Below are 57,671 nucleotides of genomic sequence, written 5' to 3' on the forward strand. Positions count from 1 at the left end.
ACAGCTTTACACTGAACTTTGAACCTTTTTGTGTAGGATAGGTGGGAGGCTATGAAATTCGGACGCTAGTTCGGATGGAGCCAACCTTGAAATACCACCCTGAAATGTTTGGAGTTCTAACCTAGGTCCGTCATCCGGATCGGGGACCGTGTATGGTGGGTAGTTTGACTGGGGCGGTCTCCTCCCAAAGAGTAACGGAGGAGTGCAAAGGTACGCTCAGCGCGGTCGGTCATCGCGCTCTAGAGTGCAAAGGCATAAGCGTGCTTAACTGCGAGACGGACAGGTCGAGCAGGTACGAAAGTAGGTCTTAGTGATCCGGTGGTTCTGTATGGAAGGGCCATCGCTCAACGGATAAAAGGTACTCCGGGGATAACAGGCTTATTCCTCCCAAGAGTCCACATCGACGGAGGAGTTTGGCACCTCGATGTCGGCTCATCACATCCTGGGGCTGTAGCAGGTCCCAAGGGTATGGCTGTTCGCCATTTAAAGTGGTACGCGAGCTGGGTTCAGAACGTCGTGAGACAGTTCGGTCCCTATCTGCCGTGGGCGTTGGAAACTTGAGGGTGAGCTGTCCTTAGTACGAGAGGACCGGGATGGACGTATCTCTGGTGTTCCGGTTGTCACGCCAGTGGCACTGCCGGGTAGCTATATACGGACGGGATAACCGCTGAAAGCATCTAAGCGGGAAGCCCCCCCCAAGATTAGGTTTCCCTGGGAACTCGATTCCCCTGAAGGGCTGTCGAAGACTACGACGTTGATAGGCTGGGTGTGTAAGTGCAGTAATGTATTGAGCTAACCAGTACTAATTGCCCGTGAGGCTTGACCATATAACACCCAATGCGCTTGTCCACTGGTAAAGTGGAAAGGCAAGGTGATGTTGAAGATTACTCAATGCGACAAGTGCGTCGAAACAACTCCGAATTCGCAGTGTGTAAAGGGGACAGATCTAATTTCGCCTGGGGTTCAGTGCGGAATCGAAGTGCAGAGAAATTCAGAGAAATTAGATCTGTCCCCTTTATACTGACGTGAGCCAGTTTGCCTGGCGGCAATAGCAAGCGGGAACCACCCGATCCCATATCGAACTCGGAAGTGAAAACGCTGTGCGCCGATGGTAGTGTGCCCTTCGGGCATGCAAGAGTAGGTCACTGCCAGGCTTTTAATCATGCAAAGCCCCACCGGAACCCCGGTGGGGCTTTTTGCGTTTTGGGATATCGATCCGGATTGCGGTTCGAGACGGCATCTGCCAGGCCTGGTAGTTTTAAATTTATGAAATGTTGCTAATCAGCAACGCTTAAATTTAAAATTATCAAGCGGTTTTCCCTTGTTTTTTCCTTAAGGCAACACATATTATCATCCGTGCTACGATGGCGTGGTTTGTGCGCAACATCGTTCCATATCGTCACATCTATTGGAGGATACTGAATGAGCTGGAAGATTCGTGCTGCAGCCACGCTTGCCCTGGGAAGCATCACTGCCACCGCCGGCGCAGAACAGCGCGTGGGCGATTGGTACCTGGTTCCTCAGGCGGGTTACACTTGGTTGGACAACGACCGAATCGCCAGGGACGACATGTTCCTGGGCTTGGCCGTCGGTAAGCATCTGAACGACGCCTGGAGTCTGGAGCTGGGCATCACCAGCGGTGAGTTCGATTTGCCTGGCAACACCAGCAGCGAACTGGACATTACCACCTATTCGCTCGACGTCCTGCGGGTTTTCGCCCGTAACTCGGTGGTGTCGCCCTACATCAGCCTGGGGGCCGGAGCCTTGCATAGCAAGTACACCGGCCAGAGCAGCGATACGAACTTGTTGGCGCAGGCCGGGGTGGGCTTGATGATCCAACTGGCGGAGAAGCGCGACGGCACCCTGCGTTTTTCGCTGCGTCCGGAGGTGAAGGCTCGTTGGGATCTGCCCCGTCACAATGATCCCCAGGACAAGTTCCTGGACTATTCTGCGGGTCTGGGTTTCCAGTTCGCATTTGGCCCGGCGCCTGTGGTAGCGGCACCCGAGCCGGAACCGGCTCCGCCGCCCGCACCGCCCGCGCCGCCGCCGGCGCCACGGGACAGTGACGGCGACGGGGTGCTCGATCCGCAGGATCGCTGCCCCGACACACCCCGCGGCGTCGCTGTCGATGAGCATGGCTGTCCGCGGCAGGGTTCGGTGACTCTGCATGGCATCACCTTCGAGTTCGATTCGGCCACCCTCACCAGTGAGTCGCGTCCGGTGCTGGCGGCAGTCGCCGCCGACGTGAAGCGCTATCCCAAGCTGAAGCTGGAACTGCAGGGGCATACGGACAGCGTCGGCAACGATGCTTACAATCTGCGGCTGTCGGAGCAGCGTGCCCAGTCGGTGCGCGAGTTCCTGATCGCCGAAGGAGTGAGCCCGCAGCAGTTGACCGCCAAGGGTTATGGCGAGAGCCAGCCGACGGCGAATAACGCGACAGCGGAGGGCCGTGCGGAAAATCGCCGGGTCGATATGCTCGTGCTGGACAATCCCGGCGACGTGAAGATCGAAACGCCGTAGCCTGCCACAGGCTCGAGATAAATCTGGTACGGTAATGATCGGGCTCCGGCACGTGGCCGGAGCCCGATCTTGCATCTTTCGCTCCCAAGGGGTCTCACCCAGCCGGCCGATGAGCATCGAAGAACGTCAGTGCGCCGCCGACGTCCTGATGATCAGGCCGGTCCGCTATGCCGCCAATCCGCAGACCGCGGCTTCCAACCGATTCCAGGTTCCGCTGTCCCATGACCAGGGGGATCCGCGCCGGGACGGTCCGATTCATTCCGGCGAGGCTGCCACGACCCGGCTCCTCGAGGTGGAATCGCAGCAGAAGCGGGTGCAGGCCGCAGCGTGCTTCGAATTCGATGCTTTAGCTGCCGCCTTACGCTTGGCAGGCGTGCGTGTGCATGTATTCGACGACACGGCTCAGCCGCATACGCCGGATTCGATCTTTCCGAACAATTGGGTGAGTTTTCATGCCGACGGCACGGTGGTGTTGTATCCGATGCTGGCCGAGAACCGTCGCCTCGAGCGGCGCCAGGATGTACTGGAATCCCTGAGCGCCCAGCAGGGTTTCAGGGTCGAGCGCATCGTGGATCTGACTCATCACGAGCGCCAGGGCAGGTTCCTGGAAGGTACCGGCAGCCTGGTGCTCGACCGGGTGCATCGCATTGCTTATGCCTGCCTGTCTGCGCGCACCAATCTGGATGTATTGGGCGATTTCGCCCAGCAACTTGACTATGAAATCGTTGCTTTCGAGGCTCGCGACGCCCATGGGATGCCCGTCTATCATACGAACGTGATGATGTCCGTGGGCAGCAGGGTGGCGGCGATTTGTGCCGCGAGCATCCGCGAGGATGAGCGCGCGGCGGTACTTGATACCTTGCGCGCGACGGGTCACGAGATTCTGGATCTGAGCATCGAGCAGCTTACCGAGTTTCCCGGCAATATGCTTGCGCTCAGTACGAGCCGGGGTGAATCGATCGTGGCGATGTCCCAGCGAGCTCTGGGTTCGCTCTCGGCCGAACAGCGCGCCATGTTGGAAACGCATGGCGGTTCTATCGTCGCCTGCGCCGTCCCGACGATCGAGGCACTGGGCGGCGGCAGTGTCAGATGCATGCTGGCGGAGATTCATTTGCCGAGAAAGAACTGACTGAAGGACAATTCCGTTTGTCATGCTCGAACTCGGTATCAAGACACTACTGGCCTATCTGCTGGGATCAGTGATCGGCAGCCTGCTGATCGGCCGCCTGCGGGGCGGCGTCGATATTCGCACTATGGGCAGCGGCAATGCCGGCGGTACAAACGCGCTGCGCACCCAGGGCGCAGGCTTTGCGATCCAGGTCATGATCATCGATGTCGGCAAGGGTTGGCTCGCCGCGGGCGTGCTGCCGTCTTTATCACTGCCGCTCATCGGCATCGATCCGACGATCGGGCGCCAGTGGCTGGCCGTTGCCTGCGCCAGCGCCGTCGTGGTGGGGCATGTCTATCCGCTCTGGTATGAATTTCGCGGCGGTAAAGGCGCAGCGACCCTGGTCGGCGTGGTAATGGGATTGAAGCCGGTGGCATTGATTCCGGCTGTGCTGACCTGGCTGCTGATCCTGATCGTATCCGGCTTCGTGGGTTTGGCGACGATGCTGGCGGTGGCGTCGTTTTGTATATATGTCGGGGTGATCGGCGGCGAGGCTTCGGGTGCCTTGCTGGCATTCGGTATCACCATGCTGGTATTCGTGTGCTACACGCACCGTTCCAACATCGAGCGCATGCGCGCCGGTACGGAGAATCGAGCGCATCGCTTATGGCTGTTCCGGCCACGCTGAGATCCACTCATGGCTGCGACAGCGAAATTTCGCACCGAGATTCGCCGTAAGCGCCTGCTGGCGATGCTGTCGGATGGCGAGTTTCATTCGGGGGAACAATTGGCGAAGCGCCTGCGTATCTCGCGCAGCGGCATCTGGAAGCTGATGCGCTCGTTGCGTGCGCTCGGCATCGAGTTGGAATCGGTGCCTCGCCAGGGCTACCGATTGCCTGCCGAAGTGAATCTGCTGGATCGAGAGATCATCGAGCAGGCGCTGATGCCGCAGACCCGGGCACAGATGGAGCACCTGGAGGTGTTGCTGCAAGTAGACTCCACGAATCGTCACCTCGCCGATCAGGCACCGGCCGCGGCGGGACGGATGCGGGTGTGCACCGCCGAGTTGCAGACCGCCGGCCGGGGACGTCGCGGGCGTAGCTGGCTGGCGCCGTTCGGCAGTGGCATCTGCCTGTCCATGGGATGGCAGTTTGTCGAGGTGCCGCCGGGCTTTTCGGCACTGGGGCTGGCGGTTGGTGTGGCGGCTGTACGCGCTTTTCGGCGCCTGGGCATCGAGGGCGTGGGCTTGAAATGGCCTAACGATCTGGTCTGGCGGCATCGCAAATTAGGCGGCATCTTGATCGAGATGCGTGGGGAGTCCACTGGACCCGCATACGTGGTCATCGGTATCGGCCTCAACATGCGTATGCCGGCATCGACTCGGCTGGGACTGGCGGAACAGCAGGCCATGCTGGTCTGCGATCTGCACGAGATTGCGCCAGAGCGCACTCCCTCGCGTAACCAGCTGATCGCGGCCCTGATCGATGAATCGTTCGTCATGCTCGATGCATTTGCAATGCAGGGTTTTTCAGCGTTCGCCCCCGCGTGGGGACAGTTCGATACCTTGGCGGGGGCGCCGGTCAAGGTGCTCAGCGGCGCACAGACCATCGCCGGCATCGCACGGGGCGTCGACTCCGACGGCGGTCTGTTGGTGGAGGTGGACGGCGAACTGCGTCGCTTCATCTCCGGCGAGGTGAGCCTGCGTGCGGCCGATTGAAAAGCACAGCGGCGGATATTTCCAGGGCTTGCCGCGGCGGCGAGCGATGATCCGCAGATCAATGGTGCTGCAATGATTCTTCTGGTCGATATCGGCAATACGCGCATCAAGTGGGCGTACCTGGACAAGGGCGAACTGGGTGAGCAGGGTGCGCTGATGCATGCGGCCTGGACGCCGGAGGCGTTCATCGCAGCGATCTCAGCCGGGGACGGGCAGCCGGATCGAGTGCTCGCCGGCAACGTCGGCGGAAATGGTATCGGTGAACGTCTATGCTCGGTGGTGAGACAGGCCTGGTCCATCGATACCGAGTTCGTACAGGCCAGTGCTGGGGCAGGGGGTGTGACCAGCGGATACGCCGATCCGGCGCAACTCGGGGTCGACCGCTGGCTTGCCATCATTGGCGCGCATGCCATGGCGCCAGGCGCATCCTGCATCGTCGATGTCGGTACGGCGATGACGATCGACGGCGTCACGGCTGAAGGCCGGCACCTGGGCGGGGTGATCGTGCCGGGACCGTATCTGATGGTGGACAGCTTGCACCAAAACACCAGCGATCTGGCGCAACGCTATCGTCAGGGGCAGGCTATCGGCAGCTTGTTCGCCGACAATACTCGCGGCGCGATCGAGCAAGGCGCCATGCATGCTTTGGCTGCGCTGATCGAGCGATCAGTCGGAGTCATGGAGCGCATGATCGGCCGGCCGCCGATATTGCTGCTTACCGGAGGGGGTTGCGGGCCGTTGGCCGGCCTGCTCGACCGACCTCACCGTATCGTTGCCGACCTGGTATTGCGTGGACTGGCTGTATTGGCTCAGGAATCGGCACCGCTGGCGAGGTCGGATGATTCGGCCCAGGATTGATTCCGGCGCCATTTTGCATCCGGAGCTGATCCTGGCCGATCAGACGCAATCGATGCGTACTCCAGCTTCAATCCGGCCTGGCGTGTATTGCTCTGGATGCATGGCTCTGGGGTAGAATCGCCGGCAGCGAGGAGGGATGATTCGCTGAAGTTTATGACATGGATCGCTATCCATGCCGGCTTAGCACAGTTGGTAGTGCACCTGATTTGTAATCAGGGGGTCGGGGGTTCGAGTCCCTCAGCCGGCACCACTTTTCAAACGACTTACATGCGCCACAACGCCCCGCTGTGCTATTAAATGGATGTTGCCGCGGATATCGTGCTCGATGAGCGATGACTGCTGCCATGGTGATGACCAGCAAGTCCTCGAGAGCTGCAACAAGTCCTCGAGAGCCACAAAATGAGCATAAGGATCGCAATCGTCGGACATGTCGGTCTTCCCCGCGCGGCCGTGTGTTTACGCCGCCTTTTGCGGCACGAGCTTCACGCCCAGCGCCCGCGTGATTTTCATCACCGTGGCGAAGCTCGGCGTGGAGCCTGCCGACAGGCCGCGATAGATGCCCGCGCGCGTCAAGCCGCTCTCCCTGGCGAGAGCCGAAATACCGCGCGCCTTGGCAACGTCCGCCACTGCAGCTAGGAACACATCGGGATTGGGGTTCTCAAGCGCCGCTGCAAGATATTCCGCGATGACCTCCTCGTTGTCGAGGTACTCGGCCGCATCGAAGGGCGCGAGTTCGAGCGGTTTCGCCTTCGCTCTGGATTTCGCTTTCGCCTTGCGAGGTGCTTTGCTGGATTTCATGGGTCACTCCTTCAATTGTCTGGCCATCTTGATGGCGCTCTTGATGTCCCGCTTCTGTGTGGATTTATCGCCGCCCATCAGCAGCACATAGGTCACGCTGCCGTGCCGGGTGAAGTACACACGGTACCCCAGGGCCGGCGTGGACACGCATTTCACTCACGCCGCCGCCGACGGACTCGCAGTCACTGAAATTGCCGAGCTGCGCCGAGCGCAGGCGCTCGATGATTCGAGCCACCGCCTTGGCGTCGCGAAGCTTCTTCAGCCACGCATCGAATTCAGCGGTGCGGATCAGCGTATTCATGGATCGTATTGCATACGATTGTATACGCATATCAACGACCGTATACATTCGTAATTGCGTGGGGGATGAACATGAGTAGCGACACATCTGTTCTCCCCGGGATTTCCCGGAACGGAGACCCGTTGCCCCATGGAAATGACCTCGATCCGGATTGCGTAAGCTGGCGTCCGCCACGGATGCCGACCTCACCCAGCTCAAGGTTCAATATGAGACCGAGCGAGCTGGCGGCGTGGAGGTCGCTGCGGCCGACCTCGAGGCGATCGCCGCCCGGATCCAGGCTCGGGGAGATGGTCCGTACCGGAGAGATCGTTTACGGACTATCCCGGGGTATCGTTAACCCCGGGCGTCATGGATCAAGCGGCTTGGATGCGGCTGACTGTTCGACCTGGAACAGCCGGGATCAGGTATCCCCGCCGCCGGCCTGCAACCGTTTTGCGGCAAGGCGCACCGCGGCAATGATATTCTGGTAGCCGGTGCAGCGACAAAGATTGCCGCTCAGGGTGTGTTGGATTTCCTCGTCCGTGGGCGAGGGATTGTCGCGCAGCAGCTCCAGGGTGGTCATCATGAAACCTGGAGTACAGAAGCCGCACTGCAGGCCATGAGCCTCGATGAAGGCCTGTTGGATCGGATGCAGCTGTCCGGTCTCGGGTTCGCGCAGTCCTTCGACCGTCTTGATGTCCGCGCCATCGACCTGCGCCGCCAGTGTCAGGCAGGAGCGGGCCGTACGCCCGTCGAGTTGAATGGTGCAGGCGCCACAGATGCCGTGTTCGCAGCCGACGTGAGTGCCGCCCAGGCCAAGCTCGTGGCGCAGAAAATCGGCAAGCGTCAGCCGAGGCTCGACGTCGCGCTCATATGTTGTGCCGTTCACCGTTACGCGAATATGTCGTTGCATGCTCATGCCGCTCTCCGACCGGCGCGCTCGACCGCTTGTGCCAGGCAGCGTTCGGCCAGCGTCTTTATCAGGTCGCGGCGGTATTCACTGGATGCATGAGCGCAGGTCATGGGTTCTTCCAGTGCCGCGGCTGCTGCTGCCGCAGCGCGCGCCAGCGTTGCTGGATCAGGGGGGTGCCCATTAAGCGCTGCTTCCCCGGCGCTCAGACGTACCGTCGCCGGATTGACACCGAAAGCCGCCATGCGCGTGTCCTGGCAAACGCCGTTCTGCAGACGCAGGGTGACGGCAACGCCGGCGAGCGCGAGATCACCCCGACGACGCGCAAATTCCTGAATGGCCCAGCCTGTGCCTGCGGGCATGATCGGCATGCGTACCTCGGTCAGGATTTCATTCGATTCCAGGCTGGTGGTCATGTAGGTCACGAAGAAGTCGGCTGCCGGAATGATGCGCTCGCCGGTGGGGCCGACGGCTTTCATTTCCATGTCGAGCACCAGCGCCACGGCTGGATATTCCGAGGCTGGATCGCCGTGCGCGAAGGAACCGCCGACCGAGCCGCGGTTGCGAATCGTGAGGTGGGCAACGAGCTGCGTGGCAGCGTGGAACAAGGGCTGTCGGGTGCGGATCAGATCCGAGTCCTCAGCCTCGCGCTTGCTCGTCATGGCGCCGATGACGATCCAGCCCTTTTCCTCGCGCAGACCCCGCAGTTCGGCGATATCTTTCAAGTCGATCAATATTTCGGGACGCGCGACCCGCATGGCGAGCATCGGCATCAGGCTCTGGCCGCCGGCAAGGATTTTGGTGTCCTTGCCTTCGTTTTCGAGGCGCTCGAGCAGCGCCACGGCTTCGCCGAGCGTGCTCGGGGTGAGATAATCGAACGCAACTGACTTCATTCTCGAACTCGAATTTGATTCGGTCGACTTGGCCTGCGATGCTCCCGCCCGCCAGGCTCGCGTCGTTTTGAACTAAGCCGGGACATTTCGGAAACGTCTCCGGGCTATTCGCACCGCGGCCGGCTCTTGCGATAAGTCCTTCAGGCAGGCAGCATCGTCGGCTGCATCACCGATAGCATCATCCATGTGGACGATGCGAGGTTTTCAGTGCCCCGCTTAGCATTTTTTGCCGCTCTAACAGCGGCTTGCAACGCGGGTGCAGGAAAAGACGGCCCGCCATGATCCGGAGAATCCGCATGTCCGCTACAAAAACGATGGATGCCGCAGTCGCACGCTTGGTCGACATAGAGGCCGTCAAGCAGCTGAAGGCACGATATTGCTACCTCGTCGATGATGCTCAGTGGGATGAGCTGGAGAATCTCTGGACGGAGGACGCCGTCTGCGATTACGGCTTCTTCGGCCGCTTTCTGGGGCGGCAGGCCATCATGAACGATTTCTTCCGCACCCTGGTGGCCAGCGCCTCTACTTTCAATGCGCATATGCTGCACAATCCGATCATCGAGCTCGAAGGCGACGGCGCCGATGCTTCGTGGTACTTCACTGCGCATACGACCGTAAACGGCAGGGCGCTCCTGGCGATGGGCAAGTACCGCGATCGATATGTGCGAGTGCAGGGACAATGGAAAATTGCCGCCATCGCCGTCGAGTTCAAGTACTACACGCCTCTCGAGGAAGGTTGGGTCAAGACGCCGATGTGGCAACCGGCTTGAGTGGGCGGAGAAATTCATGCGATTTGCGATCCGTTTGCCCGCCAATATCCTTTACAAGGCGCTTACCAGCCCCTGGGAAGCAACGCTGCCGCCTGAGAAGTCGGTGCATTTCGCCAAGGCGGTCGATGAGCTGGCCTACGATTATCTCTGGGTGGCTGAGCATATCGTGCAGCATCCCAAGCTCGTGCCCGCCATGGGCGCGAAATTCTACGAAGCGGTATCGGCCGCAGGCTTTCTGTTGGGCGCTACGCAGCGCATCCACCTGTTGACCTACATCTGCCCCATTCCGTATCACAACCCGTTGGTCTGGGCCAAGGCGATTGCTTCGGTGGATCATCTCTCCGGCGGCCGGCTTGCGCTCGGACTCGCCGCCGGGCACCTGCGGCGTGAATTCGAGGCCATCGGCGTGTCCTTCGAGAAACGAGGGGCGATCTGCGATGAATATCTGCAGGCGATGAAAGAGCTGTGGACCAGCGACCGGCCGGAGTTTCACGGAGAGTTCGTCAACTTCAGCAACATGATCTTCGAGCCCAAGCCCTGTCAGTCGCCGCATCCGCCGCTGCTCATCGGCGGGGATGCAAAACCGGCGCTGCGCCGCGCCGCAAAATTCGGCGACGGCTGGCTGCCCTGGCAGACCACGCGCCGCGAAATGAAGGATGCGATCGCCTATATCCACGATCAGCCGGAAGTGCAGGCGCGTACCCGGCCCTTCGAAGTCTTTACGCTGCTGGCCGAGGTCCCCGAGGAGGATCGGCTCAACTTCGACAAGATGCATTATCCGCGGTACAAGGACGAGACGGTCGACTTGATCGGCCAGCTGAAGGACGCCGGCGCCACCGGAATGGTCGTCCACTTGCCCAAGACGGACTCCTACGAGGAGTGCCTCGACTGGGTGAGATGGTTCTCGCAGGAGATCATTCCCCTGTATCGGACTTGAGACGCGGACCTGAGGCGATGAACCGTAACCGAACAGTTCGATGACTCCAAGCTCGATGATGCCGCTGATCCTGAAGCCAGCTCTTTCGAGCTTCCTTTCCAAAAGCGTGACGATTCGGGTCGTGAGAGGCTGATGCCCATGGTACACAGAGAACCTCGCCTCGAGGATATCCCCGCCAGCTCGCTACGTTTCCTGGGCAAGGACGTGCAGCGCATCGACGATGTGGCCCTGGTCTCGGGCAGCGTTGAGTTCATCGACAATATTTCGGTGCCGGGTATGCTGCACTGCGCGATCAAGTACAGCAGCATCGCGCATGCGCGTATACGGCAGATCGATATCTCCAAGGCAGAGCAACTGCCGGGTGTCTTCGCCATCGTTACCGGGGAAGACGTTCGTAAGTCGACCAATCTCTCCGGCGGCTTTCCCGAGGGCACAGGTTCTTTCTGCATGGCGACCGACAAGGCGCACTATGTAGGCGAGCCCATCGCCGCCGTGGCGGCCGTCAGCCGCCAGGTCGCCGAGGATGCGGTCGAGCTGATCGAAGTCGAGCTCGAGCCGCTGGCGCCGGCGGTCGACACGCTCGAGGCCATGAAGCCCGGCAGCCCGCTCGTCATCGAGGAATTAGGCAGCAATATTGCACTGCAACGGCAATTCATCTGGGGAGAGGTGTCCGAAGCCTTTGCACAGGCCGATCAGGTCTTCGAGGATCGCTTCCGCTGGCATCGTATGGGCGCCAATCCCATGGAAACCTTCGGGTGCATCTCCCAATGGGATCCGGTGACCGGAATGCTCAATATCCGCGGCAGCACCCAGTCACCGCTGATGTATGCCGCGGGCGCTGCTGCCACGCTCGGCATACCCACCAACAAGGTCAATTTGACCAGCACTCAGCGCGGCGGCAGTTTCGGCGGCAAGGGCAATGCCCGCGGTATCGCCATCACCAGCCTGCTGTCGCGCAAGGCCGGCGGCCGTCCGGTCAAGTGGATCGAGGACCGCATGGAATATCTGACCAGCGGCAGCAGCCAGGCCTGGGATCGGTATTATGAGGCCCGTCTTGCCGTTAAAAAGGACGGTACGGTCACCGGATTTCACGTCAAGCTGATCGAGGATATCGGTGCCAGCGGCGAGGGTTACGGGGCGATGGGGGCCGGCAAGCCGCTCAGCGCCTTCACCGGCTGTTATGCGATACCGACAGCGTCCTATGATTTGACCCTGGTGCTCAGCAACAAGGTGCCGACCACCGCCTATCGCGGCATGGGACCGCCGCCGCATTTCTTTGTGCTGGAACAGATGATGGATCTTGCGGCGCGCGGCCTCGGGCTGGATCCGGCCGAGATCCGTCGTCGGAATTACATCCGCCCGGAACAATTTCCATACATCATCCCGAGCGGTAATGAGTATGACAGCGGCGAGTACGAGGCGGCGCTCGACAAGGCGATGGAAATCTCGAGCTATCGGGAGTTGCGCAAGGAACAGGAGCGCGCCAGGGCCGAGGGGCGTATCGTCGGTATCGGTGTCGCCAACACTGTCGAGCCGGGTGTATTCGACTGGAATGCCTATGCCATCGTCGGTATGCAGGCCATCGGCATTCCGGAGGGCATCACCGTTTCGATCGATGCCTTCGGCCGTATCACGGCACGAGTCGGCTTCACCAGCGAGGGACAGGGCCAGTACACGCTGATCGCGCAACTGCTCGCCGATTATTTCGGTACGGAGATGACCGATATCACCGTGACGCCGCTGAACACGCTGGGTGCGCCGCCGTCCTTCGGACCCGGCGGCAGCCGGCTGGGTGTCGCCACCGCCGGCGCCACCATGAAGGCAGCCGGCAAGCTCAAGAAAAAGATCATCGAAATTGCCGCGGTGCTGCTGCAGACGCCGGCGGAAAAGTTGGAGTTCATCGACGGCAGGGTACAAATCATCGGCATGCCCGAAGCCAAGGTGAATCTCACGGATATTGCCGGGGTTGCACATGGCCGCAGTGATCTGTTGCCGCCCGGAATGGAGATGGGCCTCGAGGCGACCGGCATCTGGACGGCCCATGGCCGCAATCCGATCGACGATCAGGGCCGTGCCAAGAGCTACCTGACGGCGGCCAACGCCTGCCACATCGTCATGGTCGAAATCGATCGCGGCACGGGCCGCGTCAAGATATTGAAGTATGTGGTGGTGGATGACTGCGGTACGCGCCTCAATCCGGCAACCGTGGAGGGCATGACGCAAGGCGGCGTGGCCCAGGGCGTCGCTGCGGCCCTGCTCGAGGAGTATCCCTACACGACGGATGGACAGCCACAGGCGACGACCTTCGTGGACTATCTGCTGCCGACGATGAACGAAGTGCCCATGACCGAGAAATTCGCATTGGTTACGCCTTCACCGATCGCTCCGCTTGGCGCCAAAGGTTGCGGAGAGGGGTCGTTGCACACCACTCCGGCAGCGGTCATGTGTGCCGTCAACGATGCACTGGCGTCCATCGGAGTCATGGCACGTGAAGTACCTGCCTCACCACATCGCATCTGGAAACTGCTGCAAGCGGCCCGGCAACCCCAGGAGTAAGACATGGCGAAAAACGATTATTTCATCATCGATACCGAGACGCATCCCATCGACGGTTCGATATGGCATCAACTGGCTCCGTATCCGGGTACGCAGCGCTTCATGAACTCTCTGCAAGGTTGCATCCGGCCGGTCATCCAGGAGTTCCCCTCCCTGGAGAGCGGCGATGCTGGACCTTTCGAAAAAATGATCACCAACATGGATGCCTCCGGGACGGATCTGGCCTGCGTCATCCCGGAAGGTTTTCTTTTTTGCACCGAAGGACCGACGCCGATTTCAACCAATGCCTGGATGCTGACCGGGGTGCAGAAGTATCCCGATCGTTTCATCATGTGTCCGAATTTCGGCCCGATCATCCAGCGCGGCGTGCCGGAAGCCATCCGTGAAATGGAATTCATGGTGAAGGAATTCGGTGTCAAGATTTTCAAGTTCTATTGTCCCGAAGATACCTATATCAATGACAAGCGGCTCTGGCCTTTCTATGAGAAGGCGCAGGAGTTGAACCTGGTGATGCAGGTACATACCGGAACGGGCTATGTTTACGGCGCCCGTAACAAATACTGTCATCCCGGTCTTCTCGAAGACGTTCTTTATGATTTCTACGATCTGCGTATCGTCGCCTTTCATTTCGGCTGGCCCCATCATCGTGAATTAAACTGCCTGGCGGCGACGTTCCCGAATCTGTACATCAGCGTGAGCTTCCTGAATGCGGCGGCGACCTGGCGGCCGAAATTCTTTCAGGAGCTGATCGGAGAGGCCATGCTCTACGCCACCTCCGACAAGATCGTCTGGGGCAGCGATACCAATGGCTCCGGCATGAAAGACTGCGTGGATCCATTCCTCACCTTCCAGATCGATGAGGAAGGCCATCGGGGTTGGGGTTATCCCTACATCACCGAGGAAGACCGCGCCAAGATCTTCGGCCTGAACATGGCGAAACTTCTGGGGATCGACCCGACAAAAAGAGCGAAACGCCCGGCCTGAGGGGTCAGGACGCCGCCGGCCAACGCCGCGCGAAAGGCAGCTTGGTTTGCCATCCCGGGGATCCGTTCTCCGGGCCGCGGTGATGGTTGCATCGCCGAAACTCATCGTCCAAGCAGACGAGGAGCGAGGCGAAACCGTCACGTAGATTTTAAAAGATTATTCGGATCGATCCTTCCAGGACTGCTGGCCAAGGTGTTATATGACCCAGACCGTAATCGAGCAGACCGTTTCCGTAACAAGCACTGTCCTGGCAACAGATGAAGGTCGTCAGCGGGGGCATTGGTTTTCGACCAATCCAGACAAGGCCTGGGGCGAGAAGTTTTTTCTTGCCTATCTGCCGTACTTCTTCGCGCTGAATTACGCCAAGCAGCTCATGGGCTGGATGAACGTCAACACGTTCTGGCACATGACCCAGAATCTGGCGCTGTTGCTGCCGCTGATCATCATCCCGGCTGTCCTGAGGCCGGCCGTCACCGGGCGGGCATGGTGGGACAACTATGCCGTCAAGATGGTGCTGTGGATGTTCGTCTACAACTTCATCGGCACCTATTTCGGCTGCGAGTATTTCTTCGATGTGCTGGGCATGGTGTATTACTTCCCGCAGGTCACGCTGTCGCTGGATTCGGCGTTGATGGGCAGCGGTCAGCAAGTCATCCCGCTCGGCATGTATTTCAACGCGCCGGCCTTCTTCGTGGTATATCATACGATTGCCGTATTGATGATGCGGCGCATTCGCACCATCGATTCCGGAGCGTTGAAACCGGTGTTGACGGTCGTGACCGTGGTCGGGGTCGCCTATCTCATGGCCTTCCTTGAAACCCGGCTGGTCGCCACCGATGCCAACAAGCCGTACTTTTGGTACAAGGACCTCGGCTGGATGCTGAAGTATGGCTCGTTATTCTATGCCTGCTATTTTCTGCCGAGCTTTCCGATGGTCTTCAGGCTGGAGGAAAAGCCCGGTGATCGCTGGCCGGTGAGCAAGATCGTGTTCGAAGCCCTGGCGGCAGGCGTACTCGCGATCGTTCTCATCGACTTCGCGACTCACTTCATGCGCAATACTTGAACCGCGCAATACTTGAACCGTTCAATGTCTGAATCCATGTGCTATGCCTGAACCCGCTGTACGATGAACAATGTCGACCTGAAGAACGAACGTAATCGAATACCTTTCAGGCTGCTGCGCCTGCATGCCGATGCGATCGGCGACTCGCCGTTTCTGCTCAGCGATGAGCGAAGCTACAGTTACGGTCAGGCGAACGCCGTGGTAAACGCCTATGCGCACGGTCTGCGCCGGCTGGGCCTTCAGGCCGGCGACCGGCTGATGCTCTATATGCACAGCTGTGTGGAGTTCGTGCTGCTCAGTCTGGCGGCCAACAAGCTGGGTGCGCTGTGGGTGCCGGTCAATACCGACTACCGCGGCGAATGGTTGAGCGACACCATCAATGCAAGTAAAGGCGCCGTACTGGTCACGGATACGGACTTGCTCGAAAAACTCCGGCCCGTGGAGCGGGAGCTTCGTTACGAGCGGTTGGTCCTGCGCGGTGGAGCGGAGGCTGCCGGCGGGGAATTCGCCCAGCGCGGCATCGTTTCCCTGGACGAACTGGCAGATAATTCCGAGGCTGAACCTGAGACGAAACATATAGGCTATGGCGATGCGGCGGCCGTGCTGTGGACCTCGGGTACCACCGGCAAGCCGAAGGGTGTGCTTCAGAGTCATAATGTCTGGATCCGTGCCGCCGTGAACAACGATCGGCTCTACGGCACTCGGCCCGGCGATATCACTTACAACTGCCTGCCGCTCTACAATTCGGCGGCCTGGGTAGCCAACATCTACCGGGCCTTGACGACCGGTATTCCCTGTGCCCTCGATGAACAGTTCTCGGTCTCGAAGTTTTGGGATCGCATCCGGTTTTACGGCGCCACGCAGACGATGACGCTCGGCGCGATGCACATGTTCCTGTGGAATGAGCCGCGCAAGGCCGACGATGCGGACAACCCGCTGCGGGTGGCGAGCATGGTACCCATGCCGCATAAGCTGATCGCGCCCTTTTGTGAGCGCTTTGGCCTGGAAGCCATCGTTCAGGGTTTCGGGCAGAGCGAAGTGATGCCTATCCTCACCAAGGCGGAATCGGCCGAGAAGCAATTCAAGCCGAATGCGCTGGGAAAGTTGTTCGAAGATATGGAACTGAAGCTGCTTCGCGATGATGGCCAGGAAGCCGGGCCGGGTGAACCCGGCGAGTTTACGATTCGACCGCTGGCTCCGCACATCATTTTCAGCGGTTATTTCGACGATCCGGAGGCCACCAAAAAGGCATTTCGCGGCGAGTGGTACGGTACGGGCGATCTCGGCATGAGGGATGCGGAGGGAGACTACTTTTTCGTCGACCGCAAGAAGGATTATATTCGCTACAAGGGCCGGAATATCTCCTCGCTTCAGGTCGAGGGCATCGCCGCCAGCCATCCCGCCGTCCAGGCGGCGGCGGTCTATGGTCTGCCCTCGGATACCCTGGAGTCGGAACATGAGATCAAGCTCGATGTGATCCTGAAGCCCGGGCAGCAGCTGCGCCCCGAAGAACTGGCAGGCTATATCAACGAGCGCGCACCCTACTTTTGTGTGCCGCGTTATATCGACTTCGTCGATGAGTTGCCTTATACGCCCACCCAGAAACTCGAGAAGTACAAGCTGCGCGCCAAGGGATTGTCGGCGTCCACCTGGGACCGTCTGAAAAGCGACTTCAAGCTGCAGCGTTAACCTCTGCCGCTCCGTGGGCTGCCCGGTGCCGCATGGCGATGGCACCGTATTCAGCCAGATCGCCGGCCGGGCACTGAACCCGCGATAAAGGTTCAGTGCCCGATCGCCCTCACCCCGGCGCTCCACATTCCCACCCCTCGCGACCACTCCAGCCGCGAACTCATGGCCGGACACGATCGGCGCACACAGCGCCCGATGCCGGACATGGTGTCGAAGTGCAGGATTTCTCGGCGGAAAATTCCAAAATATTGTCCATGAGTTCGTCGCGGGATTTCAGTGCCGGGTCTGTCCGCGGCCAGATCCATGCCGGCGCTGGCCACGCCGGGTAGCGTACACCAGCACTGGATAGCGTACCGTCGGAGGGGCTGAACCCTCCAAGTGGACGATGTTGGGGGGCAAACCCCATTGTTAGCCTCTATACCGAAGCTTGATTTGGCATCGCTTCCCATGGAGATCGAAAAGATGGCTTTGGATATCGCCGAGGTGAATGCGCTCGTCGGCAAGGAATCCGCCCTGAGGGCGGCCCGGCATGCAGCGAATATTCCGGACATCCGCCACTGGTGCGAAGTGATCCAGCAAGACAACCGGAGCTACAAGGAGTTCGAAAAGAACACCGTACATGCGCCGGCCGCCCTGCTGATGGTCTGGACGATGCCGCCGCTATGGTCCCCGGAATCGGCGGCGGCCACCGAGCCCCACGAACGTGCAATCAAGCTGCTGGAAGACGCGGGCTACGGCACCGGTTTGGCAGTGGCATTGGAACAGAAATTCCTGCGGCCTCTGAAGGTCGGGGAGCGGTTGAGCTACCGGGTGAAATTGTCCGGCGTGTCGTCGGGCGAAGTCGAAACCGGTATCGGGCGCGGTTATCAGCTGGATCTGCTCTATACCTTCCAGAATCAGGACGGCGATGTCGTCAGTGAGCAGCTGTGCCGCCGTGCGCAGGTGGCCCGGATAACGGTGCCGGCGAAGCATTGAGACCGAATCGGAGGTAAGGGATTCATGGCTAACAAGTTCGGTGTTCTGCCGTTCAACAGTCCGGTCGAGCCGACCATGGACTACTCGAAGGTCGCTCCGCTGATCGGCGTACAGAGTCCGAAGCATCTGCCGCACGACCGGGTGACGGTAGAGGATGTGGATCGCTGGTGCCAGGTGATGCGCGACACCAATCCCCTTTATACGGACGAGGAATACGCGAAAAAGAGCCCCCACGGCGGGTTGCTCGCGCCCTCGGGCATGGTCCATGTGTTCGCCCTGGGGACGATGAAGGCCGCCATCGATCAATTCGTGCACGGCCAGTGCGAATTTCCGGACGATCCGAACGTCAAGCTGAATGTCGTGGTCGAGCAGGAGGGCTATACCGGCGTCATGGCGACCGCGCAGCGCCAGCAGCACTTCAAGCGAATCCGGGTGGGCGACGAGATCCACTGGACCATCGGTATTTTACGTCTTTCGGATTACGATCATCTGACGCGCCAGGGGGTCGGCCGAAAGTATCAGATCCTGTATCAGTTCTATAACCAGAATGACGAGTTGCTGTGCAACCAGTCCTTCGACGTGCTCGTCTACCGGGCGCCGATGAGCACTCGTCGGCTGTACGCGGGCTGAACGCATCCAAGAATCGCTTACGAAGAGGAATCAGGCAATGTCGCGCGAGATCAACAATGTCTATTGGGAAGACGTGCAGGTCAAACAGGATCTCCCGGAGAAGAGCCGGGTTATCGACACGACGCTGATCGCGATGGGCGCGACCTGGGCCACGCATGACTTCATGCCGGTGCACCATGACCGGGACTTCGCGCAGTCCAAGGGCGCACCCGATATTTTCATGAACATTCTCACCTCGAATGGCCTGATGATGACCTACCTCGAGCAATGGGCCGGTCCGCAGGCAGTGATCAAGGACATCTCCATCAAGCTGTCGGTGCCGAATTTTCCGCGGGACAAGATGGATATGAATGCCCGCGTCACCCGCAAGTGGGAAGAGAAGGGCGAGCATCTGATCGAGGTTGCCTTCAGCGGCGACAACCAGATGGGGCCGCATGCCAGCGGTACCGCAGTCATCTCTCTGCCGACGCGAGGGTAAGACGATGTCCTTGAAAAACAAGGCGTGCATCGTCGGTATCGGTTCGACGGAATTCACCCGCAATGCCGGCCGCAGCGAGATTCATCTCGCCGTGGATGCGGTCACGGCCGCTTGTGTGGATGCCGGCCTGGAGATCGATCAGATCGACGGAATGTCGAGCTACGGCACCGCCGGCATCTATGCGGCGGAATTGGCGCCCGATATCGATGTGGCGCGCAGCCTGGGCATTCCCAATCTGCGCTACTTCGGACAGACGCCCTGGGGCGGCGGCGCCAGCTGCGGAGTGGTTGCCCATGCGGCCATGGCCGTCGCCTCCGGCGTGGCCAACTACGTGGTGTGTTACCGGTCGCTGAAGCCGGCCAGCGGTACGGTCCGCTATGGCCGGCCGACGGCCATTCCGGCCGAATACCGCTACAGCTATTACATGCCGTATGGCTTCGCCAGCCCGACGATGTGGGTGGCGACAATGGCCAAGCGCTGGATGCACGAAACCGGGGCGACGCGCGAGCAGCTCGGCTACGTGGCGCTGGTGAGTCGCGAGAATGCCTTGCGTAATCCGCGGGCGATGTTCTACGGCAGGCCGCTGACCATGGAGGAGTATCTGCATTCTCCGATGTCCTCGGATCCCTTCACGCTGCACGACACCTGCCTGGAAAACGACGGCGCCGTGGCGCTGATCGTCACGACGCCGGAACGCGCCCGGGATCTGAAACAAAAGCCCGCTTTCATCGCCGGTGTCGGCTTCGGTACTTCTTACGATTCGCACAGCATGACGTCTTTTTATCGCGACTCGATCGGTCTGCCGGAATGCACCGAAGCGGCGCGTGAAGTTTTCCGGATGGCTGAGCTCACGCAGAAGGATATCGACGTCGCGCAGCTCTATGACGCATTCACCGCGACCGTGCCCATGCAGCTGGAGACCTATGGTTTTTGCAAGTACGGGGAAGGCGGCGCCTTCTGTCAGGGGGGCGATCGCATCCGCCTCGGCGGCGAGTTACCGATCAATACCTCGGGTGGCATGCTGGCGGAAGCTTATATTCACGGCATGAACATGATCGCCGAAGGAGTGCGGCAGGTACGCGGCACCTCGACATCGCAGGTGAAGGACGCACAGAACGTGCTCGTCACCGGTGGGCTCGGCGTGCCGACGACGGCGCTCATCCTCACCCAAGGTAATTGACGAGTTTCGCATACGGGAGTCGAGCCGATGTCCATTGAATACAACCCGAAGTACATGAAGCACTTCTATGACCCCGTCTGGGAGAATTTCGAAGACGGGTTCTGGCAGGGCATCAAGCAACGCAAGTTGAAGTTCCAGAAATGCTCCGGGTGCGGCACGTTCAGCCATCCTCCCCGGGTTCGCTGCCCGAAGTGCAAGGGCGAGGGTTGGGAGTGGGTCGAATCCAGCGGCAAGGGCCGTATCTACAGCTGGACCGTGGCACGGCAGGAAGTGCATCCGGCCTTCCGGGTCCCCTTTGAAATCGTGCTCGTCGAAATGGAAAACGAGCCCGGCGTACGCCTTATTTCCAACATGGTCGACTGTACCCCCGAAGAGATCTCTTTCGACATGCCGGTCGAGGTCTGCTTCAGGGAGGTCACCAAGGAGTGGGCGCTTCCCATGTTCAAGAAAGTCGGCGGCTGAGCGGCAAGGACACTCATGGATTTCTCGCTGAGTGACGAACAGGAGCTGTTCCGGGATTCGGTTCGCAAATTTCTTCAGGAACGATGTCACTCGACGCTCCTGAGAGAGCTGGAAAACAGCGACACGGGTTTCTCGGCGGCGCTTTGGGAACAGATCGCCGCACAGGGTTGGACCGGGATCGCGATCGCAGAGGCCCACGGCGGCTCGGATCTCGGCCTGCTCGAGCTTGGGGTATTACTCGAGGAAATCGGCAGAGCCGCCTTTGACAGCCCGTTTTTTGCCAACCTCATGGCAACGTTGGCGATACAGGGCGGCGGCAGCGATGCCCAGAAGCAACGGCTTTTGCCCGGTATCGCCGACGGCAACGTGATCGTGTCACCGGCCATCGAAGAGCTGGGCGTTGCCTATGAACCCCGCTTCGTGACAACTCGTGCGGTACGTGCGGCCGATGGTTTCATCCTCAGCGGCCGCAAGATGTTCGTGCCGTATGCCAGCATCGCGAACCAGCTATTGGTGCTGGCGAGAACGGCGGGTGCGATCGGTGATGAAGATGGTTGCAGCCTGTTTCTGGTGGATCGCGGGGCTCCAGGTATCGAGCTGACACGGCTCGAGAGCATCGCACCGGACCGGCAGTTCCAGGTCGACTTCGGCGACGTAGTGGTTCCGGCGGATGCCGTGCTGGGCGAGGCAGGTGCCGCGCTGCGAATCCTGAAAGATGTATATCGGCAATGTACGGCCCTGGTCTGTGCGGAAATGCTGGGTGGCGCGGAGTACCAACTCGCCGTCACCGCCGAGTATGTCAAGCAGCGGACCCAATTCGATCGGCCTCTCGGGTCGTTCCAGGCCGTACAACATCATCTGGCCGACATGTTCACGCTGGTGCAGGGGTCGCGCTGGACCACCTATCAGGCGATCGAGCAGTTGAGCCGCAATAGGACGGCAGAGCGGGAGATCACCATCGCCAAGGCGTTCTCGAGCGATGCCTGCCAACGGGTGGCCGCGCTGGCGCAGCAACTCCACGGTGGTGTGGGTGTCGATATGGCGAACGATCTGCAGTTCTACTTCCGCCGTGCCAAGGCGATGGAGCTGAAATTCGGCCCGACGCCGGTGCAGCTCAGGCGTCTGGGCGAGCAGCTTTAATCTGGACCGGCTCACGCAGCGGGAGCGAGCATGGATTTCCAACTGACCGAAGCACAGCAGCAGCTGCAACGGGAACTTGTCGCCTATTTGCAAGGGCACATCACGCCTGAGCTGGAAGCCGAACTTCTAGCTCAGCAGGAAGGCGGTGGACCGGATACGCATCCGCATTACAGCCGATTCATGCGGCAACTGGGGCGCGATGGCTGGCTCGGACTGGCATGGCCGAAACAATACGGCGGTCAGGAAAGGGACGCCATCGACCAATACATCTTCTTCGACACCATCAGCGGCTATTATCGAATTCCGATTCCGTTCCTGGCGATCAACGCCATCGGCCCCACCATCATGCGCGCGGGCACCGAGGAACAGAAAGATCGTTTCCTGCCGCCGCTTCTGCGCGGTGAACTGAACATCGCCGTCGGCTACACGGAGCCTGGCGCGGGCAGCGATCTGGCCTCGCTCAAGACCAAAGCGGTGCGCGACGGCGATGATTATGTCATCAATGGGCAAAAGGTATTTACCAGCCTGGCGCATTTCTGCGACTACATCTGGCTGGCGGCACGAACCGATCCCACCGTAAAGAAACACAAGGGTATTTCGATCTTCATGGTGGATACCCGACTGCCCGGCATCACGATCAATCCCCTGCGAACCATGGGCGGCTTTCGCACCAATGTAACTTTCTACGACAATGTGCGAGTACCGAAGTCCTGCCTGATCGGCGAGGAAAACAAGGGCTGGAGCTACATCAACTCCCAGCTCGCGATGGAACGAATCGGGTTGGTACCGCACTCGCGAATGCGGCGGGTGCTCGAGGACATGATTGCCTGGGCGAAAAATACGACGATCGACGGCAGACGTGTCTTCGATGAGTCCTGGGTACGGGAAAGACTGGCCGATCTCACTACAAAGACCGAAGTACTACGGCTGTTCAATTTCCGCGCGGCGAGCCAGATCAGCCAGGGCATCGAACCTTTCGCGGAAGCGGCCATGACCAAGGTATTCGGCTCGGAGCTCTTTCAGAGTGTGGCGGGTACATGCATGGACATGATGGGACTGATCGGGGGGCTGCAGCCGCCGTCGGACATCTCGCCCGCAAAAGGTATTTTCCAGCGCGATTTTGCCGCGATGCGATTGCTGACCTTTGGCGGGGGAGCCAATGAAGTTCTCAAGGATATGATTGCGCTGGGCGGGCTCGGCATGCCGCCCTCACGACTTGCCTGAGAGAGGTAGACCATGACCGCGAGCTGGAACCATGCCGTCGATGTGCTGGTGATCGGATCCGGAGCCGGAGCCATGGTAGCCGCCTTGACGGCGCATGACCGAGGCGCCTCGACACTGCTCATCGAAAAGAGCCCGCTCTATGGTGGCTCCTCGGCGAAGTCCGGCGGCGGTCTCTGGATTCCGAATAATCACCTGATGCAGGCAGCGGGTCTGGAGGATAGCCCGGATGCCGCCATGGATTATCTCAGGGTGGTGACCCAGGGCCGCGAACCTGAGGAACGGCTGCAGACCTTCGTGATGACCGCGCCGGAAATGCTGCGCTATCTCGCCGAACGCACGCGTTTCAAGCCGCAGTGCATGCCGACGTATCCGGACTATTATCCCGGCCGGCCCGGCTGGCGCGGCGGCGGCCGGGGCATCGAGTCGGCGTACTTCGATGCCCGGGTGCTCGGCGAGGAATTCGAGCGCATGGTGGCCTATCCAGGCACCGCGATGATGGGCCGCTACAATGTCACGCTCAAGGATACGCACGACATGCTCTGCCGCAAGCCTGGCTGGGCAGGGCGCATGCTTCGGGTGCTCGGAAGATATTGGCTGGATCTACCCTGGCGCTTCAGGTCGCGGCGCTGTCGGGATCTGGCCGCGGGCGCTGCGCTGGTGGCGTCACTACGAGCCTCGCTCATGGATCGTAACATTCCTTTGTGGCTGAGTACTCCGGCACGCGAATTAGTGTACGAAAACGGCCGGGTGACAGGCGTCGTGGCGGAACGCGATGGCCGTACCGTACGGATTGGCGCAAACCGAGGCGTCATTCTGGCTGCCGGCGGGTTCGAGTCGAATCAAGCATTGCGTGAGCGTTATCTGCCGGCGCCGACCGATGCCGCCTGGACGGTCGGTAATGTGTACAACACGGGAGATGCGCTCCAACTCGGCCAGTCCATCGGTGCCAAGATCGATCTCATGGCCACCTGTTGTTGGATGCCCATCAGTCCGGTACCCGGTTGGGAAAGTCCGGTCGGGATTCTGTTCGAACGAGCCCTGCCCGGGGGCTATATCGTCAGCCAGGGCGGTGCAAGATTCGTCAATGAGGCGCTGCCTTACATCGATACCGTCGAGGCAATCTATGCGAACAATCGCCCCGATGCGCCAACGGTGCCATCCTGGCTGATCTGCGACGCGACTTTCAGGAAGAAATACCCTTTCGGACCGCTGATGCCTGCCAGCGTACAGCCTGACTGGATGATATCCCGACAGCAGCGAAGCTTCATGAAGAAGGCGAACTCGCTCGAGGAACTTGCACGACTCACCGGTATAAACCTGGCTGGCTTGAAGGATACGGTGGCCAAGGTGAATCAGTACGCCCGTACGGGTGTCGATCTCGATTTCCACCGCGGCGAAGGCGCCTATGAGCGCTTCTACGGCGATCCGTTCGTCCAACCGAATTCCACACTCGGACCGATCGAAACTCCGCCGTTCTACGCCATGTCCATCTATCCCGGCGATCTCGGTACGACCGGCGGCTTGAAGACGAATGTCCATGCCCAGGTCATGACGGAACAAAATGAGGTGATTCCCGGCTTCTATGCGGTCGGCAACTGCTCGGCCTCGGCGATTGCCGGTACTTATCCGGGTCCGGGATCGACTCTGGGGCCTGCAACCACGTTTGGCTATATTGCAGCACGTCACCTGACGGCAACGAGCGCCTGAAACGACGGTGATGATTGAATGTGCATAAGTGCACTTTGAGTCTTGGGGCAGGCAGCCGTGGCTCTGTCGGCTTAACGTAGTAGTGCTTTCATCGGTGCCCGGCGTACGCCCTGGGATCGTACGATCAGGAATCGTACGCCCGAAAGTCGCCTGCCATGGCTGCAGGCCAACTCCGGCTAATGCCGGGAAATCAGGTAGATGTTTCCGCGCTGTGCCCCGATCGGGGTAAGCCGGCCGTATCAGTAGCCATATTCAGCGCTTCGAGTACGGCGTTCCGGCGAGTGAGCGTTCTGCTCGATCTCTTGATTTCCTTGTGCTATTAAACGCCTCCCTATAGGTACTAGCAATGAGAATGGCGGTAGACAAGGAGGAACACTTGAACGGGCGTCCCGGCAGGGACGCAGGCCCAGGCCCAGGCCCGGGCACAGGTACTGGCGTAGGCCTGGGCCCAGGCGCCGCCGTCAGCCCAGGCATCGGCACCGGTCTTGCGGGGCTGCTCGAAGCATTCGGGATGCCTCTCGAGCGCTTTTGCGAACTGCTGGAATTGATCTATCAGGGGCCCCTCGAGGCCACCCCCTGCAGCAGTGCCATGCTGGAATTGCGTAACTGGCTGCAGGCCAATGGCAGCATTCTGGTTCTGCGTCCCGCTCGCGCCAATACGCTGGCGGTCGTCATCCAGGATCGAGGCCGCGGACCCAAGCTCTCTACCTCCGTGTATACGCAGTTTTCGATTTTTTCCCTCGATCCCTTCGTCGGCTTGCCGGCCGATCGGGCGGTGACGATCGATGAGATCGTCGATCAGGAGAAATTGGCCCAGAGCGCGTTCTTCAAGCAATACGTCGAGCCGCGCCAGGTTCGCTACATTCTCGGCGTCGATATCCACGGGGATGATGGCCGGGAGTTTCGCCTGCGTTTTACGCGTCCGGCGAATAGCATGGAGTTTTCGAGCATGGACAAGGCGCTCGTGGAGGCGCTCGTCCCGCACTTCAAGCGGGCGCTCAATTTCTACGGCCGCCTGGGGCAGGTGGAAACGGAAATGCAGCTCTATGCCAATGTCATGAGCAGCATGCTCGTAGGATCGATCATTCTGGATGGATCAGGGGCGATTCTACGTGCCAACAATGTTGCGCAAGCAATCTTGACGGAGAAAGATGGCTTGCTGGTGACTGCGGGTGGCCTTTCGACGGAGTATCGCAACGAGAACCGCGAACTGCAGCGGCTCATTCGCCAGATTTTGGCGGTGCCTCCAGGGCAGCCGTCCATGGCCGAAGCGCTATCGGTCACCCGCCCCTCCGGGCGGGCGAGCCTGAACCTGCTGATTCGGCCGATACCCCTGAGCGAATGCTCCGAGGGGCCGAACCGGCCCAGTGTCGTGGTGTTCATCCGCGATCCGGACCATCGGACCCAGCCCCCGGTCGAACTCGTGCAAAGGCTATTTCACTTTACGCCTGCCGAGGCGAAGCTCGCCCTGCTGCTCACCGATGGGCTCAGTCTCGACGAGGCGGCCGAGGCGCTGGGAATCAGCAAAAATACGGCACGCGCCCACCTACGTGCCATCTTTTCCAAGACCGGCGTGACGCGTCAGACCACTCTGGTGAGGCTGCTGCTGAACAGCGTCGCCGCCATCAGCAGCTGACGGCGTCAGAACGCATACTCGACACCTACGCCGTAAGTCCTCGGTTTTTCGTAGGTTGCGCCGTCATATAGATCGACCAGGAAGGTCGCCTTCATATATTTCTCGTTCGTCAGATTCTTGCCCCAGAGATTCAGCTTGAAGCGGGAATCGCGCGGTTGCCAGGCAGCCCGGGCCGATAGAGTGGTGTAGGACGGCTGGCGCACGCGCTCTTGGGCATCCCAGTAGAATTCATCCGAGTGAAACACCACGGCCGAGAGTTCCACGGCGCCGAAGTCGAATTCGTGCGCATAGTTGGCGGTCAATCCCGCCGTCCATTCCGGCGATTTCGGCGTCTTGAAACCGCTGGCGTCGATGATGGCGTTCTCATTGCCACAGAGGCAATCCGGCCCGCCGGTGGGCACGAGGACCACGGCATTGGGATAGCGATCGAACTCCGCCTGCAGCAGTGCCAGCCCGGCCGTGAGCGTGAAGTCATTCGTCACCCGAAAGGTCAGGTCGGCATCGAGCCCGTAGATTTCCGAGGAGGCGGCATTCGCCGTGGTATTCAAATTGTCGGTGACCGTCATCACCTGCTGGTCCGAGTAATCGTAATAGAAGGCGGCGAGGTTGGCGCTCAGCCGCCGATTCGGCGAGGTCTTCACCCCCACCTCGATCGCCTTTATTTCCTCCGGGTTGAAGGGGATCGGATCGGCCGCGGCGATATTGAAGCCGCCGCTCTTGAAGCCCTCTGAATAGGTGATGTAGAGGGTGTCGTCCTCCAGGAAGCGATAGCGCAGCGACACCCGCGGCGTGAAGCTGTCCCAGCTCTTCGAGCCCAGCCGGGGCATCTCAGGCTCGGGTCCATAGCCGAACTGGAAGGTGCCGTAGGCGGTGCGCTTCTCATCGCTGTAGCGCGCCCCACCGACCAGGGTCAGCCGGTCGGTCAGATCGTAGCTTAACTCGCCGAAGATGGCGTAGGCTTCAGTCACCTGCCGCGACCAGACGAACATCGGCGTGGGGATTCCCTCGACAGTGATGAAATCGCCGAGCAGATCGAGCGGATCGTAGCGCCCGTCGCTGTGATAATAGAACAGTCCGCCCACGGCACGCAGGCGCTCCTCCGGACGGCTGGAGAAAATGAATTCCTGCGAGTAGTCTTTCTGGAGTTCATTGAGGTTATACCAAAGTCCGTCATAACTGGAGCCATCAGGATCCATCACGTAGAGCGCGTCGACCTTGTTGTAGGCGGTCATCGAGGAAAGCGTTCCGGCCGCGAAATCGAAATCCGCCTTCAGGCTGGCAAGATAGACGGTGCTGTCTGCGAAAGGGGTGCGGGACGCGGCGAACTCGTAGGGCCGCTCGGCAAATTCAGCACCGGGAATATTTCGCGCCAGGGCATTACCGCCAATCGCCGAGTAGTTCTGGGTGTCTTCATCGCGACGGTCCATATAGCCGAGGCTGAGCAGCAATGTCACCTCGTCGCTGGGTTGGGCGAGCAGCTTGCCGCGTACCACCGTGCTCTCGACGCCGCCGACATTGTTACGGCCTGTGACGATATCGCGGTGATAGCCGTCGCTGTCCTCGCGATACGCCGATAGGCTGCCTGCCAGCGTGTCGCCGACCAGCGGACCGCTGATGAAGCCCTTGGCGGTTACGGTATCGAAGCGCCCGTAGTCCAGACTCAGGCGGCCACTCGGCGTAAAGCCGGGTTCGAGCGTGAAGATACGGATCGCCCCACCGGTGGCATTGCGTCCGAACAATGTGCCCTGCGGGCCTTTCAGCGCTTCGATCTGCAGTATATCGGGGAGATCGAAGCTGTTGGCGATCTGGTTGGCCTGGTAGACGCCGTCCAGATAAAGAGCCACATTGGGATCGTTGCCCGGATCGGTCTGCTGCGACCCTACACCACGTATGATCGGCTGCAGATTCGCCCCGGTGCCGGCGAGGGTGAGCCCCGGAGCCACCGTCGTTAGATCACGCAGGTTGGTCACCCCGGCCTTTTCGAGCTGCTCTCCGGATTGAACCGTGATCGCGATCGGCACGTCCTGGAGCCGCTCGGCCCGACGCTGGGCGGTGACGACCACCTCGGTGATGGTTTCCTGGATCTCCGTGGCGGGACCGGCGCTTGGTGATTGCGCCATGGCGCCGGCCGCGACTACCGCACCGCAAGCGCCGGCAACGAATTTATATGCCTTAGGAATAGCGATCATTGTCTTTACCCTATTGATCGAACACATGCCCCATGCCGTTGTTGCGAAATTACTACAATTCCTGTTTCTTGTTCATGAGCTTTTGATGCTCGTATCTCCGCATAAAATCGGATTTTTAATGGCATTGAGAAATGACACTAGGGAATGTGTATCGTTGTAACATCGTCCGACCGGACTACGGATCGACCGTGATGAACAGGCGCTCTCGAGCGTGGCGAGCGACCGTCGTGGCGGCGGTCGACCGCCACTGCAGACGGCGGCATCGCAATGACGAGTTGCGGCGATCCCGCTCATGGTCCCTGTCTGTCGTGCCTTTGGATTCACGACAGACAGGGACCATGAGCGGGACATCCAGTGTGCCTATGACCCTGCCGCAGGAAAGCTTTGGTCGAGCGTAACCGTGCTTGGTACAGAAGCCGGCCGCCGAGCTGTTGCACGGTCACGGATCCGCATGATAATTTTATTTGTCGGATAGCAAGTAAATCTCGATGTGGATACGAGATTCACTATCATCCAGGATTTCAACGGCCGAGGCGCGGCAGGGGATTTACAATGGGATTGAGTGGACAGGCGGCGCTCGTGGGGGCGGCGCAGTACAGGCCGGAAAAATACAGTACCGCGCCGCAGATGTTTCATCTGGAACAGGTTGCGGATCTGACGGTGCGGGCATTGGCCGATGCGGGTCTCGAGCTGGCGGAGGTGGACGGCCTGATCGTGCCGGCGCCGCAATTTCATGAAGCCACCATGTTCGTTCCGGCGATGGCCGGAGAGTATCTGGGGGTGGCTCTGAATTACGCCGAGGTCGTGGATCTGGGCGGCGCCAGTTCGGTCGCCATGGCATGGCGCGCGGCGGCGGCGATCGAGATGGGCATGTGCAACACGGTGGTGTGTGCCATTCCGCAACGCATGGCGCCCTTCGCGCCTGACGAGGACATGTCTGAATTCATGCGCGCGAGCCGCTATGGAGGCCACAGTACGCGGTATGGCGCCCCCGAAGCGGAATTGGACTTGCCCTATGGGCATATGGCGCAAAATACCGGTTATGCGCTGATCGCACAGCGCTATGCGGCCACCTATGACTATGATCCCGCCGCGCTGGCGCGCATCGCCGTCGCCCAGCGTTTCAATGCCTGCCATAATCCGGAGGCGATCTTCCACGGCCAGCCGATCACGGTCGAGGATGTGCTGGCCTCGCGCATGGTGGCGGAACCATTGCGCGTACTGGAAATCGTCATGCCGGTGGCGGGCGGCGGTGCAATGGTGATCACCCGCGCCGACCGGACTCGAAGTATCCGTCATCGCGCGGTCAAGATCATCGGCTGCGGCGAGCATGTGCAAAGCAAGTCCCCGACCTATGCTCAGGATATGCTGGCGACGCCGATCGGACCGGCTTCCCGACGCGCTTTCGAGATGTCGGGCTTCAAGCCTGCCGACATGCATATGGCGCAGATCTACGATTGCTACACCATCACCGTACTTCTGACGCTGGAGGATGCCGGCTTTTGTCCCAAGGGCGAGGGCATGCGCTTTCTGCGCGAGCATGATCTGACTTTCAAGGGAAATTTTCCGATGAACACGCATGGTGGCCAACTCAGCTTCGGGCAGGCCGGCCTCGCCGGAGGCATGTCGCAGGTGATCGAAGCGATGCAGCAGATTCAAGGGCGGGCGGGAGAGCGGCAGCTGGCCAGGCACGATCTGGCCTATGTCTCCGGCACCGGCGGCGTAATGAGCGAGCAGGGCGCTCTGATCTTACAGGGGGCATGAACGCCATGACCTGGAACAAACCGCTGCCGCAACCCACGCCGACTTCGGCTCCATACTGGGAAGGTCTGAAGGCCCACGAAGTGCGCATCCAGCAGTGCGACCAAGGCCACTGGGTGTTCTTTCCGCGTATTCATTGTCCCGTCTGCGCCAGCCGTGAACTGGCGTGGCGCAAGATTTCCGGTGAGGGGACGCTGTATACCTTCACGGTGGCTCGTATACCCACGATGCCAGAATTCACCGATGAAATGCCGCAAATCCTCGCCGTGGTGAAATTCGACGAGGGTCCGCACATCAATACGACCATCGTCGGCGCCGATCCTGCGACGCTCAAGGTGGGCCAGCGTGTACGCCCGGTGTTCGATGATCGCCCCGGCACGGCCACCTTGCTGCGCTACACGCCGGTGGAGTCGGCACATCCAGGTGTGATCGATGACGCGGCCGACGCGAAGGTCATGCCCGCTGCGGAAACCGTGCCCGCTGTGGCGGTCCGCAAGATCGACATCAAGAATATCGATGCGGTCCGTGCCCTGGTATCCGACTCCTTCTCGGCATGGTCGCCGGAGTTGGCGGTCACACAGGAGTTGATCAACGAGTTTGCGGCATTGTCCGGGGATGACTACTGGATCCATACGGATCCTGAGCGCAGCCGCAAGGAAAGTCCTTTCGGCGGCACCATCGCTCATGGAATGCTGATCCAGGTGCTGCTGGGCCGGCTCAGGATTCCGCAGGATTATGAGATCACCGGCTTCAACAACATGGTGAACTACGGATCGGATCGCTTGCGCTTTCCGGTGCCCGTGCCTGCGGGTTGCCGTATTCATGCACGCTCGCGCGTCAAGTCGGTCGAGCAGGTCAAGAGCGGCGTCAAGCTGATGATGGAGATCAACGTTCACGTGGTTGGTCAGGATGATCGTCCTTGCGCCATCAACGACATGATAATCATGTACATGTGAGATACGGCATCCCGCAAATCCTTCCGCAGTGACGGCAGTCTGCGGAGAGATCTCGGCAGGAAGATCGAAGCCTGGCTCAGGATGGCATGCTGGAGCGGATGACTCGATCGATCATTCGCTCCAGCTTGCCGTCGCCATACGGCGGCAGCATGCCGATGAGCTTGCGTGGATCGAACCAGCCGGCCTTGAACACGGTGCGTGCGTGACTGAATTCCAGGAATCCTTCGTAGCCGTGATAGCGGCCCATGCCTGAATTGCCGATTCCGCCGAAGGGAGCATCTTCCAGCGCGGGATGCATCGCCACGTCGTTGATCGATACGCCGCCCGAGATCGTGTGATCGAGCACGTAACGTTCCTCGGTCGCATCCTTGCCGAAATAATAGAGTGCGAGCGGCCGCGGCCTGGCGTTGATGCCGGCCACGACCTCCTCGAGGCGGTCGTAGGAAAGCACCACCAGCGCCGGCCCGAAGATCTCGTAGCGCATGATGTCGAGATCTTCGGGTGGATCGATGACCAGCCGTAGCGGCAGACGCTTGTCGCGGGGACCTTCGAAGGGGCCGCCGAGGGTTTCCACACGCACACCGCGCGCGGCGGCTTCGGCGACATAGCCATCGACGCGTGAGCAATGCCGCGCATCGATGATCGAGACCCAGTCCGGATTGTCGGTGTAGCTGCCGGGATACAGCCGTGCGTGAGCTGCGCTCATGGCCGTGATGAGGGATTCGAGCCTCTCCCGCGGCACGCAGACATAGTCGGCATTGATACAGAGTTGGCCGCTGTTGGTGCATTTGGCAAGCATGATGCGCTTGGCGGTCATTTGTATATCCGCGCTGCGGCCGACGATCACCGGCGATTTCCCGCCGAGCTCCAGTGTCAGCGGCACCAGGTTTTCCGCAGCGCTGCGCATGACGGCCTTCGCCACCGTCGTGCCGCCGGTGAGCATCAAATGATCGAAGGGCAGGGCGGAGAATGCTCGTCCCAATTCCACGCCGCCGGTAATGGCCGCTACTTCGGCCGGATCGAAGAATTCACGCACCACCTGCGCGAGCAGGCCAGCCGTATGCGGGTTGAGCTCCGAGGGTTTGATGATGGCGCGATTGCCTGCCGCGAGCACATAGGCCAGTGGAGCGATCGTCGTGTAGATGGGATAGTTCCAGGTGCCCAGAATGCCCACGACGCCCTTCGGCTGGTATTCCACCCGGCCGGTGGCTCCGAACAGACCGAACGGCATCACCTTCTTGCAGCTGCGCGGCTTCATCCATCGCCCGACATGTTTCCTGGCAAACTTGAGAGAGGTGATGGCACCCATCACGTCCATCATCAGGCTGACGACGCGGGGGCGATTGCCGAAGTCTGCGTCGAGCGCCTCGCTCAAGGCATCGCGATGCCGGACCAGCATCGCGATGGCGCGCCGCAGCCGGTCTTTGCGGATCGCCGCGCTGACCGCGCCTTCGGCACGACAGGCGCCTTGCTGGAGCTGCAGCAGTTTTTGCAACTCCGCCACGGCATCGGTATCGGCGGGATCGTGGTTCACGATGACGGCGCTGAGGATGATTGCGGTTCTCTGTCGATCCAGAATCGCCACCGGCAAAACGGCCCATTCTTGTCGGCACGGGGCGGCAGCAGCGGCCATTCCATCTTCATATCCGGATTGAACGCCTTGCAGATCGCCTCGTAGGCACTATGCTCGAGACTGCCGGGTCCCATGGCGCAAAGCCGGTTCAGTCCGTCTGTATCGCCGTGCTTCTCGTAGAAGTTTGCGTTCTGGCAGAACTTTCCGCTGTAGCCGACATTGTCGTTGTTGGTGACGTCGAAATCGAAGTCATACATGCCGCCGCCGCGGCAGCCGTCGGGCGCGACTTGGAAGTACTTGAACATGGAGATCACATCATCATTCTGGATGTTCAGGGCCTTGCGCACGAGCGGTACAGCGAAGCGTGTCATGACGCGCCGATAGATTTCGTTGAACTGGCGCTGCCCCTCGTCCTTGCCCTGCTCTTCCTGCAGAACCTGCAAGGCAACCACGCACAAACCTTGGAATGTTCTCTGATAATTCTCGATGAGCCGGACCAATGCCTCCTTGGAAAGATCCGAGAACTGGAGATCTGGTTTGAATGGTCCGCTATAATCGTCCAGCTCAGTCATTTTTCAACACCTCTTCATCGTAATATGATCCGCCGGTTCCGGCGGCGCACGCCGGGTATGGACTTCGCAACTGCGTGCCAGGGTAGCAAAGAGTATCACTACTCCCGGTGCATCGTCCGGACGGACGATGAGCCGGACGATGGTGCACTGGATCCTGCATTGCAAAGCAACCGCCTGTATTCCAAGCAACCGTCAATACGACAGTGATGATGGTTGATCACCCCATGGAAGCCGTGTGGAACTATGATGCTCGAAGGCAGATTGCGGTGCGCCGCCGTGCTCCTGGCGCTCGGTATCATCGCCTCCGTCGCTGGGGCCGGCACCGTAGTGGTGGACGACCGGATCCTTGCCGATGAGGACAATGGCCGGGACTGGGCCGGCTACGGCCGCACGTTCAGCGAGCAGCGCCACAGTCCCCTCCGACAGATCGATACACAAAACATCCGGCGCCTCGGCCTGGCCTGGAGTCTCGAACTGGAGACGCCCGGCAATGTCGCCACCGCTCCTCTGGAAGTGGATGGCGTAATCTATTTCGGTGTCGGCCTCAGTGTGATCCACGCGGTGGATGCCAGGACCGGCAAGCTGTTGTGGCGCTACGATCCGGAGACGGCCAAGGCGGCCGGCGCCAAGCTGCGGCTTGCGTGGGGTATACGCGGCATCGCCTTCTGGAACGGCAAGGTTTACTCCGGCACCCAGGACGGCCGTCTGATCGCCGTCGACGCGAACAGCGGCGCGCTGGTGTGGAGTGTCATGACGGTTGACAAGAACGATCGGCGCTACATCACCGGGGCGCCGCGTGTTTTCGACGGCAAGGTCATCATCGGCCACGGCGGTGCCGATTTCGGTCCGGTGCGCGGCTATGTCACCGCCTACGATGCCGAGAGCGGTCGCCAGCTGTGGCGCTTCCATACCGTGCCCGGCAATCCCGCCGACGGCTTCGAGAGCCCGGCCATGGAGATGGCGGCAAAGACCTGGACGGGACAATGGTGGAAATTCGGCGGCGGCGGCACGGTGTGGAACGCCATGAGCTACGATCCCGAGCTCAAGCGTGTCTATCTCGGCACCGGCAACGGCGCGCCCTGGAACCACAAGCTGCGCAGTCCCGGCGGCGGCGACAATCTTTTCCTTTGCTCGATCGTCGCGCTCGATGCCGAGACCGGCGCATATCTCTGGCATTACCAGACCAATCCGGGCGAGAGTTGGGACTTCAACTCGACAATGGACATGGTGCTCGCCACCCTGTCCATCGACGGCCGGCCGCGCAGGGTGCTGCTGCACGCACCGAAGAACGGCTTCTTCTATGTCATCGATCGCGATAACGGCAAGCTGATCTCCGCTGAAAAAATCGTCAAGGCGACGTGGGCCGAGCGTATCGACCTGGCGAGCGGCCGCCCGGTGGAAGCGGCTGGCGTCCGTTACGAGAATGGCGAGGCGCTGATCTGGCCCGGTCCCTTCGGAGCCCACAACTGGCAGCCCATGGCTTATAACCCGGCAGCCGGCCTTGTCTACATCCCGGTGCGCGATATGCCGGGATATTACAATGACAAGGGTATCGATCCCGCCACTTACAGCAATGGTCCGGGTTCGCGCAACACCAACGGCATCAATATCTCCAGCAGCGATATTCCGATCGATGCCGGTCACAGCTTTCTGCTCGCCTGGGATCCGCTGCGCCAGAGGGAAGCCTGGCGCGTGCCGACACCGGGCCTGTGGAACGGCGGAGTGCTGACGACGGCGGGTAATCTGGTCTTTCAAGGCCATGCCGGCGGCAAGCTCGTGGCCTATGATGCGCGCGACGGCCGCGAGCTGTGGTCCTACAGCCTAGGCGTGGGCACGATTGCGCCGCCGATCAGCTATGCAGTGGACGGCCGGCAATATATCTCGATACTTGCCGGGTGGACTGGTGGAACGGTGCTGCTCGGTTCCCTCAGCGCTCAGCATGGTTGGGTCGGGCGTGCCTACCCGCGCCGTCTGCTGACTTTTGTTCTCGATGGCAGGGCGCAACTGCCTGCCTCACCACCACCGGCACCGCCCTTGCCGGTGGACGATCCTGATTTCGTCATCGACGCCGCCAAGGCTCGCGACGGCGCCGCCCTCTATCGCGCCTGTGCCCTTTGCCATGGCATGGGTGCGGTGGCCGGCGGTTATATACCGGATCTGCGTGCCTCGACCGTGCCGCTCTCCAAGGAGGCTTTCGAACGTGTCGTGCGCGGCGGCGCGCTGCTCGAGCGCGGCATGCCGGTCTTTGGCGAGTTGAGCGATGAGGATCTGGAAGCTCTGCGTCATTACTTGCGGGAGCGTGCCAGAGCGTCGCATCCCGACGCCGCCGCACCGGATCCATGATTACTTATGTTGTTACGCCATCTTTAAATCTGCGCCATCCAGGCGCTCGAAGGAGGAGAAAATGACGTCGTTTCCCCGGGCTGAGCTGGAAGAAATGATGCGTCGCTGGATCGCCGCCAACGCCAAGGCGGAGGAGATCGGCGACTGGACGGCGATGACCGAGCTTTACACGCCGGATGCCATCTACAGCTGGAACAACGGTCCGCGCACCGAGTTCGTTGCACGCGGCCGCAAGCAGATCGCCGACTGGGCGCTGGGGACCGAGATGGAGGGTCTCGACTCATGGAAATATCCCTACGTGAAGGTATTGATCGACGAGCAACAGGGGCAGGTGATCGGTTTCTGGCGCCAGATCGCGGGCGAGACACGCGCCGACGGCAGCCACTACGAGATCGCCGGCACCGGTGGCTCGTGGTTTCGCTACGCCGGAAATTACCAGTGGAGCTGGCAGCGAGATTTCTTCGACCATGCGAATGCGGGCGCGATCTTCATGGAGATGCAGAAGGACGGTAAGTTGAACGAGATCATGCAGGAACGCGTTCGCCGGGGTTCGAAAATGCCGGGCTGGCTGCGGCGCACCGAATTCGATTGGTACGCAACGATCGAATAACGCAGGCACGTATCACGATGGCCAAGCTGCGCAATCGAACGCAAGAAACCGCCAGCCTGGCCGTCGTGGTGACGGGTGCCTCATCGGGCATCGGACATGCGGGCGCAGTAGCGCTGGCGGCGCATGGCTATCATGTCTTCGCCGCCGTACGGCGACCGGAGGAATCGGCGGCGCTGTTCGCCGAAAGCGCGGGGCGCATCACCGCGGTGCGCATGGACGTCACGGACGCAACGAGCATCGATGCCGCCGTGGAGCGGATCGATGCACGGCTGTCCGAGTCGAATCTGGCGCTGGTCGGCCTGGTGAGCAATGCGGGTGCCGGCATGATGGGCCCGGTGGAATTTCTATATGAGGATGTGCTGCGTAGTCAGCTGGAGACGAACCTGGTCGGTCATCTCGCCGTCGCGCGCCGCTTTCTGCCGCTGATCCGCGCAGGTGTCACGGGCGCGAACGCATCCCGGCGCGGACGCATCTACTTTGTCGGCACAGGTGCCGGCGTCCCCTCACCCGTCTATCCGTTCCTGGGCGCCTATATGGCATGCAAATGGGGTCTCGAGGCGCTTTGCCGCAGTCTGCGTCAGGAGCTGGCGCTACGCGGCGATTCGATCGATGTCGGAATGGTGAATCCGGGTTTCGTGCGCACACGGATGAGCGAAACGACGCGCTCGGCCACGGGATCGGTGCTTGCGCGCATGCCTCGGTCGGCCCTGACGGCCTATGCGCCGCTGCTGGCCTGCTTCGGCCGGTACAGCGCCCGCCGGCGCGGTAGTAGCGCCGAGCAGGCCGGGGCCGTTCTGGCACGCGCCGTGAGCGCCCCACGGGCACGTCGTCAATATTATATCGGTACCGACTCGATCGCCGCGGCCTGTTTCGCACGACTGCCGCTGGGGTTGCAGGAGCGTTTCATCGCGCGCATCTATAGAGAGCGCTAGTCCCGAGAGCACGCTGGTTTTGCCGGGGCGGGGAGATGCAGCCGTGAGGAGAGATCGCCAAGAGCCGGCTTCTAGACGAGAGGCCGGCTCCTGGCGTGTGCTGCCTTGCGAACGACTCTCCTGGGATCGCCTGCAACCTCAGGCCTTCACCACCGGCAGCGTCAGGCAGGAGGGATACCGGGTGTCGTGGAAGATCTGCTGTACCGCTTTTTGCGCATCGGCGGCACTACCCAGCGCCGGTGTCACCTTCGAGTTGAGATTGCGGTCGAAGCGCGGGAAGTTGCTGCTGGAGATTTCGAGCCGGATGCAATGGTTGGCCTGAAAGGTATGCGCGACATCCCATAGATCGATGGTGAATTCCGTGATCTTGCCTGGTTCGAGGAACTCGGCGTGCTCGCGGCTGTTGCGATAGCGCGCCCGCACGATGCCCTCGGCAATGTTGGCGCAGTAGCCGCTGGGCTCCACGTCGACGAGCTTGGCCGTGAAGTCCGTATCCTCGGCGCTCGAACTGGCGTGAAGCGTGACCGTGATCGGACCGGCAATCGCGAGGGCTTCCGCCAGCCGCGGCGTGGTGTAGACCAGAACATCCTGGCGCTTTTCCACTTCGGCCTGGTCCTCGACCCCCGTCGGAACGCCGACCATGCTGCGGCCGCCGCAGGTCGGCACCGGGTCGAGAGGATCATATACATAGCTGTCGCGGGGCTCGGCATCCGCCGGCCGGGTGTCGAGCGTGCCGTCCCCCATGCGGCTGTTCGCATGCCCGGCGCTGTGCAGGTAGTAGCGCACCGGCGTATGCGCAGGCGGCCAGGACGGAGCCTCCTTCCAGACGTTCTCGCCCATCTGATAGTAGCGCACACCGTTTTCGGGCAAAACTTTCAGGGGCTGGCCGCGCAGCCAATGATCGAACCAGCCCAGCGCCAGCCCGCCGAGCAGTTCCGGACCGGTGAACACATCCGCGCCGAAATCGCGCTGGCCCGCACAGGTCGGCCGCTTGTTGTAATAGGCGCTGTGGTCCCAGGGGCCGAGAATCAGGCGATGCTTGTCGCGCACGCTTGGATCGCTGCGCTCCGCAAGCGCCTTTGCCATGTCGAGATGGCCGCGCAAGCAGGTGTCGTACCAGGAGGTCATGTGCAGCACGGGCACATTCACATTTCCGGCTCGCGCCACCGCGTCCGCTTCCTGCCAGAATTCATCGTAGCTCGGATGCGATAGCCATTCACGCCAGTAGGGCGCCGCGCCGTTCTGGAAGGGTGGGAAGTCGATGAGGGGCAGGAAGCTCGCCGAGCCGTTCATATCGCGCGAGGCGGTCGCGAGCTTGTTCAGCATTTCCTGCTCGGCGGCGGGCGCCAACCCCATACGTCGAATGGTGTCGGTGGCGAGCGCCGTCCAGATCCAGGACATCTGGAAGCCGAGTTCCAGCGCGCCGTTCGAATAGGTCCAGCCCGAAAGATAGTCGATGGCCGTCTCGTAGGCGAAGACCGCCTTCAAGTGCGGCGGTGCGGCGACGGCACCCTGCACGGCCATGGTGCCGAGCGCGCATGCTCCATAGAGTCCCACGTCCCCGTTGGACCAGGGCTGTGCGGCGGCCCACTCGACCGTGTCGTAGGCGTCTTCGCGGATCTGGGTGTAAGGACGCCACGTACCTTCGGAACCCGCCCGTCCGCGAACTTCCTGGACCACCACTGCATAGCCGCGCTGGGCCGCGATCAGGGGACTGAAGATGAGTTCGTGCACGACCAGGAATTGATCGTTGTTGTAGACATGTCCATTGACGAGCACCGGATGGCGTTTGCCGTCATCGGGGCGATAGACGTCGGTAGCCACGCGTACGCCGTCGCGCATTTCCACCATGACGTCGCGTTCGATCAGGATGTTGGTAGTCATGATTTCTCTTCTCGGGTTGCTCGGGTTGCGCAGCTTGCTCAGTTTACTCAGCTTGCGCAGATTGCGCCGCTAGTCATAGATCAATCTGCTTCTGAAGCATGAATCAGCCTGGTTCGGGCCAGTCTAACCCGCCGCCTGGCCGGCTCGCTCGAATATTGCCGCAAGACCCTGGCCGCCGCCAATGCACATGGTCTCCAGACCGTAGCGTCCGCCGCGACGCGCCAGTTCGTGCAGCAGGGTGGCGAGGATGCGCACGCCGGTCGCGCCGATGGGATGACCGAGGGATATTCCCGAGCCGTTGACGTTGAGCCGGTCCGGATCGTTCCAGCCCCAGCCCTTGAGCACGGCGAGAACCTGGCAGGCGAAGGCTTCGTTGAGTTCGACGAGATCCATGTGATCGAGCGACAGCCCGGTTCTGCGCAAAAGCTTTGCCACCGCCGGCACTGGGCCATAGCCCATGGTCGCCGGATCGCAACCGGCGGCTGCCCAGTCGATGAGGAATCCCATGGGTTCCAGCCGGAGACTGGAGAGTTTTTCCTCGGCCACCACCAGGCAGGCGGCCGCAGCGTCGTTCTGCTGGCTGGAGTTGCCGGCGGTGACGGTGCCGCCCTTGATCAGCGGACGCAGCGCAGCGAGGGACTCGCGGCTGGTGTCGGGCCGTATGCCTTCGTCGCGCGCAAAGGCAAGCGTCGCACCTTTTTTTTGCGGCACGGATACCGGTATGACCTCGGCATCGAATCGTCCCGCGGCCCAGGCGTCGCGGGCGCGATGGTGGCTGCGGGCCGCGTAGGCGTCCGCCTCTTCGCGGCTGATGCCATGCTCGCGAGCCAGATTTTCCGCGGTTTCGATCATGCCGGAGATGGGGCCGAAGCGTTCCACGGGCTGCGAGCGTTCGCGGCCGCGATCGAGCCGATCGTGCAGCTTGACCGAGCCGGCGCGGGCACCCCAGCGCATGTCGGTGGTGTAGTACTCGATATTGCTCATGCTCTCCACGCCGCCGACCAGCACCACGTCGGCGGCGCCGGTCTGCACCATCATCGCCGCGGCGATGACCGCCTGCAGCCCGCCGCCGCAGCGGCGATCGAGCTGCATGCCCGGCACTTCGATGGGCAGCCCCGCCTGCAGCGCCGCCCAGCGGCCGATACAGGGCGTCTCGCTATTGGCATAGGATTGCGCCATCACCACATCGTCGATGCGCGCCGGATCCAGACCGGTGCGGGCGAGGACGGCGCGAATCACACTCGCCGCCAACTCCTCGACAGGGACCGGACGCAGGCTGCCGCCGAAGGTGCCGACACCCGTGCGTACGGGGCTTACGATGGCTGCTCGTCTCATGGGTTAACCTCTTTGGCCGTACGCTCGAGTGTATCTCGGTGGCGCGGCTCGGCAATGGCAATCATGCGGCGGATACGCTCCGATATCGGCTGGCCGCGTAAATCGGCGATGCCGTGCTCGGTGACGATCAGTCCGGCGTCCGCACGCGAGGTACTGACCGGTCCGCTCAGGCGCGACACGATACGGCTGTGCCGACCGGCGGTGGAGGGCAGCGCGACGATCGGCAGGCCGCCGCGGGATCGGGCCGCGCCGCGTAAAAAATCGATGGCGCCGCCGACTGCGCCGACATAGCTGCCCGCGGCCTGCTCGGCGTTGATCTGTCCGGTGAGATCCACTTCGACCGCTGAATTCAGGGCGACGAAGCGGTCGATGCTCGCGAGTACATCCGCATCATGGGTGTAGCGCGTGGAGCGGAACTGTATGGCGGGGTTGCGGTGAATGAATTCGTGAGTCACACGGCCGCCCAAGGCAAGACCGGCCACCGTGATACCGCGATCGCGCGTCTTGCGCGCATTCGTCAGGGCTCCGCAGGTCATCAGGCGGACGACGGCATCGCCGATTGCGCCCGAATGCATGCCCAGATCGCGCCGATCGCCCAGACGCTCGAGGATGGCTTCGGGGATCGCGCCCAGACCGGCCTGGAGCGTCGCGCCATCCTCGATGAGCCCGCTCACGTGAGCGGCGATGGCGCGCTCCACGGAGCCCGGTGCCGGATGCGCGATCTCGGGTAACGGTCGGTCGGTGTGCACGACGACATCGAAGTCCTCATCGGTGAGGAAGCGCTCACCATGAGTCCATGGCGCCTGGCGGTTGACTTCGGCGATCACGGTGCGAGCGCTGTCGATGATCGGCACAAGATATTCGTGAGCGAGACCGAGACTGTATCGACCCTGTTCGTCCGGCGGCGCCACCTGCAGAAGCAGCACGTCGCTGGCGAGCGAGCCGGTCGTGAGCAGATCGGGAAATTGCGAATAATGACAGGGCAGGATATCGAGCTTGCCGGCGGCTGCGAGCGCCCTGTTGGTGCCGCTGCCGCAATAGCCGACGAAGTCGATGCAGTCCGCGTGCTCGGCGGCGAGCTTGCCGCCCGCGGCAGGGATACCCAGGAAGACCTGGAAACGTCCGCCGATGCGATGGCGCTGCTCGAGCAGCGCCGCCACCAGCGGCAGGGGTTCAGCCGCCGCCTGACCCCAGAGCACCCGGTCGCCGGGACGCACCCAGGCGGCGAAATCGAGGTCCGCCGTGGTGTGCTCAAGCATGATTCTTATGCATGCCGGGCTGCCTGGGCAGGTGAGTCTGCGGCCATGACGGCGAGATGGCTTTGCCAATTGCGCAGGGCTTCGAGCGCTGCCCGTTCCGATACATAGACCGGCAGTCCGGCCTGAGCGAAGGCCTGGCGTACTCGCGGGTCGGGCGCGTGAACGACACAGGGCTTGCGACTGGTCCGCACGGCATCCGCAGTCTCGCGCACGAAGCGCGGCAGATCGTAGCTCGGGCCACCGATGGCGACCAGACCCAGGACGGCGGCTGACACCGCAGGATCGGCGAGGGCGATATTCATCGCCCGTCCCAGGAGACCGGGGTCGGCGAGCAGCATCGCGGTCAGATCGAGAGGGTTGCGATTCAGCGAAAATTCCGGAAGGGTGCTGTCGAGAGCGGCACAGGTTGCCGGTGAGAGCGCCGCCAGCGGCAGCTCGAGCGCGGCCGCGGCGTCGGCGGCAATGACGCAGGATGCGCCGGAATTACTGATGAGGGCGATGCCGCCGGCCGGCGCGCCGGCGCCCGGACCGAGATAGAGGGGTATGCTTTCACAAAGATCCGGTAGTCCATCCGCGAGGCGGCAGCCGTGCTCACGAAAGAGAGCGGCGATGTCCTGGCCGCTCAAGCCGTCGAAACCCGTCGAGCCGGTGTGCAGTATGGCCGAGCGGGCGCCCTGGGACGACACACCGCCCAGCATGGCGATGATCGCGATACCGCGGCTGCGCGCCGCCTCGAGCGCCGCGCGCATGGCGGCCGCATCCTTCACTTCTTCCTGATAGATGAGCAGGACACGCAGCGATTCATCGTTGGCGAGTTGCGCGATGAACTGCGTCACGTCGAGATCGGCCTGATTGCCCGTGGTGCAGACATAGCGCACGCCGATCCCGTTGGCGCGCAGCAGCGCATAGGCCGCAGCTCCGAAGCCGCCGCTTTGCGAGACGATGGCTACCGGACCGTCCTGGTGCGGGCAGTCGAGGTAGACGGAGGCGAAGGACAGGATCGCTCCGTTGGAGAAGTTGGCGATGCCGAGCGTATTGGGGCCGAGCAGCCGGATACCTGTCCGGCGGCAAGTCTCCATGAGCGCCGCCTGCCGGGCGCTGCCGGCGGCGCCGATCTCGGCGAAGCCCGAGGAAAACAGCAGTACGTGAGGTATGCCGAGGCCGGCGCAGGCTTCGATTTCGGCGCCGGCTCGATCGGCCGGCACGCATAAAATGGCGACGTCGGGCACCTCCGGCAGGGCGGCCAGGCTGGTGTAGGATGGCAGCCCCTGCACCGGAGTGCCGTGCCGGGTAACCGGATAGAGGTTGCCGGCGAAGCCGTGGGAGATCAGATGGCGCAGCGGCCGGCCGCCGACCTTGTCCGCGTTATCCGAGGCGCCGACCACGGCGACGGCGCGCGGGTTCAGCAAGGACTCGATGCCATGAGCGTGTTTGTTCATGAGGGGAAAGCGAACTCCGCCCGGCCGTTGCCGAGCACCACGACGTCGCGTTCGATGACGCGGACACGAAATAACGCATGATCGGCGCGAGGCCAGATTTCCGTGCGCAGCGTTTCTCCCGGAAATACCGGCGCGGAAAAGCGGGCGCTCAGCGCCGTCAGGCGCTCGGGGCGATTGTCACAGCAACTCGAAAGAATGGCGCGGCCCGCGACTCCGTAGGTGGCCAGTCCGTGCAGGATGGGGCGCGGGAAGCCGGCGGCGGCGGCCACGCCTGGATCGGCGTGCAGAGGATTGAGATCGCCGGATAATCGATAGATGAGCGCGGTTTCCGGCCGGGTGGCCAGATCGCAGATTCGTTCGGGCGCGGTATCGGGCAGGACGGGAGGATCGGACGGCGGCGGATCGCTCGGCTGGCCGGCGGGATGTGCCGCGCTCGGCGCGCTATAGCCGCCATCGCCGCGACAGAAGCTCAGCTGCTCGAGGGTTGCCAGCAATTCGCCGCCGCTTTTTTCCAGCAGGCGTCGTTCGGTCACGACGAGCGCGCCCCTGCCGGGACCCTTGTCGACGATGCGGGTGACGGCATTGTGCGCAACGACGGTGCCGCGCGGCGGCAGGGGTTTGTGGATGCGCAGGCTGTGCTGGCCGAGTACCAGACGCACCCAGTCGATGGTGGAATCCGGGTGCCGGGCCCAGAAGCCCGGAAATCCCAATACGACCGCCTGGGTCGGCAGCGCCAGCAGATTCTCCTCGTAGACGAAGCGCAGCTGGCGCTCATCGAGCGGATCCATGCCCACCCCGAGGCCGAGCGCGTAAAGAATCGTGTCCTTCTCGGTGTAGGTCTGCTCGATCGTCCCGAAAGGCCAGGATTTGAGCCGCTGATAATCGAGCGTCATGCGGAACCTGCGTGAATGTGACGCCGTGCGAACTCTTCCATCCGGCGCTTCTTGAAGCTGATGTCCGAGGGTTGCGCCTTGCCGTCGACCAGAAAATGTGTGCCGTTCGTCATGGTGACGCCGAGCGCCTCGGCCCGCTCGAACGCGCCGGGCTTCGGGCTGTCGATTCCCGTCCAGACCTCGAAGGGGCGATCCAGGGTGCCCGCCTGCTCCCGTGCCTGCCTGAGTTTCGCCAGCATGTCGGGGAGTTCCTCCTCCGTGTGGCGCAGACCCAGCCAGCCGTCATAGCGGGCCGCCCGGCGCAGTGCGGCGTCGCTGGTGCCGCCGATGAAAATAGGCACCTGCCGACGGGTGCCGGGGGACATCTGCAGGGGGGCGAAATCGTGGAATCGGCCGTGATATTCGACCATCTCGCCGCTCATCAGCTTGCGCATCACTTCGAGCTGCTCGTCGACACGTTTGCCGCGCGTATGGAAATCCTGGCCGGTCAGCACGAATTCCGTCTTTTGCCAGCCGATCCCGACACCCAGGATGACGCGGTCGTCGGCCAGGTAGGCAGCAGTGGAGACCGCTTTGGCTGCGTTGAAGGTGTCGCGCATCGGCAGCACGTACACGGTGGTCAGAAAGCGCAGCGTCCGGGTCTCGCGCGCCAATGCCGCGGACATTACCCAGGGATCCGGCCAATGGGTTTCCGGGTGCCAAAATACCTGTCCGCTCTTGGTGTAGAAGTATTCGTCGACCTGGGTCTTCGTGGTGACGAGATGATCGCCGAACGAAACGCCGTAGAAGCCCAGCTCCTCGGCGAATTTCGCCAGTTCGACGGCCTGGTCGAGCTCACAAAAGGCAAGCGATTGCCAGAATTTCATGGTCATAGCGGATCCCAGCAGAATACTTCGCCGGATCGTTCCAGATCAAAGAACGACCCCTGCAGAGCGGGTATCGCGTGCTGCGCGACGCTCTCGGGCGTCCAGCCCTCGGCGCGATGGACCGAGCGTATCGGCCGCGGCTGGCTCATCAGAAAGATCTCGTTGCTGCGCACGGCGAAGATCTGGCCGTTCACGCCGTTGGCTGCATCGCTGGCGAGGTATACGGCGAGCGGCGCGATCTTGGCCGCCGTCATTTGTTTCAGCCGCTCGACACGCGCCTGCTCCTCGGGTGTGTCCGCGGGGATATTGCTGGTCATGCGGCTCCAGGCGAAGGGCGCAATGCTGTTCGAGCGCACGTTGAACCTTTGCATGTCGAGCGCGATGGACTTGGAGAGCGCCGCAACGCCCAATTTCGCCGCGGAATAATTGGCTTGCCCGAAATTGCCGATGAGCGCCGAGGTGGAGGTCATGTGGATCATGCTGCCGGAGGCTTGTTCCTTGAAGTGCAGTGCCGCTGCCCGGCTGACATAGAAGGCGCCGTAAAGATGGACCTTCAGCACGGAGTCCCAGTCGTCCACACTCATCTTGTGGAAGATGCGGTCGCGCAGGATACCGGCATTGTTCACGATACAATCGATGCGTCCGAAGGTGTCCAGTGCCGTGCCGATCAGGCGCTCGGCAGCGGCCGGATCCGCGACGCTGTCCGTATTGGCGGCCGCCTCGCCGCCGAATGCGCGTATCTCGTTCACCACTTGTTCGGCAGGGCCCGCGTCCTTGCCGTCGCCGGACAGCGAAGCGCCGATATCGTTGACCACCACCTTTGCCCCATGACGGGCCATCAGCAGCGCAATCTCCCGACCGATACCGCCGCCGGAACCGGTCACCACCACCACTTTGCCTGCCACCATTCTGGAATCTGTCATTGTCCCATCTCCTCAGGAATCGCTCTTCATCATATTTCGTGCGATGACGAGCTGCTGAATCTGCGTCGTGCCTTCGAAGATCCGGAACAACCTGACATCCCGGTAGAAACGCTCGATGCCATACTCGGCCATGTAGCCGGCTCCGCCCAGGATCTGCACCGCCCGGTCGGCGACTCGCCCGCACATTTCGGATGCGAACAGCTTGGCGCAGGACGCTTCGGTGCTCACGTTCTCGCCGCGATCGCGGCGCTGGGCCGCATCGAGGGTCATGCAGCGTGCGGCGTAGAGTTCCGCCTTGCTGTCGGCGAGCATCGCCTGCACCAGTTGGAACTCGCCGATCGCCTGCCCGAACTGCTTGCGCTCTCTCGCATAGCGCAGGGCATCCCCCAGCATGCGTTCGGCGACGCCGACGCAGATGGCGGCGATGTGGATGCGGCCCTTCTCCAGGACCTTCATGGCGGTCTTGAATCCAAGTCCGGGCCGTCCGCCGATGATATTCGCGGCCGGCACGCGGCAGTCCTCGAAGATCACGTCACAGGTCCAGGCGCCGCGCTGCCCCATCTTGCGATCGCGCTTGCCGAGCCGCAGTCCCGGGGTTCCGGCCTCGACGATGAAGGCCGAGACCCCACCGGCTCCCTTGCTGCCGGGATCCGTGCGCGCCATGACGGTGAACATGCCGGCCAGCGGCGCATTGGTGATGAAGCGCTTGGTGCCGTTGAGAACATAACTGTCACCGCTGAGCGTCGCCGAGGTGCGCAGCGAGGCGGCGTCCGAGCCTGCTTCCGGCTCGGTGAGCGCGAAGGAGGCGATGAGTTCCCCGGTGGCGAGACGCGGCAGGTAGCGCGCCTTTTGTTCGGGCGTGCCGTCCATGAGAATCCCCTGCGAGCCGATGCCGACGGTCGTGCCGAACAGCGAGCGGAAGGCGGGCGAGGTCTGACCCATGACGAACATGGCCAGAACCTCTTCCTCCATGGTGAGGCCGAGACCCCCGTATTCCTCGGGGATGGTCAGGCCGAAAAGGCCCATCGCCTTCATTTCCGCGACGATGTCGGCGGGGATTTCGTCGGTTTCATCGACGATTCGCTCCGCCTGCACCAGGCGCTCACGCACGAAGCGCGAAACGGTCTCCAGCAGCGATCTCAGTGCATCCTGATCCCGGATCATCGAGGCAACTCCGAGCGCTCAGTAGGAGCGCGGCAGGCCGAGCAGGTGCTCGGCGACGTAGGCGAGGATCAGGTTGGTCGAGATCGGTGCCACCTGATAGAGACGTGTTTCGCGGAACTTGCGCTCCACATCATATTCGTTGGCGAAACCGAAGCCGCCGTGGAACTGCAGGCAGGCGTTGGCGGCTTCCCAGGAGGCTTTGGCCGCGAGGTGCTTGGCCATGTTCGCCTGAGCGCCGCAGGGTTGGCCGGCATCGAACAGACGGCAGGCCTCGAAGCGCATCAGATTGGCCGCCTCGATCTCGATGTAGGCTTCGGCGATCGGGAATTGCACGCCCTGATTCTGGCCGATCGGGCGGCCGAAGACGACGCGCCGGTTGGCATAGGCGGTGACCCGGTCAACGAACCAATGGCCGTCGCCGATGCACTCGGCGGCGATCAGCGTGCGCTCGGCGTTCAGCCCGTCGAGGATGTACTTGAAGCCCTTGCCCTCCTGACCGATGAGGTTCTCGGCGGAGATCTCCAGATCGTCGAAGAACAGCTCGTTGGTATCTTGATTGAGCATGTTGGGAATGGGTTTCACGGTGAGACCGCGGCGCATCGCCTCGCGCAGATCCACGACGAAGATCGACATGCCTTCGGACTTCTTGGCGACCTCGGCGAGCGGCGTGGTGCGCGCCAGCAGGATCATGAGATCCGAATGTCGTACGCGCGAGATGAAAACTTTTTGACCGTTGACGAGATAGCGGTCACCCTTCTTGACGGCGGTCGTCCTGATGCGGGTGGTGTCGGTGCCGCTCGTGGGTTCGGTGACCCCCATCGCCTGCAGCCGCAGTTCACCCGAGGCGATCTTCGGCAGGTAGCGCTGCTTCTGTTCCTCCGAGCCGTGGCGCAGCAGTGTCCCCATGTTGTACATCTGCCCATGGCAGGCGGCAGAGTTGCCGCCGCAGCGGTTGATTTCTTCCATGATGACCGAGGCTTCGGCAAGGCCGAGGCCGGAACCCCCGTACTGCTGGGGAATCAGCGCCGCCAGCCATCCCGCCTTGGTCAGCGCCTGGACGAATTCCTCGGGATAGGCCTGCTCGGCCTCCTTCCGGCGGAAATACTCGTCCGGGAATGCCGTGCAGAGATCCCGCACGGCATCGCGTATGTCTGCGTAGTTCTCGGTCCTTGTCTTCAAGAGTCGATCCCCTTCGTGGGCGCAGTGTGGTTGCAGTTCAGGGTGCTATGAGTAGTCACCGCGGGGAGTGCTCGCGTCGTCCAAAGAGACGATGACCGGGCCGATACGATTCCACCAAACTCGAGTGCAAGATTCGTATGCAACCCGGGTTCCAGGGCGAAGTCCGCTGCGGTTGAGTGCCTTTGGATACCGGTATGGACCACCCGGTCCATATACCACGTGGAGAAGCGATCATATGGATTTCCGCTATACCCCTGATGAGCAGGAATTTCGCCTGGAAGTTCGCAAATTCATCGCGGAGCACTGTCCACCCGAACTCAAAGGCTTTCATGAGATCCACGCCGAGCATGTGCATCTCGAGATGGCCTTCCTGAAGAAAATGGCGGACAAGGGCTGGCTGGGCGCCGCATTTCCCAAGGAGTACGGCGGCCTGGGCGGGGAACGGATGCCCATGGTCGAATATATTCTGATCGACGAATTGCATCATGCGGATCTTGAGGGCGTCGCGGTGACCCTCACCTACATCGTGGGCATTATCGGTAACACCCTGTTGCAGATTGCTTCCGAGGAGCTCAAGCAGGAGTTTCTGCCGCGCATGCTTGCCGCGGAACTGCGCTTCGCCATCAACTACAGCGAGCCCGATTCCGGTAACGACATCGCCAGTATCCGCACGCGTGCGGTCGACGATGGCGACGACTTTCTCATCACCGGTCAAAAGCGCTTCATCACCTGCGCCGACACGTCCGATTATTTGTGGACGCTGGTGCGTACGGAGGCGGGATCGGTACGGCACAAGGGCCTGAGCATCGTCCTGATGCGTTCCAACCTGCCTGGAGTCACCATCCAGGTATTCGAAATGATGAATGGTATCCAGACCTGCGAGGTCTACATGGACGAGGTGCGGGTGCCGAAACGCTACCTGGTCGGCGAGCGCGGCCGCGGCTGGGAGCACCTGATGGAGGCGCTGGCCCGCGAGCGTATGACCATGATCAATTTCAAGGCCGTAAGCGAGCCGTTCGAACGCTTCACGCAATGGGTGCGCGGCGCCGAGATCGACGGTCAGCGCCTGGCTGCGGATCCGGTGGTCAGGCAGTCGCTGGCGAACATGCATGTGAAAATCGCCGGCGGCAAAATGATGCAACTCATCGCCGGGGCGCGCACCGCCGACAAGAACTACATTCCGACGCTCGAGGCCTCGGCCTGCAAGATGTACCGCGCCATGCTGAGTTGGGAGAAGGCCAATCTCGCCCTCGACATCATGCGTTCCAACGGACTCCTGACGGAGGGCAGCCCGGACGCGCCGCTCGATGGCTGGTGGGCAGCCGAATACGGCTGGGCGGGTCATGAACTTTCCGGTGCGGGCGGCATGGATCTTAATCGAAAAATCATCGCCCAGCAGGGACTCGGCCTGCCGCGATGGTCGAATTGAGCGATCGAATTGAGCGAGTGCTGAACGAGTATTGAACGACTGGTGAGCGATACCCATGAACGTCAATCTGACCGATGAACAACAGATGATGGTGGACAGCGCCCGGGAGTTCCTGCGGGATTCGTGTCCGCTCGCCACCATACGCGACTGGGAGAAGCTTCCCGATCGCTATCCCCACGAACTCTGGATGCAGATGGCCGGGATGGGCTGGACCGGGGCCATTTATCCGGAGGATTGCGGCGGTATGGGCCTGGCGAATCTCGACATGGCGCTGCTGATGCGGGAGATGGGGCGGGTGGCCTTGCCGAGCCCGATCCTGTCCACGGTGCTGCTCGCCGGCCGTGCGGTTCTCGAAGGCGGTTCCGAGGAACAGAAACGCACTCTCCTGCCCAGGATCGCAGCAGGGGAGCTGTTGATGTCCTTTGCCTTCGGCGAGGCCAGCGCACGGCCCGATGCTGCGACGGTCAAGACGACGGCACGGCTCGAACAAGGGCGTTACGTGCTGAACGGTATCAAGCACTATGTGGAATTCGCCGAGCAGGCCGAGAAAATGCTCGTCGTGGCGCGGACCCGCGACAGCGGCGATCCCGAGCAGGGCTTGACGATGTTCCTGATCGATGCCCGCACGCCCGGCATCGAGTATGTCCCGCTGCAGACGCTGGCCTTGCAGCCCCAGGCAAAGGTCTTGCTGAACAACGTATCGGTCGACGCCGGCAATGTGGTCGGCCGGGTAGATCACGCCTGGTCCGTGCTCGACCCCGTGATCCAGGCCGCCACGGTCATCCTTTGCGGCTATATGACCGGCATCGCGGAAGGCGCGCATGAACTGGCGGTGAGTTACTCCAAGGAACGAGTGCAGTACGGCCAGCCAATCGGAGCCTTCCAGGCAATACAGAACTATCTGGCCACGGCCTGGGCAAAGAATGCCATGGGTGAGTATCTCGGCTATTACGCCGCCTGGCTCATCGATCAGGGTATCCCGAGCCGCGAGGCGGTATCCACGGCGAAGGCCTTTGTCGGCTATTCAGCCGTGGAGTCCACGCAGCTGGCGACCCAACTGCACGGTGGACTGGGCGCGACGGCCGATGCGCGTACGACACCGTTCCTGCGCTGGGCCAAGCAGTTGCAGCAGACGCTGGGCAATAGCCAGTATCACGAGACGATCGTTGCGGCGGAAATCCTCGACAAGGATCCGACAGGATTCGACGAGAAATACTCGCTCGCCTACATATAGGAGATTGCGATGCAATTGCCGCCCGTAAAAGATATTTGTTATGACGATGTGAAGGTCGGCGAGGAGATTCCCTCGATCAGCATCGGCCCGCTGAGTCATACACAGTTTTTGTTCATTGCCTCGTCTCACCACGACTGGTATCCGGGACACCATGACGTGGAATATGCGCGTGCGCAGGGGCTGCCGGATATTTTCATGAACGCGACCTGGCAGCATGGTCTGCTGCAGCGGCTGGTGTGCGGCTGGGCGGGGCCAAACAGCATTCCGAGAAAGATCAAATATCGCATGGGCCGCCCGGTCGTGCGCTACGACACGGTCACGGGCAAGGGCGTGGTGACCGGGAAAAGAATCGAGAACGGCGAACATCTCATCGATCTCGATATCTGGCTCGACAAGCAGGATGCGGAAAAGGTCACGACGGGCAGCGCCACGGTCGTTCTGCCTGCACCAGGAGAGGCGGCCAAGGGAGATGTGAAGTGAGCGGCAAAGAGAGTGCCAAAGAGAGTGCCAAAGAGAACAACGTAGTGCTCGAAACCGACCCTGCCGGGTATGTCTATCGTATCGGCACCGAAGAGGAAGGCATGCAGTGGATCGGCCGCGAGACCGAACCGGTCGAGCAGCCCTATCCGATCGATATCGAGCACATCGAACACTTCGTGGAGGGGATTCAGGATCCGAATCCGCTCTACTGGAGCGAAGAGTTCGGCAAGCAGACTCGATGGGGCGGGCGTATTGCTCCATGGGGCGTGATCGTGCTGACCGGGGAGCACAATGTCTGGCGGCCCGAGTGGCTGGAAGCTCCCAAGGAGACGCCGACCTTGTTCATGACCGTTCCGCTGCCCGGCAACCGCTTGCTGGCGACCGACTATGAAGTGGAATGTTTCCAGCCGCTGCGTCCGGGCGATCGGGTGTCCAAGAGCGAGCAATTGATGTCGATCGTGCCCAAGACCTTTCGGGTCGGCGTTGGGCATCAGGTGACCGTCAAGGCCTTCTTTCGTAATCAGCGGGGCGAGCTTTGTATCACCGACAGCCGGACGATCTTTCGCTATAAATTCGGTACGGGAGCGGGCTACAAGCCTGCCGCCTGATGGAGAACTCACGTGAGTAGTCCGCTTAGAGGCAAGACGGCCGTCGTCGGTATCGGCGCGACCGAGTTTTCCGCGAATTCGGGCCGCAGCGAGCGGCGCCTGTCGGCGGAGGCAGTCCTGGCAGCCTTGGAGGATGCCGGCCTGGAACCGGACGATATCGATGGCATCGTGAACTCGGATTACGATGACACCAACCAGATCGATGTCATCAATTCGGTGGGGCTGCGTAACATACGCTCCTACGCCACCATTCCCCACGGCGGCGGCTCTCCCTGCGGCACCGTGGCGCAGGCGGCCATGATGGTGGCCTCCGGTGTATGCAATGCCGTCGTTGCCTATCGCTCGCTCAATGAACGCTCCGGACACCGTTACGGTAGCTCGGATGCCGTGCCGACCTTCCCCTGGGTGTACGGACTGCATGCGCCTTATGGTCTGATCGTGCCGGGTGAATGGACGGCCATGCATGCGCGCCGGCGAATGATCGAGTTTGGAGATACGCGCGAGCAATGGTCGAGTGTACCGGTGACCTTTCGTGCCCATGCCAACCGCAATCCGCTGGCGATGCAGTACAAGAAGACGCTGACGCGCGAGGATTATCTCAACGCACCGATGCTCGCCGAGCCGCTGTGCCGCTACGATTACTGTCTCGAAACGGACGGTGCCGTGGCCTATATCGTGACCTCGGCCGAGCGGGCCCGCGGACTGAAGTCCGTCCCCGCCTATATCCATGCGGCCGTGCAGGCGACCGGTTTTCCGGTGTGGTATCAGACGAACTGGTATCGAGAGTCCTTTACCGCAGGCATCGAGACGGTGGCTACCGCTGAACATCTCTGGAAGGATAGCGGCCTGGCACCGGACAATATCGATGTGGCGCAGATCTACGATCACTTCGCGCCGCTGGTGCTCACCACGCTCGAGGACTTCGGCTTTTGCCGCAAGGGTGATGCGGCCGCTTTCGTCGGTGACGGACGGGTCGGCCTCGGCGGTGAACTACCGCTCAATACCGCCGGGGGACTTTTGTCCGAAGGCTACATCCATGGCTGGAATCTTATTCTCGAAGGCGTGCGCCAGATTCGCGGCACCTCCACCGCACAGGTCGAGGATGTGGAATTCTCACTCGTCACGAGTTGCTGGGGAGCACCCACGAGCGCCGTGATTTTTTCGAGGTGAACTTCAAGTGACACAGCAGATATCGAAGTTCCCGCGCCCGATGCCACAGATCGATCCGGATCATCAGGAATGGTGGGCGGGTCTGCGGCGCCACGAGGTGCTCGTGCAGGAATGCCCGCGCTGCAGCGCGCTCATTTTTCCACCCCAGCCGACCTGTCCCCACTGCCGTTGCCTCGAGCGAGGCTGGCGTAAGTCCTCCGGACGTGGCAAGGTCTATAGCTGGATCGTCGTGCGCCGGCCATCGCATCCCTGGTTCGCGGACAAGGTTCCCTATCCGGTCGTCGTGGTCGAGATGGAGGAAGGTTTCCGTGTGGTCGGGAGCATCGACTGCCGCCTCGAGGAACTGCGCGAGGGTTTGGCGGTCGAGGCTGGCTTCGAAGATATCGACGAGCAAGTGACTTTGTTGCGATTCCGGGTGGCCGAATAGCCGGTTCCAACAGTACGAGCAGCCGGTTCCGACAGCAGGAGGAAAGACGGCAGGAGGACACGATGGCCGGGTTGGAAGGACTACGAGTCATCGATATCAGCGACGGTATCGCCGGACCTTTCTGCGCGCGATTGCTCGCCGATGGCGGTGCCCAAGTCTTCAGGGTGGACTCATCCGCTGAAGGTGAACTTGCTCGGGCGAGCACGCTCGAGGTCTTTCTCAATCAGAACAAGCGGGGTCTTGCGCTGAATCCGGCCGACACCGGCGAGCGAGAGATTTTTTTGCGCCTGGCCGCCACCGCGGACATCATTATCGAATCATCGCGTCCTGGAACCATGGAAGCCCTCGGTCTGGGCTATGGTGAGTTGGCGGCGATCAATCCGGGGATCATCCTGGTCTCCATCACGGACTTCGGTCAATCCGGACCCTATCGTCACTACCGGGCGGATCATTTGTCGATTTCGGCGCTCGGCGGTTGGGCCTATACCTTCGGTGAGGCGGATCGCGAACCACTGCAGGTAGGCTTTCCCGTGATGTACTACATGGCGGGCATCCATGGAGCCATCGGCGCGCTGGCCGCCCTGCGCGGCCGGCGTGTGGATGGGCGAGGCCAGCACGTGGATGTCTCTTCACTGGAGGCGTGCCTGAGCATGCTTTCTTACCCGCAGGTGCTGGAGCAGTTCGGCTGCCCGCCGCTGCACAGGAGTTTTTCCGCGGCGCTGCAGATGTTCTACGTTGAGGCTCGAGATGGCTGGGTTGCACTCAATCATTTGTCCGCCAGCCAGTGGGACAATACCTGCGCCATCCTCGGCCTGTTTCATCTGGCCGAAGATCCCACTTTGCTCTATGACATGCAGAAAAAACGGGCGATCGTACCGGAGTTCATGGCGGCGGCGCGGGAGTGGGCCAAAGACAAGACTCAGATGGAGGCTTTCTACGCCGCACAGGAGCTGCAGATTCCCGCCGGTATTCCCTTCACGCCGAAGGAACTCATCGCCTGCGATCAATTCCAGGCCCGGGATTTCATGGTTCGCAGCATTCAGCCCGGACTGGGTGAATTTTTGCAGCCGGGCGCGCCGTTTCGGTCCATCTCGCTGCGCGGCGATCTGCAACCGGCACCGCGGCGCGGCGAACACGATCAGGAAGCGCTGCAGAACCTTGGACCGATGCCGCAGCCGCAGCAGTCCCCCGGCCGTATCGGTGCCGCCAAGGAACTGCTTGCCGGTCTGCGTATCGCCGATCTGACGCACTATCGTTCGGGACCCACGGGCACCTCGCTGCTGGGCGGTTTGGGCGCCGACGTGATCAAGATCGAGTCGGTACAAAGACCCGACGGTTTTCGCTTCTACAACACCTCGAATCCGACCGATCCGCTTTTTTATGAATTGGGCTCGTATTTCAATGCCAGCAATACCAACAAGCGCGGCATCACGCTCGATCTGACTTCACCGCGGGGCAAGGAGCTCTTTACGAAGCTCATCGAACAGAGCGATGTGGTCATCGAGAATTTTTCGCCCCGTGTCATGGGCAATCTCGGCTTCGATTACCAGCGGCTCAAGGAGATCAATCCTCGCATCATCCTGGTCTCGATGTCCTGCTTCGGGCAAACCGGTCCATGGCGGGATTTCGTCGGCTTCGGTTACGTATTCGATCAGATCGGCGGAGCCGCCGCCGCTTCGGGTTATGAAGGCGGTCCGCCGACGCACATGATGGCGGCCTCCGATGTGACTTCCGGTTTCATGGCCGTGTACTCGGTATTGCTGGCGCTCGAGGAGCGGGAACGCACAGGCCGGGGACAGCACATCGACATGTCGCAGGTCGAGTCGCTCGCCTTCCTGCTCGGACCGGATATCATCGAATATCAGCTGACGGGAAAGTTGCAGCCGCGCATGGGCAACCATGATCCGGTCTTTGCGCCGCACAATGTATATCCCTGTCGTGGCGAGGATGAATGGGTGAGCATTTCCGTGGAGTCTGCGCCGCAGTGGGCGGCGCTGGCGACAGTCATGGGCAGGCCGGAATGGATTCAGGATGAGCGATACGCGACTGCCGCCGCCCGCAAACACAACGAACATGCGCTCGATGAAGCGATCGGTCAGTGGACCCGGAGTCAGGACAAGCGCGCGGTGATGGAGCGCCTCCAGGACCTTGGCATCATTTCGGGTGCGGTGCTGAAGCCGATGGAACTCCTGGATGATCCGCAGTTCGAGGCCAGGAACATGCATCAGCCGCTGGCGCGGCCGCTGGTCGGTACACATCGCTATCCGGGATTCCCGATCCGTTTTTCGGAGGCGATCTGCGAGCAGCGCCGGCCTGCTCCCATGCTCGGCCAGCACAACCAGGAAGTGCTGACGGGCCTGCTGGGAGTGACCCCGGAAGAGTTCGAGGCTCTCAAGGCGGGCAGTGTCATCGGCGAGCGGCTGCGGGGGGCATAGAGGGCAGCCTGGGGATGCGGCTGGCGATGAGTCGGGCAGGTCTCATCGGTTGCGGCAGTCGCGGCTGCGGTTGAGTGTCAACCGGTTTTGCGAGTCCTTGGCTTTTTCAATTCCAATCGCGCAAGCAGATCATCGAGGCAGCGGTCCGCGGCCTTGCGAAGATCGAAGCTATCGGGATCGAGCATCCAGAATGCCAACAAGCCCAACAAGGTGCTCATCATCAGCATCGCCTCATGATCCGGATCGGCGTCGGCTGCCACCTCGCCGTGTTTCTTGCCCTGCTTGAGGTAGCGTCCCAGCTGCTCGCGGGTTCGGCTGTTTATTTTATAGATCCGGGTTCGCAGTGCTGCGCTCATGGTCGTGGACTCCTCGCGCACGGCCTCGCCCGAGAGGATCAGATACGTCCGGAAATACTCGGGAAAGCGCACCCCCGTTTCCATCCAGATCCGAATGGTCGCGCGCAGTCGCTGCATGCCCTGTCCCGGCTCCCAATCCGGTAGCGCGAAGTGAGTGTTGCCGACGACGTAGCGCATATAGCGTTCCACGACGTGGAGCAAGAGGCCTTGCTTGTTGCCGAACAGATGAGCGGGCAGGCCGCGGCTGTAGCCGGCCTCGGCCCCCACCTCGGATAGCGTCAGCCGATCGGTACCCTTGCGGCTGATGACGCGCATGGCTGCATCGATGATTTTCTGCTCGGAGGTGGCGCGACGTTCGGCCTGCGTGCGGCGCGGCGATTTTTGGCGCGGGCGAGAGACGGGGCGCTTTCTCTTCGGCATGAAATGCGTTCCAAGAGCTTCGAGCGAGATCATTATACTTTGGCGGGTGCGAAAAGAGCTTCGAGTTCCCCGGAATGGCTGTCGCACGCATGCGTATCTGCGATGTTTGAAGCGATACGGTGAAAAACCTGTTTCATCTCCAAGAGGTGCTCCGTGATGCTTCCCGACCTTGCTCCTGAAACCCGACTCTTCATCGACGGCCGGTTGGTCGAATCCTCCACCGGTGCTCGCTTTGAGAACCTCAATCCAGCCACCGGGCAAGTGCTCGGCACGACGGCCGACGGTACGGCGGCGGATATGCGGGCAGCGGTTGCCGCGGCGCGGCGTGCGTTCGATGAAACGGGCTGGGCGAGCGATCCGGCCTTGCGTGCGCGCTGCCTGCGCCAGCTCCACGCCGGGCTGCTCGCGGAAAAGGAGCAACTGCGCGCGATCGTGGTGCGCGAGGCCGGCGCGCCCATATCACTCACGACCTTCATGCATGTGGACGGCCCTATCGACATGCTCTCCTGGTGGGCGGAGAAGGCCGAGCGCTATGTTTACGAGCGCGCCATGCCGGAGGGATCCTTCCTCGGCCAGCGGGTACGACGCCTGCTGCGCCGCGAGGCCATGGGCGTGGTCGGTGCGATCACGCCCTGGAATGTGCCGCTGCTGCTGAATCTGACCAAGATCGGTCATGCACTCGCCGCCGGCTGTACGGTCGTGCTGAAGCCGGCTCCCGA

General features: G+C 61.5%; 49 protein-coding genes, 1 tRNA gene, 2 rRNA genes and 1 pseudogene (2 of these 53 cut by a window edge). 36 read left to right on the top strand and 17 right to left on the bottom strand.

Going from position 1 to position 57,671, the window contains the following annotated elements; genetic code table 11:
* The 8 genes from ACG33_RS03320 to ACG33_RS03355 all read left to right on the top strand — a co-directional run.
* A 23S ribosomal RNA gene (locus tag ACG33_RS03320) occupies positions 1–827 on the top strand; it begins 2,077 nt to the left of the window's first position.
* Between the two features lie 211 nt (positions 828–1,038).
* Positions 1,039–1,154, top strand: a 5S ribosomal RNA gene (gene rrf / locus ACG33_RS03325).
* A gap of 268 nt (positions 1,155–1,422) precedes the next feature.
* Positions 1,423–2,520 carry an OmpA family protein gene (locus ACG33_RS03330; protein ID WP_066918665.1) on the top strand — a complete coding sequence of 366 codons (1,098 nt, stop codon included), beginning with the start codon at positions 1,423–1,425 and terminating at the stop codon, positions 2,518–2,520.
* A gap of 109 nt (positions 2,521–2,629) precedes the next feature.
* Positions 2,630–3,649 (top strand): citrulline utilization hydrolase CtlX, encoded by a 1,020-nt coding sequence (ctlX, locus tag ACG33_RS03335; protein ID WP_066918667.1) that lies wholly within the window; start codon positions 2,630–2,632, stop codon positions 3,647–3,649.
* Between the two features lie 22 nt (positions 3,650–3,671).
* The gene (gene plsY, locus ACG33_RS03340) at positions 3,672–4,316 is read left to right on the top strand and encodes a glycerol-3-phosphate 1-O-acyltransferase PlsY (protein ID WP_066918669.1); all 645 of its coding nucleotides are present in this window, start codon (positions 3,672–3,674) and stop codon (positions 4,314–4,316) included.
* Positions 4,317–4,325: 9 nt separating this feature from the next.
* Positions 4,326–5,345 (top strand): biotin--[acetyl-CoA-carboxylase] ligase, encoded by a 1,020-nt coding sequence (locus ACG33_RS03345; protein WP_066918671.1) that lies wholly within the window; start codon positions 4,326–4,328, stop codon positions 5,343–5,345.
* Between the two features lie 72 nt (positions 5,346–5,417).
* On the top strand, positions 5,418–6,203 hold the full coding sequence (locus ACG33_RS03350; protein ID WP_066918673.1) for a type III pantothenate kinase: 786 nt from the start codon (positions 5,418–5,420) through the stop codon (positions 6,201–6,203).
* A gap of 174 nt (positions 6,204–6,377) precedes the next feature.
* Positions 6,378–6,453, top strand: a tRNA-Thr gene (locus ACG33_RS03355).
* A gap of 206 nt (positions 6,454–6,659) precedes the next feature.
* On the opposite strand, the gene ACG33_RS03360 is transcribed toward ACG33_RS03355, so the two are convergent.
* The 4 genes and pseudogenes from ACG33_RS03360 to ACG33_RS03380 all read right to left on the bottom strand — a co-directional run bounded on the left by ACG33_RS03360 (position 6,660) and on the right by ACG33_RS03380 (position 9,084).
* Positions 6,660–7,001 (bottom strand): addiction module antidote protein, encoded by a 342-nt coding sequence (locus ACG33_RS03360; RefSeq protein ID WP_083536402.1) that lies wholly within the window; start codon positions 6,999–7,001, stop codon positions 6,660–6,662.
* A 3-nt stretch (positions 7,002–7,004) separates the two neighbouring features.
* A pseudogene (locus tag ACG33_RS17000) lies at positions 7,005–7,302 on the bottom strand (type II toxin-antitoxin system RelE/ParE family toxin).
* Positions 7,303–7,702: 400 nt separating this feature from the next.
* Complete coding sequence (locus tag ACG33_RS03375; protein WP_083536403.1) at positions 7,703–8,200, bottom strand: (2Fe-2S)-binding protein; 498 nt, start codon at positions 8,198–8,200, stop codon at positions 7,703–7,705.
* Entirely contained in the window at positions 8,197–9,084 is an 888-nt protein-coding gene (locus ACG33_RS03380) for an FAD binding domain-containing protein (RefSeq protein ID WP_066918678.1), read from the bottom strand. Before ACG33_RS03380 ends, ACG33_RS03375 begins: the two co-directional genes overlap by 4 nt.
* Positions 9,085–9,380: 296 nt before the next feature.
* On the opposite strand from ACG33_RS03380, the gene ACG33_RS03385 reads away from it, so the two are divergent.
* The 15 genes from ACG33_RS03385 to ACG33_RS03455 all read left to right on the top strand — a co-directional run bounded on the left by ACG33_RS03385 (position 9,381) and on the right by ACG33_RS03455 (position 26,515).
* Positions 9,381–9,854 (top strand): nuclear transport factor 2 family protein, encoded by a 474-nt coding sequence (locus ACG33_RS03385; RefSeq protein WP_168160003.1) that lies wholly within the window; start codon positions 9,381–9,383, stop codon positions 9,852–9,854.
* A 16-nt stretch (positions 9,855–9,870) separates the two neighbouring features.
* Complete coding sequence (locus ACG33_RS03390) at positions 9,871–10,791, top strand: TIGR03619 family F420-dependent LLM class oxidoreductase (protein WP_066918682.1); 921 nt, start codon at positions 9,871–9,873, stop codon at positions 10,789–10,791.
* Positions 10,792–10,929: 138 nt separating this feature from the next.
* Positions 10,930–13,347 (top strand): xanthine dehydrogenase family protein molybdopterin-binding subunit, encoded by a 2,418-nt coding sequence (locus tag ACG33_RS03395; protein ID WP_168160004.1) that lies wholly within the window; start codon positions 10,930–10,932, stop codon positions 13,345–13,347.
* A gap of 3 nt (positions 13,348–13,350) precedes the next feature.
* The gene (locus tag ACG33_RS03400; protein ID WP_066918687.1) at positions 13,351–14,331 is read left to right on the top strand and encodes an amidohydrolase family protein; all 981 of its coding nucleotides are present in this window, start codon (positions 13,351–13,353) and stop codon (positions 14,329–14,331) included.
* A gap of 199 nt (positions 14,332–14,530) precedes the next feature.
* Complete coding sequence (locus tag ACG33_RS03405) at positions 14,531–15,394, top strand: hypothetical protein (protein ID WP_066918689.1); 864 nt, start codon at positions 14,531–14,533, stop codon at positions 15,392–15,394.
* 63 nt (positions 15,395–15,457) lie between these two features.
* Entirely contained in the window at positions 15,458–17,083 is a 1,626-nt protein-coding gene (locus ACG33_RS03410; protein WP_066918691.1) for an AMP-binding protein, read from the top strand.
* A 432-nt stretch (positions 17,084–17,515) separates the two neighbouring features.
* On the top strand, positions 17,516–18,058 hold the full coding sequence (locus ACG33_RS03415) for an FAS1-like dehydratase domain-containing protein (protein WP_157071654.1): 543 nt from the start codon (positions 17,516–17,518) through the stop codon (positions 18,056–18,058).
* Positions 18,059–18,082: 24 nt separating this feature from the next.
* Complete coding sequence (locus ACG33_RS03420; RefSeq protein WP_066918695.1) at positions 18,083–18,688, top strand: MaoC family dehydratase; 606 nt, start codon at positions 18,083–18,085, stop codon at positions 18,686–18,688.
* Between the two features lie 37 nt (positions 18,689–18,725).
* A complete protein-coding gene (locus ACG33_RS03425) occupies positions 18,726–19,166 on the top strand; it encodes a hotdog family protein (protein WP_066918697.1) in 441 nt (146 codons plus the stop codon).
* Between the two features lie 4 nt (positions 19,167–19,170).
* Complete coding sequence (locus ACG33_RS03430) at positions 19,171–20,346, top strand: thiolase C-terminal domain-containing protein (protein ID WP_066918699.1); 1,176 nt, start codon at positions 19,171–19,173, stop codon at positions 20,344–20,346.
* 27 nt (positions 20,347–20,373) lie between these two features.
* Positions 20,374–20,808 carry a Zn-ribbon domain-containing OB-fold protein gene (locus ACG33_RS03435; RefSeq protein WP_066918701.1) on the top strand — a complete coding sequence of 145 codons (435 nt, stop codon included), beginning with the start codon at positions 20,374–20,376 and terminating at the stop codon, positions 20,806–20,808.
* Positions 20,809–20,823: 15 nt separating this feature from the next.
* Positions 20,824–21,948, top strand: coding sequence for an acyl-CoA dehydrogenase family protein (locus ACG33_RS03440; RefSeq protein ID WP_066918703.1), 1,125 nt, complete (start codon positions 20,824–20,826; stop codon positions 21,946–21,948).
* A gap of 30 nt (positions 21,949–21,978) precedes the next feature.
* A complete protein-coding gene (locus ACG33_RS03445) occupies positions 21,979–23,172 on the top strand; it encodes an acyl-CoA dehydrogenase family protein (protein ID WP_066918705.1) in 1,194 nt (397 codons plus the stop codon).
* A gap of 12 nt (positions 23,173–23,184) precedes the next feature.
* Complete coding sequence (locus ACG33_RS03450) at positions 23,185–24,879, top strand: FAD-binding protein (protein ID WP_066918707.1); 1,695 nt, start codon at positions 23,185–23,187, stop codon at positions 24,877–24,879.
* 346 nt (positions 24,880–25,225) lie between these two features.
* A complete protein-coding gene (locus ACG33_RS03455) occupies positions 25,226–26,515 on the top strand; it encodes a helix-turn-helix transcriptional regulator (protein ID WP_083536406.1) in 1,290 nt (429 codons plus the stop codon).
* Between the two features lie 5 nt (positions 26,516–26,520).
* On the opposite strand, the gene ACG33_RS03460 is transcribed toward ACG33_RS03455, so the two are convergent.
* Positions 26,521–28,704 (bottom strand): TonB-dependent receptor, encoded by a 2,184-nt coding sequence (locus tag ACG33_RS03460; RefSeq protein WP_066918711.1) that lies wholly within the window; start codon positions 28,702–28,704, stop codon positions 26,521–26,523.
* 552 nt (positions 28,705–29,256) lie between these two features.
* Between ACG33_RS03460 and ACG33_RS03465 the strand changes: the two genes are divergently transcribed.
* Positions 29,257–30,468 carry a thiolase family protein gene (locus tag ACG33_RS03465; protein WP_066918713.1) on the top strand — a complete coding sequence of 404 codons (1,212 nt, stop codon included), beginning with the start codon at positions 29,257–29,259 and terminating at the stop codon, positions 30,466–30,468.
* 5 nt (positions 30,469–30,473) lie between these two features.
* On the top strand, positions 30,474–31,421 hold the full coding sequence (locus ACG33_RS03470) for a bifunctional OB-fold nucleic acid binding domain-containing protein/MaoC family dehydratase (protein WP_066922767.1): 948 nt from the start codon (positions 30,474–30,476) through the stop codon (positions 31,419–31,421).
* Between the two features lie 76 nt (positions 31,422–31,497).
* Here ACG33_RS03470 and ACG33_RS03475 read toward each other — a convergent pair whose 3' ends face one another.
* A complete protein-coding gene (locus ACG33_RS03475) occupies positions 31,498–32,955 on the bottom strand; it encodes a coniferyl aldehyde dehydrogenase (RefSeq protein WP_066918715.1) in 1,458 nt (485 codons plus the stop codon).
* Positions 32,952–33,566 carry a hypothetical protein gene (locus tag ACG33_RS03480; RefSeq protein ID WP_066918717.1) on the bottom strand — a complete coding sequence of 205 codons (615 nt, stop codon included), beginning with the start codon at positions 33,564–33,566 and terminating at the stop codon, positions 32,952–32,954. The genes ACG33_RS03475 and ACG33_RS03480 overlap by 4 nt, the downstream gene beginning before the upstream one ends.
* A gap of 246 nt (positions 33,567–33,812) precedes the next feature.
* On the opposite strand from ACG33_RS03480, the gene ACG33_RS03485 reads away from it, so the two are divergent.
* The 3 genes from ACG33_RS03485 to ACG33_RS03495 all read left to right on the top strand — a co-directional run bounded on the left by ACG33_RS03485 (position 33,813) and on the right by ACG33_RS03495 (position 37,451).
* Positions 33,813–35,909 carry a PQQ-dependent dehydrogenase, methanol/ethanol family gene (locus ACG33_RS03485; RefSeq protein ID WP_456114926.1) on the top strand — a complete coding sequence of 699 codons (2,097 nt, stop codon included), beginning with the start codon at positions 33,813–33,815 and terminating at the stop codon, positions 35,907–35,909.
* 61 nt (positions 35,910–35,970) lie between these two features.
* Positions 35,971–36,519: a nuclear transport factor 2 family protein gene (locus tag ACG33_RS03490; RefSeq protein WP_066918721.1), complete on the top strand. Its 549-nt coding sequence runs from the start codon at positions 35,971–35,973 to the stop codon at positions 36,517–36,519.
* A 17-nt stretch (positions 36,520–36,536) separates the two neighbouring features.
* On the top strand, positions 36,537–37,451 hold the full coding sequence (locus ACG33_RS03495; protein ID WP_066918723.1) for an SDR family NAD(P)-dependent oxidoreductase: 915 nt from the start codon (positions 36,537–36,539) through the stop codon (positions 37,449–37,451).
* Between the two features lie 138 nt (positions 37,452–37,589).
* On the opposite strand, the gene ACG33_RS03500 is transcribed toward ACG33_RS03495, so the two are convergent.
* The 9 genes from ACG33_RS03500 to ACG33_RS03540 all read right to left on the bottom strand — a co-directional run bounded on the left by ACG33_RS03500 (position 37,590) and on the right by ACG33_RS03540 (position 48,393).
* Positions 37,590–39,335 (bottom strand): CocE/NonD family hydrolase, encoded by a 1,746-nt coding sequence (locus ACG33_RS03500; RefSeq protein WP_066918724.1) that lies wholly within the window; start codon positions 39,333–39,335, stop codon positions 37,590–37,592.
* A gap of 123 nt (positions 39,336–39,458) precedes the next feature.
* Entirely contained in the window at positions 39,459–40,670 is a 1,212-nt protein-coding gene (locus ACG33_RS03505) for an acetyl-CoA C-acetyltransferase (protein WP_066918726.1), read from the bottom strand.
* Positions 40,667–41,929: an acetyl-CoA hydrolase/transferase family protein gene (locus ACG33_RS03510; protein WP_066918728.1), complete on the bottom strand. Its 1,263-nt coding sequence runs from the start codon at positions 41,927–41,929 to the stop codon at positions 40,667–40,669. The genes ACG33_RS03505 and ACG33_RS03510 overlap by 4 nt, the downstream gene beginning before the upstream one ends.
* Positions 41,930–41,934: 5 nt before the next feature.
* Positions 41,935–43,368: a CoA-binding protein gene (locus ACG33_RS03515; RefSeq protein WP_066918730.1), complete on the bottom strand. Its 1,434-nt coding sequence runs from the start codon at positions 43,366–43,368 to the stop codon at positions 41,935–41,937.
* Positions 43,365–44,261: a MaoC/PaaZ C-terminal domain-containing protein gene (locus tag ACG33_RS03520; RefSeq protein WP_066918732.1), complete on the bottom strand. Its 897-nt coding sequence runs from the start codon at positions 44,259–44,261 to the stop codon at positions 43,365–43,367. Before ACG33_RS03520 ends, ACG33_RS03515 begins: the two co-directional genes overlap by 4 nt.
* On the bottom strand, positions 44,258–45,133 hold the full coding sequence (locus ACG33_RS03525) for a TIGR03619 family F420-dependent LLM class oxidoreductase (protein ID WP_066918734.1): 876 nt from the start codon (positions 45,131–45,133) through the stop codon (positions 44,258–44,260). The genes ACG33_RS03520 and ACG33_RS03525 overlap by 4 nt, the downstream gene beginning before the upstream one ends.
* Positions 45,130–46,035, bottom strand: coding sequence for an SDR family oxidoreductase (locus ACG33_RS03530; protein ID WP_066918736.1), 906 nt, complete (start codon positions 46,033–46,035; stop codon positions 45,130–45,132). Before ACG33_RS03530 ends, ACG33_RS03525 begins: the two co-directional genes overlap by 4 nt.
* Positions 46,036–46,062: 27 nt before the next feature.
* Positions 46,063–47,214 (bottom strand): acyl-CoA dehydrogenase family protein, encoded by a 1,152-nt coding sequence (locus ACG33_RS03535; protein ID WP_066918738.1) that lies wholly within the window; start codon positions 47,212–47,214, stop codon positions 46,063–46,065.
* An 18-nt stretch (positions 47,215–47,232) separates the two neighbouring features.
* Complete coding sequence (locus ACG33_RS03540) at positions 47,233–48,393, bottom strand: acyl-CoA dehydrogenase family protein (RefSeq protein WP_066918740.1); 1,161 nt, start codon at positions 48,391–48,393, stop codon at positions 47,233–47,235.
* Positions 48,394–48,628: 235 nt separating this feature from the next.
* Here ACG33_RS03540 and ACG33_RS03545 point away from each other — a divergent pair, with 235 nt between their 5' ends.
* From ACG33_RS03545 to ACG33_RS03575, 7 genes are all read left to right on the top strand, one after another.
* Positions 48,629–49,822, top strand: a complete 1,194-nt coding sequence (locus tag ACG33_RS03545) for an acyl-CoA dehydrogenase family protein (protein WP_066918742.1) — start codon at positions 48,629–48,631, stop codon at positions 49,820–49,822.
* A 55-nt stretch (positions 49,823–49,877) separates the two neighbouring features.
* Positions 49,878–51,056, top strand: coding sequence for an acyl-CoA dehydrogenase family protein (locus ACG33_RS03550; protein ID WP_066918744.1), 1,179 nt, complete (start codon positions 49,878–49,880; stop codon positions 51,054–51,056).
* A gap of 9 nt (positions 51,057–51,065) precedes the next feature.
* Entirely contained in the window at positions 51,066–51,536 is a 471-nt protein-coding gene (locus tag ACG33_RS03555) for a hotdog family protein (protein WP_066918746.1), read from the top strand.
* Positions 51,533–52,144, top strand: coding sequence for an FAS1-like dehydratase domain-containing protein (locus tag ACG33_RS03560; protein ID WP_066918748.1), 612 nt, complete (start codon positions 51,533–51,535; stop codon positions 52,142–52,144). Before ACG33_RS03555 ends, ACG33_RS03560 begins: the two co-directional genes overlap by 4 nt.
* A gap of 12 nt (positions 52,145–52,156) precedes the next feature.
* Entirely contained in the window at positions 52,157–53,314 is a 1,158-nt protein-coding gene (locus ACG33_RS03565; RefSeq protein WP_066918750.1) for a thiolase C-terminal domain-containing protein, read from the top strand.
* A 7-nt stretch (positions 53,315–53,321) separates the two neighbouring features.
* Entirely contained in the window at positions 53,322–53,741 is a 420-nt protein-coding gene (locus ACG33_RS03570) for a Zn-ribbon domain-containing OB-fold protein (RefSeq protein WP_157071656.1), read from the top strand.
* 62 nt (positions 53,742–53,803) lie between these two features.
* On the top strand, positions 53,804–56,176 hold the full coding sequence (locus ACG33_RS03575) for a CaiB/BaiF CoA transferase family protein (RefSeq protein ID WP_066918754.1): 2,373 nt from the start codon (positions 53,804–53,806) through the stop codon (positions 56,174–56,176).
* 77 nt (positions 56,177–56,253) lie between these two features.
* Here ACG33_RS03575 and ACG33_RS03580 read toward each other — a convergent pair whose 3' ends face one another.
* Positions 56,254–56,952, bottom strand: a complete 699-nt coding sequence (locus ACG33_RS03580) for a TetR/AcrR family transcriptional regulator (protein ID WP_066918756.1) — start codon at positions 56,950–56,952, stop codon at positions 56,254–56,256.
* Between the two features lie 156 nt (positions 56,953–57,108).
* Here ACG33_RS03580 and ACG33_RS03585 point away from each other — a divergent pair, with 156 nt between their 5' ends.
* Positions 57,109–57,671: the beginning of an aldehyde dehydrogenase family protein gene (locus ACG33_RS03585; RefSeq protein ID WP_066918758.1), read on the top strand. It continues 910 nt past the right edge of the window; the window shows 563 of its 1,473 coding nt (coding positions 1–563); it begins with the start codon at positions 57,109–57,111; its stop codon lies beyond the right edge, outside the window.

It is taken from the genome of Steroidobacter denitrificans (genome assembly GCF_001579945.1).
Classification (GTDB): Bacteria; Pseudomonadota; Gammaproteobacteria; order Steroidobacterales; family Steroidobacteraceae; genus Steroidobacter; species Steroidobacter denitrificans.

Bases quoted from the DNA above. Each gene is read 5' to 3' on its own strand.
- ACG33_RS03525 (WP_066918734.1), bottom strand. From the start codon at position 45,133: ATGACCATGAAATTCTGGCAATCGCTTGCCTTTTGTGAGCTCGACCAG.
- ACG33_RS03425 (WP_066918697.1), top strand. From the start codon at position 18,726: ATGTCGCGCGAGATCAACAATGTCTATTGGGAAGACGTGCAGGTCAAA.
- ACG33_RS03490 (WP_066918721.1), top strand. From the start codon at position 35,971: ATGACGTCGTTTCCCCGGGCTGAGCTGGAAGAAATGATGCGTCGCTGG.
- ACG33_RS03330 (WP_066918665.1), top strand. From the start codon at position 1,423: ATGAGCTGGAAGATTCGTGCTGCAGCCACGCTTGCCCTGGGAAGCATC.
- ACG33_RS03445 (WP_066918705.1), top strand. From the start codon at position 21,979: ATGGATTTCCAACTGACCGAAGCACAGCAGCAGCTGCAACGGGAACTT.
- ACG33_RS03520 (WP_066918732.1), bottom strand. From the start codon at position 44,261: ATGACGCTCGATTATCAGCGGCTCAAATCCTGGCCTTTCGGGACGATC.
- ACG33_RS03555 (WP_066918746.1), top strand. From the start codon at position 51,066: ATGCAATTGCCGCCCGTAAAAGATATTTGTTATGACGATGTGAAGGTC.
- ctlX (WP_066918667.1), top strand. From the start codon at position 2,630: ATGAGCATCGAAGAACGTCAGTGCGCCGCCGACGTCCTGATGATCAGG.
- ACG33_RS03400 (WP_066918687.1), top strand. From the start codon at position 13,351: ATGGCGAAAAACGATTATTTCATCATCGATACCGAGACGCATCCCATC.
- ACG33_RS03430 (WP_066918699.1), top strand. From the start codon at position 19,171: ATGTCCTTGAAAAACAAGGCGTGCATCGTCGGTATCGGTTCGACGGAA.
- ACG33_RS03410 (WP_066918691.1), top strand. From the start codon at position 15,458: ATGAACAATGTCGACCTGAAGAACGAACGTAATCGAATACCTTTCAGG.
- ACG33_RS03450 (WP_066918707.1), top strand. From the start codon at position 23,185: ATGACCGCGAGCTGGAACCATGCCGTCGATGTGCTGGTGATCGGATCC.
- ACG33_RS03455 (WP_083536406.1), top strand. From the start codon at position 25,226: ATGAGAATGGCGGTAGACAAGGAGGAACACTTGAACGGGCGTCCCGGC.
- ACG33_RS03500 (WP_066918724.1), bottom strand. From the start codon at position 39,335: ATGACTACCAACATCCTGATCGAACGCGACGTCATGGTGGAAATGCGC.
- ACG33_RS03485 (WP_456114926.1), top strand. From the start codon at position 33,813: ATGCTCGAAGGCAGATTGCGGTGCGCCGCCGTGCTCCTGGCGCTCGGT.
- ACG33_RS03575 (WP_066918754.1), top strand. From the start codon at position 53,804: ATGGCCGGGTTGGAAGGACTACGAGTCATCGATATCAGCGACGGTATC.
- ACG33_RS03345 (WP_066918671.1), top strand. From the start codon at position 4,326: ATGGCTGCGACAGCGAAATTTCGCACCGAGATTCGCCGTAAGCGCCTG.
- ACG33_RS03465 (WP_066918713.1), top strand. From the start codon at position 29,257: ATGGGATTGAGTGGACAGGCGGCGCTCGTGGGGGCGGCGCAGTACAGG.
- ACG33_RS03375 (WP_083536403.1), bottom strand. From the start codon at position 8,200: ATGAGCATGCAACGACATATTCGCGTAACGGTGAACGGCACAACATAT.
- ACG33_RS03515 (WP_066918730.1), bottom strand. From the start codon at position 43,368: ATGAACAAACACGCTCATGGCATCGAGTCCTTGCTGAACCCGCGCGCC.
- ACG33_RS03530 (WP_066918736.1), bottom strand. From the start codon at position 46,035: ATGGTGGCAGGCAAAGTGGTGGTGGTGACCGGTTCCGGCGGCGGTATC.
- ACG33_RS03545 (WP_066918742.1), top strand. From the start codon at position 48,629: ATGGATTTCCGCTATACCCCTGATGAGCAGGAATTTCGCCTGGAAGTT.
- ACG33_RS03435 (WP_066918701.1), top strand. From the start codon at position 20,374: ATGTCCATTGAATACAACCCGAAGTACATGAAGCACTTCTATGACCCC.
- ACG33_RS03470 (WP_066922767.1), top strand. From the start codon at position 30,474: ATGACCTGGAACAAACCGCTGCCGCAACCCACGCCGACTTCGGCTCCA.
- ACG33_RS03495 (WP_066918723.1), top strand. From the start codon at position 36,537: ATGGCCAAGCTGCGCAATCGAACGCAAGAAACCGCCAGCCTGGCCGTC.
- ACG33_RS03480 (WP_066918717.1), bottom strand. From the start codon at position 33,566: ATGACTGAGCTGGACGATTATAGCGGACCATTCAAACCAGATCTCCAG.
- ACG33_RS03460 (WP_066918711.1), bottom strand. From the start codon at position 28,704: ATGATCGCTATTCCTAAGGCATATAAATTCGTTGCCGGCGCTTGCGGT.
- ACG33_RS03440 (WP_066918703.1), top strand. From the start codon at position 20,824: ATGGATTTCTCGCTGAGTGACGAACAGGAGCTGTTCCGGGATTCGGTT.
- ACG33_RS03510 (WP_066918728.1), bottom strand. From the start codon at position 41,929: ATGCTTGAGCACACCACGGCGGACCTCGATTTCGCCGCCTGGGTGCGT.
- ACG33_RS03360 (WP_083536402.1), bottom strand. From the start codon at position 7,001: ATGAAATCCAGCAAAGCACCTCGCAAGGCGAAAGCGAAATCCAGAGCG.
- ACG33_RS03395 (WP_168160004.1), top strand. From the start codon at position 10,930: ATGGTACACAGAGAACCTCGCCTCGAGGATATCCCCGCCAGCTCGCTA.
- ACG33_RS03420 (WP_066918695.1), top strand. From the start codon at position 18,083: ATGGCTAACAAGTTCGGTGTTCTGCCGTTCAACAGTCCGGTCGAGCCG.
- ACG33_RS03505 (WP_066918726.1), bottom strand. From the start codon at position 40,670: ATGAGACGAGCAGCCATCGTAAGCCCCGTACGCACGGGTGTCGGCACC.
- ACG33_RS03390 (WP_066918682.1), top strand. From the start codon at position 9,871: ATGCGATTTGCGATCCGTTTGCCCGCCAATATCCTTTACAAGGCGCTT.
- ACG33_RS03380 (WP_066918678.1), bottom strand. From the start codon at position 9,084: ATGAAGTCAGTTGCGTTCGATTATCTCACCCCGAGCACGCTCGGCGAA.
- ACG33_RS03405 (WP_066918689.1), top strand. From the start codon at position 14,531: ATGACCCAGACCGTAATCGAGCAGACCGTTTCCGTAACAAGCACTGTC.
- plsY (WP_066918669.1), top strand. From the start codon at position 3,672: ATGCTCGAACTCGGTATCAAGACACTACTGGCCTATCTGCTGGGATCA.
- ACG33_RS03535 (WP_066918738.1), bottom strand. From the start codon at position 47,214: ATGATCCGGGATCAGGATGCACTGAGATCGCTGCTGGAGACCGTTTCG.
- ACG33_RS03350 (WP_066918673.1), top strand. From the start codon at position 5,418: ATGATTCTTCTGGTCGATATCGGCAATACGCGCATCAAGTGGGCGTAC.
- ACG33_RS03580 (WP_066918756.1), bottom strand. From the start codon at position 56,952: ATGCCGAAGAGAAAGCGCCCCGTCTCTCGCCCGCGCCAAAAATCGCCG.
- ACG33_RS03385 (WP_168160003.1), top strand. From the start codon at position 9,381: ATGTCCGCTACAAAAACGATGGATGCCGCAGTCGCACGCTTGGTCGAC.
- ACG33_RS03550 (WP_066918744.1), top strand. From the start codon at position 49,878: ATGAACGTCAATCTGACCGATGAACAACAGATGATGGTGGACAGCGCC.